Below are 57,671 nucleotides of genomic sequence, written 5' to 3' on the forward strand. Positions count from 1 at the left end.
CTTGCGCGCGCGCAACACCCTCATGACTTGAGATACCATTATCAACGGTGACAATCAAATCAGGCTGATAAGTCTTGATGCCTAATTCGACAATCTCAGGGGTTAGGCCGTAGCCATACTTAAAACGATCTGGCACCAAAAAATCAACTTGCGCGCCCATCTTGGTCAACGCGCGCATCATCAGCGCGGTACTAGTCGCGCCATCACAGTCAAAATCGCCTACTATCAAGATACGTTTATTAGCATCGATAGCAGCATCTAATAGGCGCACCGCTTCCGTGACTCCATGCAAGTCTTCAGCGGGCAACAGACCTGACAGACGAGTCTCAAGCTCTTCAGGCTGCATGATACCGCGGCCGGCATAAAGCCGAGCAAGGGTGAGAGATTGGGCGGCTAACGGCTGTAGCGCGGTGGGCAGCTCGTCAATGCGAGTGCCAGTAAAGCGAGGAGTTAAATTTAGCATAGCGGTATTCTACTGGCTTTAGCGAAGGGTCACAATGTTAATTTTTGCCCAACTCTGCTCATAGTTTAACTGGTCTGCTGCATATCAGTTAGAGTAATTCTCATGATAGCAGTTACAAAAACCGTGCATTTTCGCGCTACTTTTCTGCAATTTGCTACAAAGCTATGATTGTACGGCGCAGATATTTCCTTAAACTATCAATTAACTATTTGTTTCTACCTTTAACTATTCATTCTATTATAAGGATAATTTATGAAAACGACGCCAAAAGCTGAAAAACTCCCTAACACTATTGATCCTAATTTAGATCTCGAGCAAGTAAGAAAGGAGTGTCTAAAATTAGTCAAAAAACGCGCGAAGTTTTCAGCAGGTGTAGCGGTTGTTCCCGTACCCTTTTTTGATGTCGCCGTTGATGCGGGTATGCTCACGCAGTTAATCCCTGAGATTAGTGAGCGTTTTGGTTTGATCGAAGACCGCAAATCTGCCATTGATCTAGAGTCGCGCGAAGTGCATTGGAGTGCTATTAGAGACCGTACTGTCGACTTTGCAGGACTCATGGCCACCCGCGGGATTGTTAAAAAGACGATTCAAGGGTTTGGTGGTCGTATTGCTGCCAAGCAAGTCACTAAGTTCATTCCATTAGGTGGGCAGTTAGTCGCGGCAACGATGGGCTACACTATATTTAAGAAGATTGCTTCTGACCACGTTGAGGACTGCTATAAGCTTGCCAAAGAGATTCAGCAAAAAGAAAGTAGCAAAAACGTCTAAACCATTAGGGTCTGCCACAATGTAACCAGTTAAGCTTGGCTTAGCTGGTTTTTTATTACCGATTTGTGCAGATAGATTGATGAAGTATTCACTACTACCAATCAAGCGCTTGGCATGCTATTTTGCCTACTATAAATTCAGCTTAAAGGACTAAATGATGAAAAAACTTATACTCTCCACTACAATGCTAGCGGCCTTTGCTTTAGCAGGCTGCGCTTCTACTGGTGCTAATAATAATGCAGGCAATCCTATCGGTACCGCCAATGAGATCGGCATGAATGTCTTTAAAGCCGCTATTGATAACCAATGCCGCAGCCAAATCGAAAACCAGAATGCGTGGCGTATTGCTAGCGCTGCGATGAGCGATAAGCAAGAAGAAGCTCTCAAATCTCGAGTCTGCGGCTGCGTTAGTGAGCAAGCTCCGCAGCAAGTGACTCTCGTTGAATTAGGTAATGCGGCAATAGATCCAAGCTACCGTACACAATTGGTCACTAGAGTCGTCGCAAAATCGCTACAGAGCTGTTACGGCAGCATCGTTGGCTAAGCGGTTATAAACACCTTCATTGTTCAAATAAAGTCAGCGTAGTAATTGCTTAAATAAGCTTATTCATATAAATTGTGGATAAGCTATTTTTTTTATAAAGCATTCTTATTTTTGATAGTAGAGAGTTTTGATAGCAATAAATCTAATCTATCATGAGATATGGAATTTCTACTGATATATCAAGGAAGACAGATGAAAAGACGTGATTTTATAAAGTTTGGCAGCCAAGCGACTGTAGCAGGAACTCTGTTGGTTCAGCTAAGCGCTTGCTCCTCAGATTCAGACGACTTTAATAAGGTAAACAACGACTCAAACAAAATAGATGACTTAGGATATCAAGGCGCTGCGCCTTTCGTCCATGGCATTGCCAGCGGCGACCCTTTACAAGATAAAGTGATACTATGGACGCGCATTACCAATGACGGTAGCATCAACGCCGCTAGCATCCCTGTTGGTTATATCGTTGCGACTGATCCAGAGCTACAAAACGTCGTAGCTAGAGGCAAAAGCAGAGCGACTGCTGAGACCGACTTTACGGTAAAAGTAGATCCTAAGTTACCTAAGCCTAATACCACTTACTACTATCAGTTTGAGGCTTTAGGTTATGACTCCCCTATCGGTCGTACTCGCACTATCCCTAACGCTGACTTGCCAGCAAGCGAAGTTGATCGCGTGCGTTTGGCGGTAGTGTCTTGCTCCAATTATGGCTTTGGCTACTTTAATGGTTATGCCGATATTGCTAAGCAAGCGGATATCTCAGCAGTTCTTCACTTAGGTGATTACATTTATGAGTATCCAGAAGGCTTCTATCGTGACAACAATTTAAAAGACGAGCGCCCAATTTTCCCTGAGAATGAAATTATAAGCTTAGAAGATTATCGCCTACGCTACGCCTGTTATCGTACTGATATCGATCTACAAGAGTGTCATCGTCAGCATCCGTTTATCGCGGTTTGGGATGATCACGAAATCGCTGATAACTCATGGAAGGGCGGTGCTAGATTCCATTTTCCAAATAAAGGCAGCTATATAGAGCGCAAAATGTCAGCGGTGCGCGCATATCACGAGTGGATGCCGATTCGCGATGATGATAGCAATGAGCTAGATAGTCAACTGCGTATTTATAGACGTTTTGAATTCGGCAAACTATTTGATTTAAACATGTTAGACACCCGTATCTTTGGCCGTGAAAAGCTTGATGCCTCTGCTAGTAATGAGCCTGAGCGCCAATTGCTCGGACTTGAACAAGAAAACTGGCTCTATCTCAACTTAATGGATGGTAAAAATCGCGGCGCAACTTGGCAGGTGCTAGGTCAGCAAGTAATTTTGGCACCCTTTATGGGAGCATCTGCAACTAATTCTGGCGATATTTGGAACGGCTATGCTAGTGCACGTAATCGTTTATTAGACTTTATTGAAGATAACAATATCGATAACACTGTCGTACTCACCGGTGACTATCATGCTTCCTTCGCTTTTGATGTTGCCAAAAATCCTTTTGATATTAGCGGCTACAATCCAGCCACTGGAGAAGGCTCGCTGGCGGTAGAGTTCGTCTGTCCGGCTTTGACCTCATTGGCTGTACCTGAGATGAATTCAGGCCCAGAAGCCAATCCGCATCAAAAATTTATTAATCAAGTTGATCATGGCTATATGCTTCTTGATATCACTGAGCAAGCATTTGCTTGTGAATGGTACTATACCGATACCTTAAAAGAGCGTAACGATAGCACTCGCTTTGCGAAAGGATTAGTCACGCAAACATCAACGAATCATTTGGTAGATAGTTCGCAAACACGAGCTATTACCGGCTCACCAGCTCTAGCCTCTAAAGACAAAGCCAATACAGTAAAAGTAGCTTAATTAGGACGTATTAAAACTAAGCTATAAGAAACTCTTAAACTATAATAAAAAAGGTGCACTAATTGCTTAGCGCACCTTTTTGTATAGATACTTTTGACGCAATGCTAACCTAACATAATGGCCTTAAATAATTAAAGCTGATCAGCATTCGTAATAACGGTATCAGGACCGATAGCTGCCGTCATAGGCAATACTTTACTACGGCGGAAATACTTAGAATGCGTGTTTATAATTTCATTAACACCATCGATTAGATCTTCAATGACATCATCATAAATACCGTGATGTAACTCAGTTTCAAAATCGGTAAAGGGATGCTTGCGCGCCGCTGCTCTCACGTCAGTAATGCCTTGTTTGCTATAAAAAATATTAACACTACCATCACTATTTAGCACACAGTTTAATTCTCCCTCATCAACGGTCATATCTAAACGCTTAGGGGTGAAAATATAATCATCAACGTCAAGTAACTCTTTTTCGATTCCTTTTTTAAATAACGCTTTAACATCCATTACAGTTATACTCCTAGAACAAAATAACTTGTAAATACTTTTTTTGTTTTAGTCATCCTTTTAAAAGCCCGTTTTTCATGACTTATTAGACAACGCTTTATAAACTTATCCTACAAGATGCGACTATGACTTTTAAGGTAAAAAGTGTAAATCTGCGTTTAGGGTTAGTAAGGCTTAAGCTGCCCCGCTCTACCCTAGCGCTTGAATATCTCACTCTCTTTTAAATCAAATGTGCCTTAAGCTCCAGCACCTTATCCCGTGTCTTCGCGGCGTCCTCAAACTTCAGATCGCGGGAGAACTGCTTCATCAGCTTCTCAAGGCGATTGATCTCTTTGGCCAGCAAATCAGGACTTCTAAGGATACTGATATCGACATCCGGCAGATTACTCTTAACGGGAATCGCTTGATTATCATTGGCATCAAGCTCCTCGCCGGTGTCAATTTTATCCGTGACACTACGGCGCGCGCCTCTTGGAGTAATGTTGTGCTCAATGTTAAAGGCGATCTGCTTTTCGCGACGACGATCGGTCTCTTCTATTGCCTTCTCCATGCTCGGCGTAATACGATCGGCATAAAGAATGGCTTTACCGTTTAAGTGACGGGCAGCGCGGCCAATGGTCTGGATCAAGGATCTCTCAGAGCGCAAAAAGCCTTCTTTATCCGCATCAAATATGGCAACCAATGACACCTCTGGCATATCCAAACCTTCACGCAACAGGTTAATCCCGACTAACACATCGTGCACGCCAGTACGTAATTCATGAATGATTTGCATGCGCTCAACGGTGTCGATATCAGAGTGCAGATAAGCGACTTTAATATCGTACTCTTTGAGATAACTGGTTAAGTCCTCCGCCATACGCTTAGTCAAAGTGGTAATCAGTACACGCTCATCGAGCTCGCGGCGTTTGGTAATCTCAGATAAAACATCATCCACCTGCGTCAGTACCGGACGGATCTCAATCTCAGGATCAATCAGACCGGTTGGGCGCACCACTTGCTCAACGACTTGTTCGCTATGCTCTAGCTCATATTGTGCCGGCGTAGCGCTGACATAGATCGTCTTAGGCTTGATGCGTTCCCACTCTTCAAACTTCATCGGCCGATTATTCATCGCGCTTGGCAGACGAAAGCCGTAGTTCACTAGGTTCTCTTTTCGTGATCTATCGCCTTTATACATCGCCCCGACTTGCGAGACCGTAACGTGCGACTCATCGATAAACAGTAGCGCGTCCTCAGGGATATAATCAAACAGTGTCGGCGGCGCTTCACCCCATGGACGACCGGATAAATGCTGCGAGTAGTTCTCGATACCATTACAGTAGCCGAGCTGCTGAATCATTTCTAGATCGTATTGAGTACGCTCTTTAAGACGCTGAGCTTCAATTAGTTTATTGTTATCACGGAAATACTCAAGACGCGGCTCAAGCTCCTCGCGAATGGTATGAGTGGCGGCTTCTAAACGATTCCGCGGAGTGACATAATGCGACTTAGGATAAATAGTAATGCGCGGTACACTACGTACGGTCTTACCTGTTAAGGGATCGAACCAAGTGATCTTCTCGACTTCATCATCGAACAAATGCACGCGTATCGCTAGCTGCTCAGATTCGGCAGGATAAATATCGAGTAGCTCCCCGCGTAGACGATAAGTACCACGGCCAAAGTCTAGCTCGTTACGGGTATATTGCATCTCAACCAAGCGCTTAATCGTCGCCGTGCGATCTATCTTATCGCCGACCACAACATGCAACAGCATTTTCAAATAGCTTTCAGGATCGCCCAAACCGTAAATACAAGAGACGGAGGCGACAATAATAGCATCACGGCGCTCAAGTAATGCCCGCGTCGCCGACAAGCGCATCTGGTCAATATGATCGTTGATAGCGCTGTCTTTTTCGATAAAGGTGTCACTTGCCGCTACATAAGCTTCGGGCTGATAGTAATCATAATAGCTGACAAAATACTCCACCGCATTATTAGGAAAAAACGCTTTAAACTCACCATACAACTGAGCGGCAAGGGTCTTGTTATGCGCCATAATAATGGTTGGACGCTGGCACTCACTAATAACCTTCGCCATAGTATAAGTCTTACCAGAACCAGTTACGCCAAGCAATAACTGCTCATCCATATCTGCATTAATACCCTTAACGAGCTTTTCAATCGCTTGCGGCTGATCGCCTGCCGGCTCAAAGTCAGTGACCATCTCAAAGGCACGGCTTGATATTTGTGTTCCTGACGCATTGACGCCAACGATTTCAGCTTCGCCTTGCAGCTGAGTGGCCAATTGATTTAACTGACGCGACGAGCGCGGTTCGGGCATACGCATATTAGTTTTCTTCCTGACGTTTGTAAGGATAAGTATAAGAAGTAAGGTTTATAACAAGGTGGGGGCTTAAGCGCTGTTTTTAAAGGTTATTTGCTAGCTTTTATCGCTTATTAAGACATCAATTAAAGCTCATAATTACTGGCTCTCAAAACCAAAAATTCACCATGACTCATGAACGAGTTATCACAAACAAACCATTAAAACGCTTTATTAAATTAAAAGTATTGACTGGCTTAAGTAATCAAAGTTTATCGATAAGGCTAGTTTCAGCTATTATATTTACAAAGCTTTTCATGCTTAACAAAGCCATTACATGACCACCTAATAAAGCCTAACGCTCATGGGTTCCCTACTTCTAATAAGCTGCTATTATTAGTATCGAAAGTTGATAAGAAAACGCTGACTAAGGATCTCGAACTAAGCGTCTAAGATTCTAGTCAGTCATTAGATAACAATTAAATAAAACCAAAAATGGAGTAATTTATGAGAGAACGTTATGCAAGCGGTATAAATGATGACACTGCCAAAAAAATGGTCGATCTATTGAATGCTAACTTAGCCAACTTGATTGATTTGAGTATGGATAGCAAGCAGTGCCACTGGAATCTACAAGGTACTGGATTCATCGGTGTGCATCAGTTATTAGATGAAACTTATGACCGTCTGACGGAATCTTTTGATACTGTCGCTGAGCGTATTGTCATTCTTGGTGGTAAAGCTAATGGCATCTCTAAACGTGTCGTTGAAGATTCTATTTTAGAAACTTATCCAACTGACATTACTGAGGTCGAGCAGCACGTTCGTGAGCTAACCAACCGTTATAAAACTATTGCAGCCTCACTACGCGAAGGTATAGATGCAGCTGGTGATGCAGGCGATGAAGATACGGCTGACTTATTGACGGAAGTAAGCCGTACTATCGATAAAGATGCTTGGTTCATCGGTGCTAATGCGCCTAAGAAGTAATAGTTTATTTGAATATAAATTTAGAATTTATAAAATAAAAAGGTCATCTTATTAGGTGACCTTTTTTTTGACAATCATTTATGGTTGTTCTAAATTACCGTTCTAATTTTAGAGACTTAAGTTCTTTCGTCATGATCGGTAAAGCTTTTTTCATCTCAGTAGTTACCTTCTCAGTAGTAATCGCTCTAACCTCATCAGCATACTCTTGCATCATTATAGGCTGTTTTTTTATTATACTTGCACCCTCTTTACTGTTATAAAAGTTGATTTGAGCGTCTACTTCTGCTTGAGTAAAGTACTTCTTGGCGGCGTTCATATAAGCCTTTATTTGTGCTTCATTGATAGTTTCGATATAGGCATCATCAAATATGCTACTGCTATAATCAGAGATGACTGCTATTAATTGTTGGCGTTGAACATTATTGATATCATCAGATACTACACTAGATATCATTGAATCATTGACCAATTTTTGCATACTATCTTTTGAAGACATCTGCTTAATCGTCTCGTTTAACTGTGTCACCTCTACTAGCTCCCTCAACGATTTATCCGTAGGGGTTGCTGCTTGTACACAGAGCGTTGGCACCGCCATCAAGGTAACCGCACTTAGACTCAACGTTAGAGCTACTGTGGTACTTTTGAGTAATGATTGCATATCCTCTCCTACTTTAAAGTTGCCTGTCATTTAAATTCAGCTGGCTAGAGTCGTATTCATCCGCTATTTTTTATGACTCATTTGCAAGGCTTAGAGGTTTAGCATTAGGCGCAGACAAAGTTAGTATCGCTTGTTGGAACAGCTCATTGGCGCGCAACTGAGTTTCGATAGCTTCAAATTTTTGTGCGATGCTTTGCTCTTTTTGATTACCAACGATGTCTACGGCTGCAACCATAAATATCTTCTGCGGGCCGACCCATTCTAGATGTAGATAAGAGACGCTCTCGATGTCAGGGTGGCTTAGTAGCGCCTCTAGCACATAGCAATGCATCCTTGCTGATACCTTATGACCGACCAAAAAATCACGGTTTCGACTGATCAGAAATATCGCTACCGCGCCTAGTAATATGCCTACAATAATGGAGCCTAGCGCATCCCAAAAGGGCTGTCCGGTATAAACATGCATACCCATTGCCGCCGCCGCGATAATTAGACCAGTAACCGCCGCTAAGTCCTCAAAAAACACCCCGCGCAAAGTCGGATTAGAGGTCTCAACCACATAACCAATAGCACTAACCTCTAAAGCCTCACCCTGTTTTTTACTTTGCAAATAAGCTTGCACAAGCGAGAAGCCCTCAAGCACAAAAGCCACTGCCAAAATAATGAAAGCTATGGTGTAATTGGTCTCAGTCTCTGGGGCATTCCATTCGGTGATACCCGTATAAATAGAGACGATGGAGCCTGCCATAAAAACGCCAAAAGCCGCTATCATCGACCACACATAAGCCTCTTTTCCATAACCTAAAGGATGGCTTTTATCAGCGGGTTTGACTGCTTTTTTTTCAGCGACTAATAAAAAAACCCCATTTCCCGTATCTGCCCATGAGTGCGCAGCCTCCGCGACCATAGATGCCGAACCGGTAATAAATGCGGCGACAGACTTGGCAATAGCGATCAAAAAATTAGCGCCGATGGCAATCAAAACCGTAATCACCGAGCTAGACTTTTTATCTTTACTATCAGGATCTGGTTCAGGCTTCTGCGCGTTTGACTTATGGCGCGACAGCTCTGGACCGCCTAGGTGTAATTGTGGGTTGGCGACGGATGGTTTCAAACTCATAATGAACTCTATAACGTAGCTTAAAAGAAGATAGTTAGCATCTATACTATCTCGCCTAGAATAAATTAACCTTTATTATTTTACAGTAGCGCATCCGTTAATTGGCGGTAACTTTTGATAACGCTATTTAGATTCTGGGTTGGTCTGCGTATTTTCAGCCGTGCGTGTCAACTCTCCAACTTCTTTATTGATATCACAACTAGGACGGTGTGAGCTTTGCATACGCATCTCTTTACGCTCTAATGCTGCATCGGCTCGGCATTGTTGGCTTTCGTTCTTAATCTCAAGCGGCGGTACGGGCGTAGGTTTGCCGTTATCATCAATAGCGACCATCGTGAAGTAGCAGCTGTTAGTATGGCGAATCGTTCGCGCGCGCACATCTTCTGACTCGACTCGGATACCGACCTCCATCGAGGTGGTGCCGACGTAGTTGACACTAGCGGCAAAAGTAACGAGCTCGCCGACATAGATAGGCTCGCGGAACATCACTTGATCGACCGATAACGTGACAACATAGCTGCCGCTATAGCGACTGGCACAAGAATATGCCACTTGATCGAGCATTTTTAGTAAGTCGCCACCGTGGACATTGCCAATGAAGTTTGCCATATCTGGGGTCATCAATATCGACATATAAAGTTCGTGATTGAGCGGTGCTCTTTTTGCAGTGGAGCTAGTGTTGTACTGAGCCATAGTTGTCCTTAGTCATTAAACAGAATCATTATAAAATTGGTTTATCATTTATACAGCAGGTGGATAGCTAGTGCAAATCCACTAAACACAAAAAAAACGGCTTAACCTAAGTTAAACCGCTGTTATTTATGGCTTAAATAGTTAAACGGCTCAAACTCTTAAGCTGGAGTCGCCTTATTCAGCCAGCCAAAACGGTAGGCCAACCAAGCTGTGCCAGCACTCACTGTACCGGTTAAAAAACCACCCCAAGTAAAATCTACCAAAGCGGTATCGAGCGTATAGCCTTTAAATAATGCTAAATTAGTAAAGTCATAAGTCCCATAAGCCATTAAGCCAAGTAATCCACCCAATAGAAAAATATGCCCAATAGAAGCTTGTGCTTTTATCTGCGGATAAAGAACAATAATACACAGCGCTAAGATATAAAACATATAGAACACAGCAGCCGCCATCATATTGGGTTCGTCCGCTAAAAGATGACCTATACGCTCCTCATAAAATAGTCCTTTCATCGTTGACAACCAGACGAAGTCCACGCCTAAAAACATAGCAACGGCAACAAGATAAACAAACGTATAACCCATAACGACATCCTTTTATTTCAATGGTTTTAGTAGCACTGTAGTTTAGTAACGCTTTATTCTCATGATGCAGAGAGTTTGGCTGCTACTCTATAGCTCATTTGTTAAACTGTGGCGGTATCCGTACTCGAAGAAGCCGTTTGCATCTTAATATCTGCAATAAACTTATCGCTTTTTTCATCACGATTAGAATCAGTACTATCAGAGTCAAGAGAATGCGACGTAGGCGAATTCGAGAAATGTAAAATATCAATATTGTCAGGTTTGACTGCAGTTAGCTGTACGACGCCAATGGTACGCTCTAAAAATCCGCCTTCACAGTAACAGAAATAAAAATTCCAAAGACGGATAAAAGCCTCGTCATAACCGAGCGCCTTAATTTCCTCGCACTGCTCCATAAAGGCTAAACGCCAATCTCGCAACGTATGCGCGTAGTCAAAACCGTAATCATGTAATTGCTTGATGACCATATCGGTCTGCTGAGTGAACTGATTGTTCAGCTCTTGATTGGAGAGCAGACAACCGCCTGGGAAGATATGGGTCTGGATAAAATCGACTGAGTCGACATACTCTTGGTAGTTTTGATCATTAAAAGTAATAGCTTGTAGCACCATTAGACCTGTAGGCTTAAGCAGCTCATTACACTTGGCAAAAAAGGTGGGCAGATACTCATAACCAACCGCTTCGATCATCTCAATACTGACAAGCTTATCAAATTGACCGGTCAGCTCACGATAGTCCTGCTTAAGTAAAGTTATCTTATCTTCTAGCCCTGCTGCTTGTACCCGTGCCTTTGCTTCATCGAACTGCGCATCGGATATCGTCGTGGTGGTAACATGACAACCATAATGAGTAGCGGCATAAATCGCAAAACCGCCCCACCCTGTACCGATCTCTATCACTTGATCATCGCTAGTCAACTGCAAACGCTGACAGATAAGCTCAAGCTTGTGCTGCTGTGCTTGCCTGAGCGTGGCTTTAGGATTCTTATAGACCGCGGAGGAATACATCATGGTCTCATCTAAGAAACGCTGATACATATCGTTGCCCAAATCATAATGGGCTAAGATATTGGATTTAGATCCTGACTTATCGTTGTTACGCAGCTGATGGTTGGCCTTCTCAAAAGCTTTACTGATACCAGCAAAACGATTTTCTAATTTATTAAGTACCGCTAGATTACGCGCCGCTAAGCGTATCAAACCTGTTAAATCATCGGTATCCCACTCGCCATCGATGTAGCTATCGGCCAGCGCAATAGAGCCGCCGAATAATAACTGACGATAGACGCTGATATCATGGATGCTCAGCGTCACGTGCAAAGAGTGGCGACCGATAGCAGAGCTACTTTTCACATTGAGCGCTTGACTACCAAAGCTATGAGTCTGCGCATGCTGCGTATAGTCTTCGATGACGGTAATACCGCCGAACTGCACTCGTTTTAGTGCTTGAAATATCGCCTTTCTCGCTAAAGCACTAACCCCATTATTGATAGGTTTCAACAGCGAACTATCGTTTAAAGTTTGACTCAAACGGGCATTGATTTTCTCTAATCTACGGCTTGGCTGACGGTCGGTTGGTCGGGCTGACATTGCTGTGGTATCCTTTTGTCCATTCGAGATAGTCGCTATCAATAATCGCTGATGACTGCTTTTACTCTTTACTGCTATGTTTAAAACTCATCTATTTAAACTTCGAAAACGGCTTGGCTTTGGCTTACTTTTCTGTTACGTCGTAATTGCTTATTCGTTAGTGGCTTGCCCGCTATCTGCTAGCTTTTCATCGTAGTTGATATAAGGGACTTTCTTTATCGCGTAAAGTTTAAAAGCGTGCCAATAAATACGGCTCAGCGAAGTGAAATTCATCAGCGGATTTTGTTTTAAGCTTTGGCGGATGCTCTCTTGGGTCATCGGCTCACCATTCATCTTTATACCGGTTTTGAGCACCTCACCGCGTTTATCACTGATATTAATCGCTATACGAATATCAAAAATATCGTTTTTTTTAGCTTTATGATTAGCTGCTTTACTGGATTTATAACGGTGTGGTTTTACGCTGACCTGCCAGTGATAGCGCTGATCGATAGGGTTAAAGGGCGAGACATGAAAATCTTTATCATGGCAAAACTCAGTCTCCTCGCCGTCCAGTAAAAAACCATAATAATGACGCTTATCCCACGGCGTATTAGAGACTTCCGCAAGCAGATGGGTTGGCGTTTGCTCGGTATCAAAGCCAATATAAAAATTCACTGGGCTGAAATAAACACCAACATTACGGCAAACTACTAGCCCAATAATATCGCCTGTAGGACTACTTCCTGCTTTTTCAGTGAAAACAAAAGTCAGACGTTGCAATAACTCATTTACACTTTTACCAGTACTTTCATCGGTAGTTACATCGTCGAAGGTATTTTTATTTGGCGTTGTTAATTCTAACCCTTGCAAATAATCATCAGCATAAAACTGCTGTAGCGCTTTGTGTTTCGCTGAAAATATCGGTATCCCTTTTATGATTGCTTGACTAAAAGGTAATCTATCTAGAAATTTTGCGTTATTAGGACTGTTACTAGAATTGTTACCTTGAAACCACGAGCTAACGACTTCAGGTAAACCGCTATTTGTTGCTAACGCAGTAATATTGACGCCCCAATAACGGTACGGATAAGTAAATTTATGCACGTTCGGTAATAGGCGACTGTGCCACGTTGTACCATGAAACAGTTGATGGGAAAATCTACTATTAGACGAACGGTCATTTTTAAGCATTAAGCTCTCTTTTATTTATGGTCATTGCTGCTGAGCACTCTAGTCAACAGACCGCGCCTTTTAGTTTTATTATTTGTCGATCTCGCGGGCTTGGCTGCTAGCGACGAAAGATACTCTACTAACTCTTGATTGGTATCCGCGCTTAGTAGTTGGCGGTTTTTTAACTTACGAGCAGCTTGATCGGCTTTGACCGGGATGTCTTTATAAACAAAGGGCGTATGCGCAGCCTCACTGTCTGGCAAATGACAGGCGTCAACCTCATCTTTAATATCAATATGGCTACCCAAAGACTGACAAACGCGCAGACCGCTACGCACCCCATCTTCATGAAAACCATTAAACCAATAAGCGCCGCAAAAGTGCGTATGCAGACCACTGCTAGAGATGGTTGACCACTGTTTTTGCGCCTCTATCATCGGCTTATCAAACACTGGATGGCTATAATCAATCGACTTGATAATTTGTGCAGGGTTAATCTTATGATTAAGAGTCACTAGATAATTATGCTGCTTAGTCAGCCTTTGTAAGATATTCATGTGATACGTCAGCACCGGTTTCGCTTGAGACTGCTTACCTGTATTATCTGTCTTGCCATCGGCATCGAGCAAATAATTCCAACTTGCCCAAGCTAAAGGCTTGTTAGGCAGTACGCTAGTATCAGTGTGCAACACCGCCGTATTTGAGGTAAAGCGAAAATGACCTAACACTGCTGACTCATCATCACTCGCATCCTGCAAAATCTTCAAAGCAGTATCAGCGTGACAAGCAAAAATCACTTCATCAAAGCATAAGCTTTCGCTAACGTTATTATGATCATCAATACTATTAACGACCAAGTGAACTTTACCGTCCGTCTGATTACGAGTGACAGACTGCACGGGCGAATTGACTCGGACTAGCCCGCCTTTTTTTACAAAGTGTGTCACTAGCTTATTGACGTACTGTTTCGAGCCGCCTTTGATAGTGAACCATTGCGGGCGATTGACTACATCGAGCAAACCATGATTATCAAAGAACTGCGCGAAGAATACTAAAGGAAAATCCTGCACTTCCTCTAAGCTCGTTGACCAAATAGCCGATACCATAGGCAGCAGATAGTTATCAGTAAACAGCTTACCGTAACGTTTACTGGCTAAATAATCGCTCAGCGTCTGCTGAGTAAAAACCCCGACCTCTTCACCCTTGCTGCGAGCCGCTTCAAAATCCTGACGTAGCTGCTTCAGCTGCTTGTTGAATTGCAATATATCTTGTACAAAGCGCCAAAACTTCGGATTAACGATATTTTTACGCTGCGATAACAAGGTATTAAGGGTATGACCGTTATATTCAAAATTGCGCGCGACGTTTTTGACCGAAAAGCTCATATCTGTCGATTGAAATGGCACTTGCAGCTCATGCAATAAGCGAAAAAAATTCGGATAAGTGCGCTCATTAAAGACAATAAAGCCAGTATCAATCGCACTTTTTTCGACCTGACTGTTTTTACTAAACCTAGACTTAGACTTTCTGCCCTCTTGTAGCGTCACCTCAATGGTATTTACATGACCACCAATATAGTCGTTGGCTTCAAAAACGGTAACATCGTGCTCTTTTACCAAATAATGCGCGCAAGTCAGCCCTGAGACGCCTGAACCAATAATCGCGATGCGCTTTTTAATTTGCTTTTGAGTGCTAATATTTTCTTTTTTTGCATGAGTATTAGCTTTTGCTGTTACAGACTTACGGCGAAAAAACGGCATGCATAGTATCCTGAAAAATTTTATTGTATTTATATAGAGAGCCAACTTACGACTTTTTATTAAGCTGTTTACTCACTTGCTGCCATGCCATATCCGGCAGTGTGCCTAAAGTTTTTAGCGGCAGGGTTAGTTTCTTAGGAAACTCAATGACTTCATGCTCCGCTGCGATGCCATCACGAATGGCTTGACTGGCTTGCTCAGTAGTCTGCAAAAACGGCATAGGGAAATCGTTTTGTTTAGTCATCGGTGTATCGACAAAGCCTGGTACTACTAAACTCACCGACACTTCATACGGCGCTAAGCTGATTTGTAAAGTTTTCATTAAGTAATGAATCGCCGCCTTTGAGCTTCCATAAGCCTCGGCGCGAGCAAAAGGTACATAAGCCGAGGCTGAGCCTAGCCCGACTAGTCGACCTTTTGAAGCGATTAGTTTTGGTAACACGCCTTCGATAGCGTGTGATAGCGTGCCCATATTCACTGACATGACCTTCATAAAGGTTTCGCTGTCAAAGTTCGGCATATCTAAATACTCGCAGGCTCCTGCGCAGCAAATCGCTAGATCGACTTGTTCAATATTCTCAAAAGCCTCGATAACCGCTTCTCTATCCATCAAGTCAAGATCTATGGGCATCGCACCTAATTTCTTTAGTTCTGCTAAAGCGTCATCATCACGGCCCACCGCGTAGACCTGCTCATTGTTTGCTAAGTAATCTTTTGCTAATTGCATGCCAATGCCAGAGGTGGCACCAGTGATGACAATATGACGTTTTTTTGACGAAGTAGTCATGGTTATGCTCCTTAGCTAATATGTTTGTGGATAGATTATTAACTCGAAGTTGTTTTGGTAACACTCGAGTTTATAATAGCTAAATAATAAACATAAAAAGTGACGCTATTGTTGTAACTTCGCAAACGTTAGATAAGTTTGAGCTATCAACAGTGCTCATTTATGCATATTTAATAGACCCTAAAAACATTAAATTTTCTGTTACTAGTGTGGTAGGACAGCTTACTATTGACATGCTACAATAAAGCCGCTATTCGCGCTTATTAGAGCGTATTGGCACAGCATTAACTCTACTTTTATCATCATACTTTCAAATAAGACCATTTAATATTTAATAATTACCTTTCTATCTAACCTTTATTTTTTAATAAGACTTAATAAGGATTTTTTATGAGCGAGCTGCAACTATCTGACCGCGTTAATGGCATCAAACCTTCACCAACTCTTGCTATTACCAATAAAGCCAAAGAGCTAAAAGCGGCTGGTAAAGACATTATCGGTTTGGGTGCAGGCGAGCCAGATTTTGATACCCCAGAGCACGTCAAGCAAGCGGCTATTGAAGCGATCAATGATGGCTTCACTAAGTACACTGCTGTTGACGGTACGCCTGAGCTAAAAAAGGCCATTATTGAGAAGTTCAAGCGTGATAATGACATCAGCTATGAGCCTAATGAGATCTTGGTATCGGTAGGCGGCAAGCAGTCGTTCTTTAATTTAGCGCAAGCCTTTATTAATCCAGGCGATGAGGTCATCATTCCAGCGCCGTACTGGGTCAGCTATCCTGACATGGTACTTATCGCTGAAGGTAAGCCGGTCATCGTGGAATGCCCTGCGGAGCAAGACTTCAAAATCACCGCCGAGCAATTAGAAGCCGTCATCACGGATAAAACCAAAATGCTCGTGCTAAACAGCCCCTCTAACCCTACTGGCATGATCTATACTTTAGACGAGCTAAAAGCGTTGGCTGAAGTACTGAAGAAGCATCCGCAGGTTTATGTAGCTTCAGATGATATGTATGAGCACATCCGCTGGACGGGTGATAAGTTCTACAATATCTTAAACGCCGCTCCTGAATTAAAAGATCGCGCTATTATTCTAAATGGCGTATCAAAAGCTTATGCGATGACCGGTTGGCGCATCGGTTATGCAGGCGGTCCTGCCAAACTGATTGGCGCGATGAAAAAAGTGCAATCGCAGTCGACCTCTTGCCCAACCTCTATCAGCCAAGTGGCAGCGACTGCCGCTATCAGTGGCGATCAGAGCGTATTAACGCCGATGGTAGAAGCCTTTGAGAAGCGCTGCGACTTAGTTGTCGATGGTCTAAATGCTATCAAAGGTATCACTTGCCTGCGCCCAGACGGTGCTTTCTATGTCTATCCTAATATCAAGCCTTTGATTAAAGCGGCTGGTCTGTCTTCGTGCACCGAGTTCTCAGAATGGCTACTAGATAAAGTCGGCGTAGCGGTAGTACCTGGCGATGCTTTCGGTCTAGGCGGCTTTATGCGTATCTCTTATGCCACTGATGAAGCGACCTTAAAAGATGCGTTATCGCGTATCGAAAAAGCGGTTGCTGATTTGGATGTCGCAGAGTAATTAGCGAATCTAAAAACTAACAGCATTTAGAGATTTTAATAATTAGCAAAAGACGTCCAACTGCAAGCATAGCTCTTATTTTGCGGACGGGTAAAGCAGTGCTTTGCTTGTACCGTCCTCAGGGCGTCTTTTTCGTTGCTGAGCACTAGCCTCTAGAAGATACTCAGCACTAATTTTGCTGATTTACCTAAAATTTGCATTAAAAAATAAAAAAGGCTTGACCTATTTTTTATCTTTGCTAGAATACGCTCCACTTAGCAGCAACTCATTGTCTAAATAAGTCGTTGTTAAGCTCGTTATGAGAATAAACACTCATAGCTTATTCCTCAATAGCTCAGTTGGTAGAGCGTCGGACTGTTAATCCGTGTGTCCCTGGTTCGAGCCCAGGTTGAGGAGCCAAATTTTTTGACTTTTAGTCAAACGTTAGTTATTAGCAAATACTTCAATAACTAATGGATTTTTTTTGAATCACCTTTGATTCAATTATGGCATTTGCCAAGACCCTCATCTTTTTGATGAGGGTTTTTTTATGGCTGATACCCTATATTTTTAGAGCCTTCACACAAGGTTTAAAGAATTTAAAAATATTTCGCTTAAAGGTTGACAGCCCCTAGCGACTTGGCTAAAATATGCCACACATAACGCGAACTGCTTTGGTAATTATTACAAAGCCAGATTAATTGTTATGACCTTTTATTCCTCAATAGCTCAGTTGGTAGAGCGTCGGACTGTTAATCCGTGTGTCCCTGGTTCGAGCCCAGGTTGAGGAGCCATATTCTATAAAGAGGCCTTCATCATGATGTGATGGGGGCTTTTTTATGTGCGCTATTTTTATGGCTTAGCTATTTTTTTGAGCCATTTTATTGTATGGTAAGACAGATAGCTTGTTTATACAGATGGCGTGTTTTAGAAAGCTTTTTTGCTAGTGCTTATGACTACTATAGGCTCACTGCTATTATTAGTGCTGCACACTATAAAGTTAGCTATCGCTTCTCTTAATATTTTTATCCCTACTCACTAAAAGTAATGGTTTATTATGATACCTGTACGCATAAAAAATAAGTTCTCTGACCACCCACAAAAAGTCATGCGTCCGATTAGCATTCGCCTCTCTGAGGAAATGATTGAGCTATTACAGTCTACCTCTTCAGAGCTCGGCTTCAAACGTATTCAAGGGCTAATTCGCCTATACATACGGCAAGGATTAGATCGCGACCATCAGGACTATACTTTAGCGCATGACGAGGTGTTCATTGAGACCTTACGTAAACGCGGCGTTAGTCAGCGTATTATCGATGAGGCTATTGTAGTGACTCATAATAACAACATCACTCACCCCTTATCTGAGCTACAAGATAAGGATAAATAACGATAGCTACTCTTATCGTGAGTCGATATCACTAACGCCTGTTCAGATACTCAAAAGCTAAGTTTGCTTAATCGCGCTTAGCTTTTTTTATATAATATTTTTGCTAATATATCTTTAGAACGACACCCTCTAAACGCCACTCTTTTTTCTGATTTCTCAGATTCTTTATCACAAAGGGCTTTTGATAAGCAAAGATAATTAAGCCCACAGCGGACATAAACAAGGTATATTAAAGCTAATCAGACTTCATTAATTTGAAAATAATAACTATCTGTCTAGACGCTATAAGGAGAGAGATGATGAACAAGAGAAAAATAAGGAAGTTAGCAGTTGTACTATTAACGGTATCACTAGGCATGCCCGTCATCAATGGCTGCTCGATGCCGCAAAATGATCCAACCAAACAAACCATCCCTACCGACTCTGACCAATGGCAAAAAAAGCTAGGTAAAACTTTTGAACAATTATCTGAAAGCGATAGACAGCTACTGAGCCGCTATATGCTGCGCATGAAACTTAGTGATGCTTATGATTCAGGAGCTATGCCGCGCACGACAATTAGGCAGGCTTTGTTACAACAGCGCGAATACGAACGCTTGCATCCTAACAACCCGACTGGCGAGAAAAGTCCTGTAGTGGCAACGAATCAGACCACCGGTATCAACGCCCAGACTTATCCTATAGCACTATTACCCGTTAAAACCAGCGATAGCGATAGCCTAAATCAGGTCAAGTTACAATTTATACTCTCCAACCATGGCGACACTCCTATTGAGAGCTTTAAGGGTTCGTTATTGATGAAAGATGCTAATTTAAAGGAAGGCAAAGCGTTCAATGTTCCTTTGACTCAATTTGCCACTCCTATCGAGCCTGAACAGTCAGGTAAGATAATTATCGAAACGAGTATCGAGAATATCAATGTCATGCGCGCTATTAGAAACGCACAAGATGTGACGATAGAAATTAATGAAGGGACTTTGACTCTTACTGATGGACAAATATTCGAATTCGATAAAGCATTAGAAAAATAATCGCTACCAAATACAATGATATTACCGAAAGGTTAAATACGTTTATAAAACATATATTCTTAAAACGTAGCCATAAAAAAAGCCCTTATCCATTAAGATAAGGGCTTTGTCGTTCATATAGAACAAATTTGGCGGAGACGGAGAGATTCGAACTCTCGAAGGGCTATGAACCCTTGTCGGTTTTCAAGACCGGTGCATTCAACCGCTCTGCCACGTCTCCTTAGGTGCAACATTATAGCGACCTCAAATAAAAATGCAATAGCTGAATCAAAAAAAACTATATTATTTTCGTCATAGGCGTTTCTTGCGCGCGCAGACGTTTGTGTGAGCCAAATGCAGGCACATATCTAGCAGTCTATTAGCATAACCCCACTCATTATCGTACCAAGCAAATACTTTGTATTGGTCACCCACTTGCATCAATTGCTGACCATCGATAATCAGCGACTCAGGCTGATGGATAAAATCGCTAGAGACTAAGGGCTCATCGGTATAGGCCATAACTCCCATTAACGACCCTCCACTAGCTGTTTGGAGGGTTTTTCTTATCGCTTCAACACTGACCGCTGCACTTTCAAAGACAAAAGTGACGTCAATAGCGGCGACATCAATGGTAGGCACCCGAATAGAATGACCATTAATCTTACCAACCATAGCAGGCAATACGCGCTCAGTAGCTGCGATACTACTAGAAGTGGTTGGGATAATGTTGTGCCCAGAAGCGCGCGCACGTCTAAGATCGCGATGTGCTTGATCAAGCACCGTCTGATCTGCGGTAACCGCATGTATCTCCGTCATCATCGCTGAGCGCACGCCAAAGGCTTTATCTAAAGTGGCAATCAAAGGCACTAGCGCCTGAGTGGTACAAGAAACGCTTGAAACAATAGGGAGATCATTGGTCAACTGCTCAGCATTGACGCCCATCACAATGCATGCCTCGACATCATCAAAAGGAGCGGCGCCAATAATGACTTGCTTCGCTCCGGCCTCAATGTGCCGATAAGCCTGCTCATAAGAGCGAAAGTGGCCGGTACACTCTAGCACGACATCGATAGCCAAAGTCTGCCATAACAACTGCTCAGGATTGGCCTCTGCGAGCATACGAATACAGTAGGTACGAGCCTGTTTCGTGATACAAAGTTGAGCGCCAGTGTCGATATTAGTGACAATCTCAGCACTAACGCCAAGATGACTCAGCCGTCCATGAGTGCTATCGAACCTAAGTAAGTGCAACAGCGTATCGGCTGGCGCTAAATCATTGATAGCCACCAAATGAATGGTATTACCAAGCACCTCAAAGCGCTCTATCAGCGCGCGTAGTACGTTGCGCCCTATACGCCCAAAACCGTTGATGGCGACTCTGAGCGGCCGTTTACGCACGCTCGTACCTTCTATTGAGCTAGCATTGGTCTGGGGAGTTTTGTTTTGACTCGTAGGCTTTACATCAGACATAAATAATATCGCTATAAATATAGAAGATAGAGTGATTTTAGGGAGTTAGGCTGACGACTGAACTTAAGAGGATGCTAAAGTAGCATTGCATATAAACTAAGGCGTAATAAATATCAGCGCTAAACGTATCGTATTATAATCTATCGTTTGCTTGAGCTGCTCATAGATAGGCTTGAGCTTGATGCTACCATCATCATTGAAGTCATTGGGATTATTAGCGACTTTTATGGCAACATAAGCATTACCAACGGCGGTCATAATCTCATCATCAGGCCGTAGATGATCACAAGCCAGACTCGGATCTTGCGCTTTTAGCTCGCTGATATGACGCATGATCGTCGACTGTGCTAGCTCTCGGGCTTGCGCAATCTCAACAATAGATAGGCTCTCCTCTAACAATACCTTGGTGGCTAGCAGAGTTGCCTCAGACTTATCAGCAACTTGATTACCAAGCTTTTGCTTTTTGTCCTGCTGCGCCTTATCTTGCTCGCGGCGTCTTTTTTGTAGCTTAGCATAGGCCTCAATTACTGCCTGACTAGTAGTACCGCCTGATTTGAGCACAAACTTATCATGACTTTGTTGTAGGCTTTTTTCATCGAGCATGGCATAGTTAGCGTCTGCTTCAGCAGAGAGCTCTAAAAAGCGCTTATCTGCGCCGCGAGCGAGCGGATCTAGCTGCAAGCTCATGGTATTCATACCCAATAGCTTAAGCCCATCTAGTGACTTGAGGCGCGATAAAGCGACATAGCCTTGACCTAACTCAAAAGTGCGCGACAGATCAATCTCAGCGGCATCTAAAGTCATGCCTTGCGATTTATGAATAGTAATCGCCCATGCCAGACATAATGGCACTTGCTCATAACTGGCTAGCACGTCGCCGGTCTCATCTTCGATGATCCACTCTTCCGGTTCAGCGATGACTTCTCGCCCTGAATTCAGCCTAACCACTGGCATTTTTTGCGCGGATGAAGACTTATCTTTTGTTTTGGCTTTTTTATCCTTATCTGCTTTTTTATTATCACTCTCATTGTCATTATCATCGTCAATAATCGTATCATCTTCGGCTATATCTGCTTTAGCATCGTTTTTGGCTTTATCTTTAGCCTTGCTATCGTCTACTTTTACCGCCGCAAAGCCAATCAGCTCACCCATGGTGCCGTTTGATACCCCAAGCTCATTATTATTCTTGATAAACATCACCTTAGCGCCAACTTTTAAGATTAGCTCATCTTGCGTGCGTACGGTCTTCTTTAAGGTATCTACTAGTTTACTCTCACCGGCAGATGAGGCTTCAAATCGTCTCATCTCACCCTCTAGTGCTGCAAGCTCTTTGTCGTTGATTTTATTAACGTTGAGATTATGGGTATAAAGCCGGGTACGCTTAATGTCGACGTTTTGATCAAAGGTGTTCTCAAGAGCCGCAATCGCTTCAAAGCTGACGTCTTGGCGGCGGATCTGATTAAGGATATCATCTAAATCTAAACCGCCATCCGCGGCCGCGCTCACTTGCCGATGCTGCTCAGATAGATAACAGATATGAAAGCCTGCATCAAGCCACGCCTGCGACATAAAGGCGAACTTATCCCGATTACTCTCGCCTTTGCTGCCTATAGGGGGCAGCTGAAAAAAATCGCCGGCGACAATCACTTGAATACCGCCAAAGGCACTGTCGTTTTTGCGGACGTGTTTGAGTACTTCATTGACTAGATTTAACTGCTTGGCATGCAGCATTGAGATCTCATCAATAATAAGTACCGCGGTTTCTTTGAGTCTATCAGCCAAAAACTGCTTGCGTGCCAAGTTACTTAAGTCACGCTCGGACAGCTCATCTTTGATACCGATGCCCGACCAGCTATGAATGGTAGTGCCATTCATATGGGTAGCCGCAATCCCAGTACTCGCCGTCACCGCCACTGGTACTCGCCGCGCACGTAAGTAATGGATATATTGATTGAGCGTATAGGTTTTACCTGAGCCTGCTGAACCGGTCAAAAAGACGTTTTGGCCGGTTTTTAGAATATTAAGAGCAGAAGATTGACGCATAAACCTAGACCAATTAACAAAGGATGAAAGAGGCTCGATAACCGGCTTTGAGACGATAAGGAGCCAAATGTTTGGCAGCAATTATAACAGCTACGCAAGCTTTGCAAACTATTTTAACCAAGCAACCTTAACAAACCAAAAGTTATGCAAGCATAAAACTATTATTATTAAAAGTTGCTATCGCTCTTCGCAAAAGCTCAGTACGATATGAGAATAGCTTTAGCTAGAATCAGGAAGATTAACTCACTATAAAAAGGAAAGCTTCATGTTATATGATACCCCTAATACCGAAAATAGCCCTGTTCAATTTCGCGACAAATACGATAACTTTATCAATGGCGAGTGGACCGCGCCTACCGATGGCGAATACTTCGATAACCCAAGCCCTATCGATGGCAAAATCATCTGCCAAGTAGCACGCTCAAAAGAAGCGGATATCGAAAAGGCGCTCGATGCCGCACACGCCGCCAAAGATGCTTGGGGTAAAACCAGCGTCACTGAACGCGCTAATCTGCTACTAAAAATCGCCGATCTAATGGAAGCGAACCTGGAAGCGATCGCTATCGCTGAATGTTATGAAAACGGTAAAGCAGTACGCGAAACCTTAGCCGCCGATATCCCTCTAGCAATTGATCATTTCCGCTATTTTGCCAGTGCTATCCGCGCGCAAGAGGGCGGCATCAGTCAAATCGATGAAGACACCGTCGCTTATCACTTTCATGAACCGCTAGGCGTCGTCGGGCAAATTATCCCCTGGAACTTTCCAATTCTGATGGCGGTATGGAAGCTGGCCCCTGCTCTAGCTGCTGGTAACTGTATTGTCTTAAAACCCGCTGAGCAAACCCCCGCCTCTATTTTATTTATGTTAGAGACCATCGGGATTGCCGATATCTTGCCAAAAGGCGTCCTCAACGTGGTCAATGGTTTCGGTGTTGAAGCTGGTAAACCGCTAGCCTCCAATCCGCGTATTAATAAAGTCGCCTTCACCGGTGAAACCACCACTGGTCGCCTTATCATGCAGTACGCCAGTGAAAATATCATTCCAGTTACCTTAGAGCTGGGCGGTAAAAGCCCTAATATTTTCTTCGCTGATGTCATGGATGAGGATGATGACTTCTTGGACAAAGCCGTTGAAGGTCTGGTGATGTTTGCGCTCAATCAAGGTGAGGTCTGTACTTGTCCTTCACGCGCGCTGGTGCATGAAAGTATCTATGATGAGTTTATCAAGCGCTGTATTGAGCGGGTCAAAGCCATCAAAATGGGTAATCCACTCGATACCGACACCATGATTGGCGCGCAAGCCAGCTCAGATCAATTAGAGAAAATCCTATCCTACCTCGATATCGGTAAAAAAGAAGGCGCAAAAGTCTTAGTTGGCGGTGAACGCGCCAAACATGACGGCGATCTTGGTGATGGCTACTATGTACAGCCGACTATCTTTGAAGGCACTAACGACATGCGCGTGTTCCAAGAAGAAATCTTTGGTCCGGTACTCGCGGTTACTACCTTTAAAGACGATGAAGAAGCGATGAGTATCGCCAACGATACGTTATACGGTCTTGGCGCTGGCGTATGGACCCGTAGCGTGCATAAAGCCTATCGTTTCGGGCGCGGTATTCAGGCCGGACGCGTGTGGACCAACTGCTATCACGTTTATCCTGCGCATTCCGCATTTGGCGGTTATAAGCAATCAGGTATCGGACGCGAGAACCATCTAATGATGCTCGATCATTATCAGCAAACCAAAAACATGCTGGTGTCTTATAGTCCTAAAGCGATGGGCTTCTTTTAATCGTGTCACATAGTTTTAGATAGAGTTCATCATCTACTAGTCATTATCAAGATGCAATCTATCGTCAGGTAGATTGCATTTTTACTTCTAAAAGATGTATTTGTCAACAAACTCAAAATAGTAGTAATAAGGAGAACATTATGAAACTTGAAGCGACAGAGTCATGCATCGAATTAATCGAGTTATTAAAGTCCAAACACGGTGAGCTGATGTTCCATCAGTCAGGTGGCTGCTGTGATGGTAGCTCGCCAATGTGCTATCCGCTAGGTGAGTTCAAAACTGGCGCTCAAGATGTGCTCGTCGGTGAGCTAGCGGGCTGCCCGTTCTATATGGGTAAGGCGCAGCATAAGCTGTGGCAACATACTGACTTAACTATCGATGTAGTCGATGGTCGCGGCGCTAGCTTCTCGCTGGAGATACCTGAAGGCAAACGCTTTATTGTACGCTCAGAGGTGTGCGCGGTGGAGTAAGGTGTTGACACTCTCTTCAAGCTTAAGCCATATAGCGACGTTGATAACGGTCTCACCTAGGATACCTTTAAAGCTGGACATCAGAGACATAAGGATTTATCCGAAAAATAAAAAACTAATACCACATTAGAAAACAGGAACTTCCATAACCAGTATTTGAGCATTAGCAACGACATCCATCGCAAACTGACTTGCCTCAGTAATACCAAAACCATCACGTGGCTGTAAAACTTGATTATTAATAAACACCTGACCTGAGATTACAAACACGTAAGCGCCATTGCTAGAGTCATTAAAAGTATAAGTTTGTGTCGCGCCTTGATCAAATTCACCCACGCTAAACCAAGCATTTTGATGTATCCAAACCCCAGCGTCATTACTATGTGGTGAGAGTACTTGATTAAACTGATTGCGATTCAGTAGTTCAATTAAGCTAAGCTGTTGATAGCGCGGTGTGACGTTTTTTTTATTCGGCTCAAGCCAGATTTGTAGCAGCTTAACTGGAATATCTTGATTAGCATTACTCTCAGAGTGTACTACTCCTGACCCTGCTGACATCACCTGTATGTCACCTGCGTTTATCAAGCTTTTATTACCCATATCATCTTCATGAATAAGCGCGCCTGTTAGCGGAACGGTTACTATCTCCATGTTGCGATGCGAGTGCGAGCTGATACCATGACCGCCGTCAATATGATCATCATTAATAACTTTGAGTGCGCCAAAGCCTACTCGCTCGGCATCATAATAATCAGCAAAGCTAAAGGTGTGTTTAGTTTTGAGCCGGCCATGATGCGCCCCGCCGCGTTCATTCGCTGGGTGATAAATGGTTTTCATAATCTCCTCAAAATACGACTTAATCAGTCCGTCATAAACAATATTGCTAAACAAGACAAAGGTTTACGCTCGCAATAAAAAATCCAACCCTAAACGCTTAGTTTCAACGTTTAGAACTGGATTGGTAATAGAATAGAATGTCAAAACTATCTCTACAGATGCTCTTGGTTATTTAAAATAATTTGTGGCCTAAAAGCTTACAATTCCATTCTTCTAAAACCTTTAGTATTGCCACGGTTGGTCTTGCTCTATGCCGGCTTTGTCTATCTTATTTCTTTTTTTCTGAATCTTGGTATCTATTTTTTCTTGCTTCTTTAGCGCTTTTTGGTTGATATCGTCTATCAAGCCTTGGATCTTCTTATCCACTTTGTCTTGCTCTTTTTGACGCACTTTATCAACCTGAGCTAACTCTTTTTGACGCGCCTTATCTACTTTATCTTGCTCTTTTTGGCGCAGTTTATTGAGCTTACTGAGCTGTTTTTTGGCCTTTTTACTTAAGGTAATTTCATCTTGCGCTTGGTTGTTAGCAGACTTATTCGACATGATAACTCTCCTTAATCAGGTTATATAGGATATCTATACACTTGATAGTAAGCCAGTACGCTTGCCTAATCAACGTGTCAATACAAAACCGGTACACGTCCTTAAGCTCCCTGTAGATCGGCAAACTAGAGATAATATTGATTCTTGATCACTATAGAATCTAGAATTAAGCTTGGTTAGAACTGAAAACTAGTCCATATTAATTATTTCGCAATGCTTTTAAGAGCAGAGCGACAGCATGTAGATTGAATGGAACTTGCGACACCCAACATTCTAATTCAATACTATAAAATCCTATTTAAAAAATTTCCCTTGCGTGCCTTGAGAAGGAATAAGCCAAGCACTGCTTTGCCCGACGCAAGACAAGAACTGTGCTTGCAGTTAGCAGTGCTTTTATTTTTTCGGCTCTCAGGTCTCCTTCAACACCACCCCTCCCTATCTTTTTGAATATTTAGTAGTAGCCGAAATGTACAAACCATTTGTAGAATTAAGCGTTTTTAAATAAAAAACTCTAATGCTTTTAAAATAGCTATAAACACAACCACGCTGATAATAATTTTTGTCAGGTTTATACCTTCACGCCCTTCTTCAAGCTCAAGACGATTTAGAACATTTAGGGAGTCATTCGATACCTCATTCCAACTACTATCCTCTTTTCCAACTTGGTACAAACCTACCTTGTAAGGCTTTTCTAACTCTAACAAGTACTTTTCTAGCTGCTCCCACTGTTCATCTGGGTAGCTCTGTATAGCTAATTCAATAACTTTTGGGTCAGCTGTAGCATAAGATAAGGGAATTGGGTTAAAGTTTATCCAATGTGATAAAAATTCATCTGATGAAGCAGTATAAAGGGCAACAGTTGGAATCCTGTCACCGATGTTCACATTTTTTAATGAATTGCGTTTTGTTATCTTTATAACTGGGAAGTAACCATAGCCTTTACTCAAGTCTCCATTTACAGCAACGAGAGTAGGCTTAGTCCCAACAACGATACCGCCGTTCGAATGACCGCTTAAGAAGTGCTCTTTTTTGTTTATCCAATAGTAAACATTTATAATAACTGCTATAACAACAACGAATAAATATACGGTATCGATAATCACAGTAGCTAGTAGCGAGCAAACTAAAAGCAAGATTAATGAACCTACAGCTATCTTATTATGACGAAACCATACCCGTTTTTTGAGTTCTGCATTACCCGGGTTTGAAGCGACAGTGTCGTTATCAACTGTAAAATTATTCTTCACTAGATATTCCTTCCACGCTACAGGGCTTGTTAACAAGGTTTTAAAAAGCTATTTGGATGTTTTCACATCTCCAAACAGTAATCTAGAGAATAGTATTCTAAATATAAAAAAAGAGCCACCAGAATTATCTAGTGGCCCTTCTCAGTATAATACTATTGTGAAATGCTGGGCTAAACCAGCCTACAAAACTTTTTACACCAAACTATTTACCGCTTCAACCACCGCATCCGCGGTAATACCAAACTCTTTATACAAGTCACTCGCAGGCGCAGACTCACCATAAGTGGTCATGCCAATGACTTTACCGTCAAGGCCGACAAACTTATACCAGTAGTCCACATGCGCGGCTTCGACAGCGACACGAGCGCGGATATTAGCCGGCAATACTGACTCGCGGTAATCAGCGTCTTGCTCCATAAAGATCTCAGCACAAGGCATAGAGACCACACGGACTTCAAAGCCATTTTCGCTAAGCGTTTTATGTGCGTCCATAGCAAGGCCAACTTCTGACCCTGTGGCGATGATGATTGCTTGTAATCCTTTATCACTAGCCCCTTGCTCTTTAGCTAGGACATAACCGCCTTTAGCGATATTAGCGACTTGTTCGCTATCACGAGATTGATGCGGCAAACCTTGACGACTAAAGATCAGTGCGGATGGATTGTTCTCAGACTTAATCGCTTCTACCCAAGCGCTAGCAGATTCAGTCGCATCACACGGACGCCAAGTACGTAGGTTTGGCGTAGTACGTAGGCTAGTCAACTGCTCAACAGGTTGATGCGTTGGGCCATCTTCCCCTAGACCGATTGAGTCATGAGTATAGACATGAATAATACGCTGCTTCATGAGCGCACCCATACGTACCGCATTACGCGCATATTCCATAAACATCAGGAAAGTAGCGACGTAAGGAATAAAGCCACCATGGAGCGCGATACCATTAGCAATCGCAGTCATACCGAACTCGCGCACACCGTAGTAAATATAGTTGCCATCAGCGTCGGTCTCAATCCCCTTGGCATCTTTAAAAAGAGTTAAGTTTGAACCTGCTAGATCTGCTGAGCCACCCATAAGCTCTGGTAATAGTGGCTGCAAAGTGTTGATCGCATTCTGACTGGCTTTACGACTAGCGACATCACCGCCCTGCTCTTGGGTTTGTTGGATATAGTCTTTTGCTTGGCTGTCAAAGTCATCGGGTAGCTCGCCGTTGAGGCGCCGTTTTAGCTCGCTTGCTAACTCTGGATAAGCTTTTTTATAGGCGGCAAAGGTGGCGTCCCAGTTCTTTTGCATGACATCGCCTTTGGCTTTGCCATCCCATGCTTCATAAATCTCATCATCTAATTCAAACGGCGCGTGTTTCCAAGCAAGCTCATCACGAGTTAAGGCGATTTCGTCATCACCAAGCGGTGCACCGTGGCTAGAAGCTTTGCCTTGTTTATTTGGACTACCAGCACCAATTGTAGTCTTACAAATGATTAAGCTTGGCTTAGTCGTTTCATTGATCGCTTGCTCGGTAGCTCTAGTAATAGCATCGGTATCATGACCATCGACTTTGATCACTTGCCAGCCATAAGCTTCAAAGCGCATTTGTGTATCATCGGTGAACCAGCCTTCAACATCACCGTCTATAGAGATGCCATTATCATCGTAGAAGAAGACAAGTTTACCAAGTCCTAAGGTACCTGCGAGCGAGCAGACTTCATGGCTGATGCCTTCCATCAAGCAACCATCGCCCAAGAATGCATAGGTATGATGGTCGATGACTTCATGACCGTCACGGTTGAACTGAGCGGCTAAGGTTTTCTCAGCGATAGCAAAGCCTACTGCGTTTGCAATACCTTGACCTAGCGGACCCGTCGTGGTCTCAATCCCTGGCGTATAACCTAGCTCTGGATGGCCAGGCGTTTTAGAATGCAGCTGACGAAAGCCTTTTAGATCGTCAACGCTGACGTCATAACCTGATAAATGCAGCAAAGAGTAGATCAGCATCGAACCATGGCCATTTGATAACACAAAGCGATCACGGTTATGCCAGTTAGGATCCGCAGGGTTGTGCTTCAAAAACTTGCGCCATAATACTTCGGCGATATCAGCCATTCCCATCGGTGCACCAGGATGTCCAGAATTGGCTTTTTGCACCGCATCAAAAGATAGTACGCGGATGGCATTGGCAAGTTTACGTTCATTAATTGGGGTAGGCATAGCAGGTCCTAATATTCGGATGAGAAGTCGAGAAGACAAAAGGAAAAGCGTTTGGGTAATAAGATTAGAGCGTAATAAATACTCTCAATAATTAGAGAAACAAAAAGATATTTGAGTCATCGGCAATATTAACATATTTGCGATAGCCCTATCTAAAAATGCACTGACAGCAGCGTTTGCATTTCGCAATCACTCCTATTAGTTTTATTAAACGATAGACATGTAGATAGATCAGATAGGCACAATAGACACATAGGATAAATTGCTACTCATAAGCTGCAAGTTCATTTAACTATTTGCAGCTCGCAGCTTATAGTAGCAATTGATACTTAAACTGCAATTGTCTCAGTCCCGCCCATAAACGGACGCAATACTTCTGGAATAGTGATACTGCCATCGGCGTTTTGATGGTTTTCCATTACCGCAAGCAAGGTACGGCCAACGGCAAGTCCTGAGCCGTTTAGAGTATGGGCAAGGCTAGTTTGTTTGCCGTCTTTAACCCGCGTACCCATACGGCGCGCTTGGAAGTCGCCACAGTTTGAGCAGCTTGAGATTTCACGGTAGGTGTCTTGGCTGGGTAGCCACACTTCGATGTCATAGGTTTTTTGCGCGGCAAAGCCCATATCGCCCGTACACAGCATAACCGTACGATACGGCAAATTAAGCTGCTGTAAGATATATTCCGCCTGTTCGGTCATCGCCTCTAAAAGCTCGTCTGATTGCTCGCTTGTGGCAATATTGACCATCTCAACTTTTTCAAACTGATGCTGGCGTATCAGACCGCGAGTATCGCGACCATGCGAGCCGGCTTCACTACGAAAGCAAGGCGTATGCGCAGTAAACTTCAGCGGTAGCTCTTTAGCCTCTAAACGCTCACCGCGTACCAAGTTAGTCATCGGTACTTCGGCAGTCGGTATCAAATAGAAGTCCGTGCCTTCGTTATTGGTATGATTGGTCAATTTGAACAAATCATCTTCAAACTTAGGCAGCTGACCTGTGCCTTTTAGGCTCTCAGAATTGACGATATAAGGCACATAAGTCTCAGTATAACCATACTTGACCGTATGCGTATTGAGCATAAACTGAATCAGCGCGCGATGCAGCTGCGCTAATTGTCCTTTTAACACATTAAAACGACTGCCCGTAAGCTTAGCTGCCGCTTCAAAATCAAGCATACCTAGAGTTTCCCCGATATGAGTATGATCTTGGATATCAAAATCAAACTCACGCGGGCTACCCCAGCGGCGTACTTCTACGTTGTCATCCTCTGATTCGCCTACCGGCACATCGCTAGCTGGCAAGTTCGGAATCTGTAGCGCCGCTTGATTAATGCGCTCTTGCAAAGTACGCAGCTGGTCTTCCGCCTCCTTGATCTCAGCGCTGACGCTTTGCATCTCAGCGAGTAACTCACTGGCATCTTCGCCTGACTTTTTTAGCGCGCCAACCTGCTTAGCGCCAGCATTGCGACGCGATTGTAGCTCTTCTGTTCTGACTTGCAAAGACTTACGCTCGGACTCAATCGTTTGCCAAAATTCTATGTCTAGCGCAAACCCGCGCGTGGTCAGCTGCTGCTGTAAATCGGTCAAGTCGCCGCGTAGGAGTTTTGGGTCTATCATAGTAGTGGCCTGTAGCGCTAAGGGGTGAAAAAAGGTAAAAATGAGATAACAATAAATAGTGGCTATAATACCAAGACCGAGCTGATTTGACCATGCCCGCAGATAGCTTTTGTAAGCGCTATTTCGCCCTCTATTATTATCCTATAGCCAATCCACTTTAAAATAAATACAGCGCTACTGGGATAAATTTTACGCAGCATCGAAGAAACGCAGCATGCAAGTAAAACTTATCCCAGTAGTACGTTGTCATAGCTGTACACTTTTTATTTAGGCTTCACTATATGACTTCTCTAGTTATAGTGTTTCTTTTAGAGTGGCTTTTCGGTAAGATAAGCGCATAGTTTTATTCATCTAAGTCAACTTGGCATAGACATTATTGCTCATATTTTTTGATAGTAGCAACTACTGCTATCAACAAAAGTTAATGCCAACCTGTTTACTTAACCCTCTCTAATCTAACGCTTAACATGAGTCTCTGAGAACCTTTTATGGCCCTGTATCCCTATACGCTGCAACCTGTCGCCCTCAATTTGACTGAAGCTGAATTTCAGCAAGCCCAATATGAGCTATTTACCAATGCTAGCCCTTCTTTTGGTCTAAAAAGTTTAAAAATGAAAGAGTGGATCATTATAGGGATAGTCGTCATCTTAGCAATCGCTGGGCTAGTGTTCTTGACAGGCTACTCGACGATCATATTTTGGTTGATGCTGGTGTCTGTTGTTATCTATTTACTTGTCCGCACCCTCGGGTTTAAATGGTACGTCAAAAAAGAATTTGAAAAACAAGTGGCGGCGCAAGAGATGCCTGATGAGATGCGCCAAATGAAACTTGGCGTACAAAAACACGGTTTAGTGATGGCGATGCCAGCCAACCAACCTGATCTCATGCAAAATCCACAAATGCGTGGTATGCAAATGCGCGCAGGCTCTACTCAGCAAGCGGTCATCCCTTGGAGCGCAGTCAAAAGCTGGGATGAGACTGATGACTATATCTTTGTAATGTTTGAGATGAAAGGTCAGCAAGGCAGTCAGATTATTCCTAAGCGTCTAACCACGCAGAAGTTTCCCATTGATACGGTACGTCAACATCTGCAAGAAGTCGTTCCTACTCGCGGTCTAAACCCTGAAAGCTTACAGCCTCCTGCTTAGCCTATTAGCTATACTATTTATAATTATAGATGAGTTATATTATAGTTATAGATGAGTTATAGTTAAGAATAAGTATTATAGTTATGAACAAGTATAGCTTGTTTATGTTTTATAAAATAAATCATGTTGGTTTGTTTAATTCACTTAACTTATTAACATCCCTTTGCTATGATAGGAGTCATTGAAGAGATAGAGGTTAGCAGACGAGTTTTGCTACTGTTTACTTAATAAGATCAAATAATTTTGATTAAAAAAGTAAAGGTGAATCATCACTGATGACTTTTAATCATATTTTATTTACAGTTCTCTAAAACTAACACTCACATTAAAAGGATAATATTATGAGTAATAAAGACAATACTACTAATCAGATTGGCTTAGAAAGAGCTGACATGAGCGCTGTTGTTGAAAAACTAAACAGCTTGCTATCGAGCTATCATATGTTTTATATCAACGTGCGCGGTTATCACTGGAACGTCAAGGGTGAGCACTTTTTCTCATTGCACGAGCAGTTTGAAGATCTGTACACTAACCTACAAGTAGAGATCGATGAGATCGCTGAGCGTATCTTAACTTTAGGTAAGACACCATTGCATGCTTATAGTGATTTTGCGCAGCATACTAGCATTGAAGAGGACAAAAACGTCCATGATGGCAATAGCTGTGTTAAAGGTGTGGTCACTGGCTTGCAAACGCTCATCGAAGAACAGCGTACAGTATCAGCACTAGCAGAAGAAAGCGATGACCAAGGTACCGCTGATTTGCTTGATGAGTATGTGCAACAACAAGAAAAGCTAGTTTGGATGTATAACGCGTTTTTAGGTAAATAGTCTTAGGATAGATAGCGTTAACTGATCAGCTAAGCAAAAAAAGCACCTATATATAGGTGCTTTTTTATGTCTAAATTTGGCTGAATGATCGCTGATTACAATAGTTTACTGACTGAAACAGCTTACTCTTGTACCCATTGGCGTATTTTTGCACGCTCGGCAGGTGTTGCTTGAAGCCATAACTGCATGAAAGTATCTAGCGTATTAGTCGTTCGTGCCGATTGGCTTACCGCAGCTGGTGCTACGCTATAAGTGTTGGTGGCTACCGTGCCTGTATTCACTCTTGCCGGTTGTGGCTTGGCGGCAGGTGCAGGCTGATCGATAGCGGCGATAGCGCGTTGGTTTTGCATCTGTGCATCTTCGCCACCGCCAAATACTCCACCGATCGCTTTACTTAATCCAGCAAATATACCACCGTTGTTCCCAGCCACGCTTTGTTGACTGGCGATAATAGTATTGTTTTGTTGGACGGCAAGCGTTGGCTGCTTTGCATAATCTTTGGCAGCGGCATACTCTTCTGGCTGGTTTGGCATAGTCAAACGATAGGTCTGATTGTCCGCCATTTCAGCCACGACACTGACATTACCCGAACGCAGATAATCATGCTCATCGCGAGGCAACCTGTAGAGGCGATCATACTTAGCCGTTATCGCATGCTTGCCTGGCTGCAGCGTGAAGCTCTTAGTCAAAGGCTGAAAAGCACCTTGAGAAATCTCTTGCCCATTAATTGCCGTGACCTTAATATTGTCGTCCACTAACAGCGTCACGTCGGCATAAGTGAGCATAGATACTGAGCTTGCAGCCATCAGTACAGTACCGACGGATAGTTTTTTGCGTAAAGAGGCTGAGAGTGTCATAAGGTATCCTATCGATAATAAAAAGTATTTTGTAAGATGAAATGTTTTGTGAAATAAAAGTCCGGTTGTAAGTTTAAAAGTCGAGTGGCATCGTCTGATTGTCATCAATCGCCGCTTGACTATCGACTTGAGTTTCTTGACTGATATCGGCCAGCTCAGCGGCTAAGGTTTGCTCATCAATCGTACGCAGGGCATCGCTGATGACCGCTTTTGAGATATTGCTGCGGCCTAAGTTTGAAAACATAGGCTGTATGTAATTGAGCACTTCCATCATCGCGCCAATACGATGAGGGCCTTCTGTGAGCAAATGATTGAGAATTCGCTCATCAAATTGCCAGCCCCGCCGGCGCAAAATAGATTCCAGCAGCGCTTGACGATCGACCAACTCATGACCATCAGGGACCTTAAAACTTGGCGCTTGCGACAACCTAGTAAGTAGATCAGTCAGCTGAAACGGTAGCTTACTAGCAGATTGGTTGGCGGCAAATAATAACTGACGTTGGCCTTCTCGGCTACGGTTGATCAGATGAAACAAAGCCTCTTGCCACTGAGTGCTATGCTCTAGAACGTCTAGATCATCGATAGCGATAACATCAAAATTCTCTAGCGAGGAGAGGACATTGACATCGGTATTGACTAATTCGTTAAGCGAGAGGCAAATGGCTGACTTATCAATATCAATAAACGACTCACAGATGGCAGATAATAGATGCGATTTGCCGGTAGCAGGACTACCAAATAGGTACAGCTGACCTATCAGGCCGACATGGAGCTGCCGCACTGCATCAATGATAGACATCCAACCGGGACCTGAAAAGTCGCTGAGACTCGCATCATGCTTAATGTCCAGATTGAGACTTAGCTGTGCTTGGGCCATAGATCGTCAACTTAGTTTGGGTAACACAGTAAAACGGTATTGAGAAACCATATATTTAAAATTGTGTTATAAACACTGCGCCTATATATACCATATTTCTAAAATGACTGACAAGTGCTTTACCCGTTTTAGCCGTGGCAAAGAATGATTTGTTTTTAAAATAAGATCATTCTCTTTTGAATAGATCCAGCTGGACGCGGCCTTTATAAAAGTTAGTGGTTCGATAATAAGCATATAAATGTCTAAATAGTACGTTGATTACCGCTGATACTGGCAGCGCAATAAGCATACCAACGAAACCCAATATACTTGCCCCTGCTAATACCGCAAAGATAACCCATAGTGGCGATAGACCAATTTTATCACCTAACAATAAGGGCTGCAGCACATAACCTTCAGCTGCTTGGCCTACCAAAAAAGCCCCTACAATCAACGACAGATAAAACCAATCAAAGCCAAACTGAAATAGTCCAGCTATGATGGCAGCAATAAAGCCCAAACCAAAGCCCAAATATGGTACGAAGCTTGCTATACCAGCCACCATACCAATAGTTAGTCCCAACTCTAAACCGATTAGTTGCAGCTGTACAGCATAAATAGCGCCCAATAACACCATAACCAAAAGCTGTCCTTTGATGAACTCCATTAAAGCGCGATCACACTCTTGAGCAATAGCAATCACTTTTTTGCTATATCCTTTCGGAATGGCCATCTTCCAAGTATGAATACGTTGATCCCAATTGAACAAAAAGTAGAACGTCAAGATAGGTACCAATACAATTAAGCCTGCATTATTGACAAACCTCATCCCTGAGGAAAGAATTTGGCTCATCCATGTGCTAGCATCAGAGATATTGTAATGAGTCTGCATATAACTGACCAAGGTTTCAGAAAAACCTTCGATCTGCAAAGCTGGCAGTAGTATATTGGTATTGTTAACCACCCAGTCGCGAACCACATCATTATACCAACTCAAAATCCTTGGTAAATACTCCCAAGCCGCCTGCAACTGGTACCACAACGTCGGTATTAACCACCACAGTAATAGTGCCATTCCCAGAGTAATAGTGGCATAAACTACGATAATAGCAATCCAGCGTCTAACGTACTTGCTTAACCTCTTAACTAAAGGATTAAATAAATAAGCCAGTACAAAGGCAACGAAAAAAGGGATGATGACGGGCAACATCAGTTTCAATAAAAACAAAGCTATAATAATAATGACGACGATAAATAGACGTCGAAAAAAAGGATCTATATGCTGAGATGTCATTATTAGTGATCCTACAAGTAAGAGAAGGTTAATGAGCTTATGTGCGATAAAAGTTAAAATGCCTAATGATAAGAACTTTCATAAGGACTTCTGAAAGCTAAGACTGATATTATCGCAAAGTAACCATAAAAAGCGGTGAACTTTTTGTATCGACTACTCCTTCGACACTTATCGCTATTTTATAAGAAATATAAGGCTTTTATGGAGAATATTAGCAAGTTGCTTTGCGAGAGTGGCCTATTTTTGGGTATAATGCGCACACAAAAATTGTTTTATCTTATTTAGTTCAATATACCCCAATTGTGAGATGACCATGAGTGACAAGCCTTCTTTAAGCTACAAAGATGCTGGCGTTGATATCGATGCTGGTGATGCGTTAGTCCAACGTATCAAGTCCGTGGCTAAAGCCACTACCCGTCCTGAAGTAGTTGGCGGTCTTGGTGGTTTTGGTGCCCTATGTCGTATCCCTACCGGCTATACCTCACCACTACTTGTCTCTGGTACTGACGGCGTCGGCACTAAGCTCAAGCTGGCACTACAGCTTGATCGTCACGATACGATTGGTATTGATCTGGTCGCTATGTGCGTAAACGATCTACTCGTATGCGGAGCTGAGCCCTTATTCTTCCTAGATTATTATGCGACGGGCAAGCTCGATGTGGATACCGCAGCTACGGTCGTCAGCGGCATTGGTGAGGGCTGTAAGCTTGCTAACTGCGCCCTTATCGGTGGTGAGACCGCTGAGATGCCAGGGATGTATCAAGACGAAGACTATGATCTCGCAGGCTTCTGTGTCGGCGTCGTTGAAGAGGCGGAAGTCATCACCGGTGAGCATGTCAGCGAAGGCGATGTGCTGATTGCACTGGCTTCTAGTGGCGCGCACTCCAATGGCTATTCACTAGTCCGTAAAGTCATAGAAGTCAGTGGTATCGATGTTAGCACTAGCGATGAGCAGCTAGACGGCCAGCCTATTCAAGATGCCCTAATGGCACCGACTCGTATCTATGTCAAAGCTATTAAAGCGTTGCAAGACACGCTTGGTAGCTCGGCCTTACATGCAATGTCGCATATTACTGGTGGCGGCTTAACAGACAACTTACCACGAGTGCTACCGGATAATTTGGCCGCTAGTATTGATACGAATAGCTGGCAGTTCTCAGAGCTATTTACCTGGCTACAAACCCAAGGTAATATCGCCCAAAGCGAGATGTATCGTACCTTTAACTGCGGCGTCGGCTTTGTGATTGTCGTACCAAAACAACAGGCTGATAAAGCTATTGAGATCTTAAACGATAATGGTGAACAAGCTTGGCAACTCGGTGAAATGGTGAGCCGCGCTACTGACGCGGTCGTTTATCGATAATGTCAGATTCATCTTTGGGCCAAAATAATAAACCATTACGAGTAGCCGTTTTAGTCTCAGGTAGTGGTAGCAATCTGCAAGTATTAATAGACACTATGCAGTCAGGCGAGCTACCTATAGAGATAGTCGGCGTCATTAGTAATCGCGAGGATGCTTATGCGCTAACTCGCGCCAAAGAGGCCTCTATTCCAGTAGCTTTATTATCCCATGTTGCTAATGGCAAACGCATGGGCATCAAAACTTTTGAGACGCATGCAAATGCGCAGCTGCAAGACTGGCAACCTGACTTGATTGTCTTGGCTGGGTTTATGCGCGTATTGAGTAGCGATTTTATTCAGTATTCTATCGCCCCAATGATAAACTTGCACCCCTCCTTGCTCCCTGTTTACAAAGGGCTTGATACTCATCAAAGGGTAATTCAGGCGGGCGAACGTCATCATGGCTGTAGTGTCCATGTGGTTACTGCTGAGCTTGATGCGGGTACTGTTTTGACTCAAGCTTTATTGGAAGTTAATCCCAAAGATACTGCTGATAGCTTGCAAAAACGTGTACAAAAACTTGAGCATCAATTGCTGCCTTGGACGATTTTGCTTATCGCTAAAGGAGTATTGACCCTCAACATCGATTCTTCAAAAAATGATGATAGCTATTTGCCAGCGCTACCATTAACGCTGTTTATCGATCAATAAAAACAGCATCTAACTTAAAATAATGACATACATAATAAAAGCCCAGTCACTCAATATATGAATGACTGGGCTTTGTATTGTTTAGCACTGGGTTGTTCTAGTTTTAAACCCTTTATATGCTATTAGCTTTTATGTACATGCAAGCCTTTGATATTGACAAACTCTTTGATACCGAAGCCACCATGCTCGCGGCCATGACCTGAGTTTTTCACGCCACCAAACGGTAGCGCCGGATTTGCTAGACCATAACCATTGATATAGACCATACCGGTATCAAACTGCTCACTAGCTAGGCGAATGGCTTTATCTTCGTCTTTAGAGAAGATAGCGCCGCCTAGACCATAACGACTGTCATTGGCGATACGCATAGCATCGTCTTGATCTTTTGCGCGGATCAATGAAGCGACTGGGCCAAACAACTCATCATCATAGGCCGGTTGACCTTCCTTTACGTTCTCTAAAATCGTGGCTGGATAAAAGTTACCTTTACCTTCTGGTAGTTTACCACCAACTGAAATCGTAGCCCCTTTCTTGACACTCTCTTCAACTTGCTCGTGTAATTTCTCTTGCAAGTCTTTACGTGCTAATGGGCCGATATCAGAGCTGTCGTCCATAGGATCACCAGTTTTGGTGTTCGAAAACTTCTCAACAATACGATCGCGGAACTCATCATACAAGCTATCGACAACGATGAAACGTTTCGCTGCAACACAAGTCTCACCATTATTAATAAGACGCGCTTGCGTACAAGTCTCTACAGCAAGATCTAAATCAGCGTCTTCAAGCACAATAAAGGCATCATTTGAGCCAAGCTCTAACACAACCTTTTTGAGGACTTTTGCCGCTTGTTGACCAACAACTTTACCTGCATCATCACTACCAGTGAGTGTAACACCGCGCACTTTATCGTTGCCGATCAAAACCTCTGATTGATCATGATCAATCAAGATCGTACGGAATAGATCATTTGGCAGATCAGACTCATGAAAGATTTTTTCGATTAATAAGCCAGAGCCTGTCACATTAGCGGCATGCTTTAATAAAATACTGTTACCCGCCATCAAGTTAGCAATGGCATAACGAAATACTTGATAAGCTGGAAAGTTCCAGGGTTGCATACCATAAATGACACCGATCGGCTGATAAGTGACGATACCTTTTTTCATATTTTCGATATCGCGTACATCATCTGCAAGAGCGGTAACGCCTTTCTCTGCCGTGAAGTCACAAATTCCTATGCACAAATCTACTTCGCTTAAACTTTGATTATAAAGCTTACCACGCTCTTCAGTCATCAGTTTTGATAACTCTTCTTTATATTTGGCTAAAGTTTCACCAATAGATTTAATCACTTTGGCACGCTCTTCATGACTTGTTTTGCGCCATTCCAGAAATGCTTCATGTGAGGCATCAACAATTTTGTTGACCTCATCGTTAGTCATATAGTTATATTCTTTAATATCTTCGCCCGTTACTGGGTTTACCGTAGTAATATCTGCCATGATTCATTATCCTTATTTTGTTATTAATTTCTAAGAGTATTATTAGCTGGAAACCTTTGATTGTTCAATGGATCAGCCAAACAACATTAATCGATTATAAAATGGTTTAAAGAGCTTTTCTTCTCCGAGTCTTTTTCAATCTGAAGATCACAGAAGTAAAATATTAAATCTTTAAGCACTATTTAATTGATGATTTTATAATAACAAATAATTAGCCGTGTAATTTTACAAGATATAATGAAGTGTGATTTTGATGTTAATAATGTGACTGAAATATAAAGGCCTACTTAATAAAGTCTATTAAGTAGGCCTAAAGTATTAATAGAATTATCAGTACAATAATTCCTATTGGATGGAATGATAAACATAAAAAAGACCCACCTATGAGTTGGCCTTGAGAGCACTGGAATAGCACTCTTATAACATTGTAACAGCATATAGCTATCGTTCGATAAAGTAGTTTATCTTGTTAGAATAACTGCGTAATAACGGGAATGTCTTGCTGTTGCCCCTCTTCCTCGGCTACCACTTGCCGAGCAACATGCATAATCAGTTGTCGTAACCAACGATGCGCTGGGTGATGCTGCAGTAGTGGTGACCACGCCATCGTCAGTTCAAACTCAGGAATGAAGAAAGGCGGCTCTTTCATAACGATGCTATCATTGGTCGCTTGCATACGAGCAACTCGCGTTGGCAAAGTCGCGATCAAGTCCTTATTAGCAGCTAGCATCGCTGGCATCTGATAATGACGAGTAAACACACTTATCTGACGCTTTTGCCCTAAGCGCTGTAGAGCTTGATCAATAGATCCGAGGCCACCAGACTTTTCTGGATTAACCCCAAACCCTACGCCCATGCCCGTCTTAGAGACCCAAACATGCTGGCCTTTGAGGTAGTTTTTGAGATTGAACCGATTCACGTAAGGACTATCAGCAGATAGCAGGCAACTAAAAGTATCACGCCAGACCAGCACTTGGTGAAAGCTTTGCGGTATTTCATTAAAGCGATTAATCGCCAAATCGACTCGGCCCTGCTCCATATCACGATAAGACACGTCTGATGGAGTCAAAAAGTCTAAAATAACGTTAGGCGCCTCAGAACGCAGAGCCTTGACCAGTTTAGGAACCAAAGTAGCTTCTGCATAATCCGACGTCATAATCCGGAAGACACGTGACGTACTATAAGGACGAAACTCCGTACGCGGCTCAAGCACTTGCGTCAAATCAGCGAGTATTTCCCGAATCCGAGGTTGTAGTTCAAGCGCACGCTCCGTCGGTGTCATTCCCTCAGAAGAGCGCACTAATAGCGGATCATTAAATAGCTTACGCAGACGGCGCAAGATGTTACTCATAGCAGGCTGGGTGATACCTAACTGCTCAGCGGCGCGTGTGACATTCTTTTCTCGAAGCAATACATCTAAATGTACTAATAAATTTAAATCAACCCGCTGCAAATTCATATGTGTTTCTCTTCGCTTTATAATAAATGCCACTTAGCGTTAATAGCTACATGAGCGCTATTTTTAAATACTGATGATAAATGATTAAATTGCTCTACTGATCTGAAAACGACCACTATGCTTATCTATAGAGCTAAATGCGTAAAGCTAAGTTTTGTAGAGTCCAATTGCGGTAGAACTAAGTGTCTAGAATCGCTCCAAAAAACCGAACGCACCCGTTAACTTAGGCAAAAGACCATTTAGTAACCCATCTAGCCTATTATCTTTATATATAACTCACTGATTTTATTAAACTATATTTATAATAAATACCAAAGATAACTATCATAAATTAGGTAAATCACACTAAATTGTCTATAGTAAGACTCAACGCTTAACTCGCATGCCCGCTCTAAGCCGTGTTACTGGCGAATATTGTAACATTTCTGATGGATAACAAGTAGCTTCAACGTCATCACCCTATCGTTACTTCTTGATGGTTCATTTGCTCTTTTTTCGTAAATAATTTAAATGAAACACCTTGTATTTAGAAGCAGGTTTGTTTAGGGTAATAGTCCTAATATTTCAAGAAGACAAATGCCGTCTCTACTATTAAACGATTACTAGGCCAACAAGGCAGGCATTTAGTATTAAGTAATCAATCAGTATCAAAGTAGTCGTAACTCAATCGCAACTATAGTTCCATACAATATAATTTTCGATAAACTCTTGTTTTACCTCGTTTTTTTCACCCCACCAAGGAGACAGTAAATGTCAACAACCTATAAGTCAGCTATCGATTTAGTACGTGAATTAAAGCAAAAGCATGGTAACTGGCAAAATATCAGCGAAACTGATGCTGCCCGTATGATGATACAAAACCGCTTCAAAACCGGTTTAGACATTGCAAAGTACACTGCTAAAATCATGCGCCAAGACATGGAAGACTACGACAATGATACTTCTCAGTATACTCAGTCTTTAGGTGCTTGGCACGGTTTTGTTGCTCAACAAACCATGTATGCAAAGAAAAAATACTTCGGTACTACCTCAAAGACTTATATCTACCTATCAGGCTGGATGGTAGCTGCGCTACGTTCTGAGTTTGGTCCTCTACCTGACCAATCTATGCACGAAAAAACGTCAGTACCTAAGCTTATTGAAGAGATCTACACTTTCTTACGCCAAGCTGACGCTAAAGTATTGAACGATTACTTCCGTGAGCTAAACGCTGCCGAAGAAGCGGGTCAAGACACTAAAGCTATCTTAGAGAAAATCGAAAACTTCGACTCTCATGTCGTGCCAATCATTGCTGATATCGATGCCGGTTTCGGTAACGAAGAAGCCACTTACTTGCTCACTAAGCAGATGATCGAAGCTGGTGCTTGTGCCATTCAGGTCGAAAACCAAGTTTCTGACGCTAAGCAGTGTGGTCACCAGGCTGGTAAAGTAACGGTACCGCATGAAGACTATATCGCTAAGCTTAACGCTATTCGCTATGCTTTCTTAGAGCTAGGTGTTGAAGACGGCGTTATCGTTGCCCGTACTGATTCTGAAGGCGCATCGTTAACACAAAAAATCCCAGTATCAAATGAGCCAGGCGACCTTGCTTCTAAATATATCGACTTCCTAGAAATGGAAGAAGTGAGCATTGAAGACGCTAACGAAAACGATAGTTTACTTAAGCATGACGGCAAATTGGTACGTCCAGTTCGTATGCCAAACGGCTTGTACAGCTTCCGTGAAGACACCAACATCGACCGCGTCGTACTTGACTGTGTAACTGCTCTAGAAAACGGTGCAGATCTACTATGGATCGAAACGCCTACTCCAGACGTAGCACACATCAAAATGATGGTAGATCGTATCAAAGAGCAGCAGCCAAAAGCGAAGCTCGTTTATAACAACAGCCCATCGTTCAACTGGACGCTAAACTTCCGTAAGCAAATCATTGCTAAGTGGGAAGAAGAAGGCAAAGACATCTCTAAGTACAACAAAGATGACTTAATGAGCAGCGACTATGATGGTACTGAGCTTGATGAAGCTGCTGACGAAGCTGCTAAGAACTTCCAACGTGATGCCTCACGTGAAGCAGGTGTCTTCCATCACTTAATCACCCTACCAACTTATCACACGACTGCTCTAAGTGTGCATGAGCTAGCTAAAGGCTACTTCGGTGAAGAAGGTATGCTTGCATATGCCGCTGGCGTACAACGTAAAGAAATCCGTGAAGGCATTTCATGCGTTAAGCATCAAGCAATGGCCGGTTCTGATCTTGGCGATGATCACAAAGAGATCTTCTCAGGTGACAACGCTCTAAAAGCTGGTGGTGGCAAGAACACTATGAACCAGTTTGGTTAATCTCAAGCTATAAACTATGAATAACTCATAGCTTTGTAAGCTTAAATAAAAGTCACTCTACAACAGTAGAGTGGCTTTTTTTATGACTATATTTTACCTGTGGTTAATGCAGGTACTGTACCTGCGCCAACTCACTTTTTAAAAGAGCATTGGATATAAAGAGCATTGGATCTATTACAACCATTACTTCAGTCTTAGGCAAAACTTTACTTGTCATTCATTGACAGCTTTCATAGGATAGAAACAAACCCACTATTATAAAAACTCCTAGGAGACATCATGCAAGAGATTGAATTGAAGTTCTTGGTGCCAAAAGCTCGATTAAAAGGTCTTATGCGTCAGGCAAAAGTAAAATCCTCACAGACGACAATGATGTCCGCCCATTATTTTGATACGCCCAAACAAGAGCTTGCCAAAAGCGGTATAGGGCTGCGAATTCGCCGTGAAGGCGATGAATGGGTACAAACTATCAAAGCCGGTGGCGATGTCATTGCTGCGCGTCTAGAGCACAATATCACTCTAGATAGTGAACTGGTGCAGACGATGTTAGCGACGGATAGCTTGCTGCCTGATTTATCAATATATAAAGAGACCGCTATTGCCCCAGCTTTAGCAGACTTTAAACTCAAAAAAATCAATAAAAAATTAACGCGTCAATATATCACCGATATCGAGCGCACCACTCGCTTATTAGTAGAAGATGAAACCCAAAGCGCGAATGAGCAAGGTACAGTGAGTACCATTGAGGTGGCCTATGATCATGGCAAGATTATTCATGGGACAGATGAAGCAAAAGTGCAGGATATGCAAGAGATAGAGTTTGAGCTGGTCTCAGGCGAGTTAGAGTTTTTATTCGCTACTGCAAAAGTATGGTGCAAACGCTATAAGCTGTGTTTATCAACTGTCACTAAAGCTGAGCGTGGTAGCTTACTACTCCATGAGCAAGACTTTAGCCCTGCGGTTCGCGCCAACCTAGACGCGCTAAGAATCGATGAAGACAGTAGCTTGCCGGCGTTCGTGCGTACAGTCGTTCATAACTGCTTATTACAGATACTACCTAATAGTAGCGCCATCGCAGCGGGTAGCCAAGATAACGAGCATGTCCTGCAGCTACGTATAGGCATACAACGATTACGCAGCGCGCTTAAGAGCTTTAAAAAATTCTCCGAGCAGCTCAATCCTGAATGGCTGCCTATCTTAAAACAAACGGCGACACTACTAGGCGATTATCGCCAGTTGGCTTACTTAGTCACTAATGTCGAGCCAACGCTACAATACGCTGGCGCGCCTAGCGTTGATTGGAGCGCTGATATCGACAAACTAAAAATAACGCCGATAGACGCCGTTCGTGCCAATGACTTTCAGCTGACTTTGCTTGAGCTTATCGCTTTTACGATGAGTGACACTACTCACGAGCCAAAAGCCTATAAATGCGCGCAAGATAAAGTGGCAAAAAGACTCTCTAAGCAGCATATTAAGCTGCTTAAGGCTGAGTATGATTTTGAAGATATCATTTTGGAGGCTTCTACTGATGATACTGATCGGAGCGCTGCTATCTATGATAAAGCGCACCAACTGCGTAAGCAGCTCAAAAAAATGCGCTATCTCAGCGAGTTTGCCGCCCCTTTTTATGCAAAGAAAAAAAGTAAACGTTGGCTAAAACGTCTGAAAAAAGCGCAGCGAGCGCTTGGGGAGTATTTAGATCACCGCCAATATCAGCACTATTATCAGCAAAAATCTCACACTGACACGCAAGCTTTATATGGGGCCGGATGGTTTGCCGCGCAGCTAGAATCTGATACTAAACGCTGTAAAAAACATTTGGCTAAGCTGCAAGATACTGCTAGCTTTTGGTAAGGGCTACTTTGAGCTAAACAAATGGCCCCAAAATAGCTTAAAGGAATAATCTTTTACCTTAAAACCATTTAATCCTAAAAAGGCACGCTCTCATGCTAACCCTCTATAAGTGTTACGGGCGTGCCCTCTTCTACTTGGATAAATAGCTCCATGATATCGGCATTGCGCATACGCACACAGCCATGTGAGAGTGGTATGCCCATCAGCTCACTATCAGGAGTGCCGTGGATATAAATGTAGCGCTGATAGGTATCACAGCCGCCTTGCTCATTACTGCCTTTATTGACGCCTTCCTCTAAGCCTTTAAGCCATAAAATACGGCTGAGTATCCAATCTCGCTGTGGATACTGACTCCCTAAATCTATGTCATATACTTCACCAGTAGCAACGCGTCCGACAAATACCGTATTCATAGGCGCATCGCCACCAATTTTTTGGGCAATAACGTGACGACCAAGCGGGGTGCAGCCACTGTCTTGTTGACTACCGATACCATTTTTGGCAGTTGAGATAGGATAAGGAGGGCTAGCTACCCCATTGTTATAAGTAGTCAATGTCTGCGCTGCGATGTTAATTACCAATTCTGTCTTTGGTATATCGATATTTTTCATATATAAATCCAGATAAAATTATTAGCCCTATCAATAACATAAAAGCCCTCTAAAATTTTCTAATATTAGGGGATTGTATCTGCATAGCTTGCACCGTAAGATAGATAAACACTTTTTGATGCTAGCAGATTATGACCACTATTTCACCGACACGCGTGTCGATGTATGATTTTTTGTATCAGGATATTCAGCCTCTGACTTCTTTATTAGCCGATGCTGCCACTCTCTCGCTGCCGCAAACCCGTATAGCCGTAAACAGCAGCGTGCAGGCCATCCTTGCTGCTTTGCTGGCTTACCAGCAGCGCCACCAAGCGCAAGCGGTGAATAAAAAACTGTTCTCACGAGCAGCGGTCAAAGAGCTACGCCAGTACAATGCGATGAATTTTGCGACGTTAAGTGCCACGCTTTATCACCGTCATGATGTCACTGAGACTTTATTCATTGATAGTACTCGTGTCAATGATGCTTGTGACTATATTGCCGGTCAAATTGATGGCAGCCCTGCCCAAGTCAAAACCCTCCTCGGTACTCTGACTATTATTGTGCTACGCGAGCTGGCTATTTTGACAGAGTATAGTCAATTGGATAATGAGGAGTTGGACAAATGGTTTGACTTGCAACCGCAGTTCTTAACCAAGCAGCGTTTTGCAGCAGATTCAGCGGCTAGTAGCGAGGCCAATGCTAACCTCCAAGCCTCTAGCAAAGAGATGGCTCCAACTAAACCTACGAATAATGAGTTAGACACGACTGCAGACCCACAAGCGCTGAGCACTGAAGCTACAGACGCTAAAATAGCTGATATCGAACAAGCAGATTCACAAGTGCTTGATATTAGACCACCAGCGTTTGATGCTTACTGGTATGAGCTGATGAAATTCAAGCCTAATCTTGCTGCTTCTGGGCAAGATATGCAACAGGCGACGTCTAATTATCTAAAGGTAATAGGCCGCTCGCCTGAAAATATCCAACAAGGCCGACATAACGACTTACTCATCTTTACCCAGATTCCTAATATCAGTGTGCCGCATCAGCGTTGGCTGTTACAGCTAGCCAAAATCTCTGACATCTATCTCAATCGTCAGCGTCTGCGTATTGCCTCTGAACCTATCAATCCGCCGAGCGCGCCATTAGTCAGCTTAGCGTTAATCGGTGGCAATAGCGATAACACGCCTGCCACTACGAGTGAGACGCCGATTGAGTACGAGCCTGCAGCACCGCTTTGGAAAAACCCTGTCATTCTTATAATTATCCTAGTCATTGGTGCGCTCAGTGCTTTGGCTGCCCTGAAATATCAATCACAAAAATCAAGCGGAGCGATAACCGCAACTGAGGCGGTCATAGAACACGATCAAGCCGAAGAGCGCAAGCAACAGGACGTCGCTATTGTAAAAGTCGATGACGAAGAGGATGCGAAGTAACTCTAGCGGTAAAAGCCTTTTTGCATAAAAAAACAGAGACCTAAAGCCTCTGTTTTTTATCATAAGTTTTGGTAGCTTTACTTAGATAGATCGCGACCACGACTGGCTTCGATCGCTAGACGTAGACCATTTAGACGGATGAAACCTTCAGCGTCTTTTTGGTCATAAGCACCCGCATCATCTTCAAAAGTGGCGATTTTTTCGTCGAATAATGAATCATCTGACTTACGACCAACGACGCTTACGCAGCCTTTGTACAGCTTCACACGTACCGTACCGTTGACATACTCTTGCGACTTGTCGATAAGCTCTTGTAGCATAAGACGCTCAGGGCTGAACCAATAACCGTTATAGATAATCTTAGCATAGCGTGGCATGATCTCATCTTTTAGATGCGCCGCTTCCCGATCTAGTGTCAAAGACTCAATGCCGCGATGCGCTTTTAGCATGATAGTACCGGCTGGTGTCTCATAACAGCCACGCGACTTCATACCAACGTAACGGTTTTCAACGATATCTAAACGGCCGATACCATGCTTGCCGCCAAGCTCATTGAGCTTAATCATCACCTCATAAGGCTTGAGTGCTTCGCCATCGATAGCAACGAGATCGCCTTTTTTGTACTCTAATTCTAGATATTGCGGCTCATCAGGTGCCTCTTCTGGGCTCACTGACCAGCGCCACATATCTTCCTCAGCTTCTGCATACGGATCTTCTAAGATACCGCCTTCATAGGAGATATGCAGCAAGTTGGCATCCATAGAGTATGGAGATTTTTTCTTATTACCAGCGTAATCGATTGCGATATTGTGCTCTTCGGCGTATTTCATTAAGCTTTCACGGCTCGATAGATCCCACTCACGCCAAGGCGCGATAGTGACAATATCAGGGGATAAAGCGACAGCGCCTAGCTCAAAACGTACTTGATCGTTACCTTTACCAGTTGCACCGTGACTAATAGCATCGGCATTATGCTCTTTGGCAATCTCAACCAAGCGCTTGGCGATGAGTGGACGCGCAATAGAGGTGCCTAGTAAGTACTCGCCTTCGTAGATGGCATTAGCACGGAACATTGGGAAGACATAATCACGAGCAAACTCTTCACGTAAGTCTTCGATATAGATATCTTTAATACCCATCGCTTCCGCTTTGGCGCGAGCGGGCTCAACCTCTTCGCCCTGACCGATATCAGCGGTAAAGGTGATGACTTCTGCATCATAAGTTTCTTGTAGCCATTTGGCAATGATGGAAGTATCAAGACCACCTGAATAGGCTAAGACAATTTTATTGATATTTTTTGGATCAAGTTGCGCCATAAATAACTCCTGCTGTCAGTATAATGAGTGGTAAGTAAATATAATTAGTGATAAATAATATAAAAAAGATTAAAAAAGCACGAAAAAAGATGAAAACTGAGTCAAAAATAGATTCCATCTCCAGTGTACATCATATTTGCTATAGGCAAAAGTCTAACAGCGCGCGCAGCTTAGATCATCATGCTAAGCAGTGCCCAGCTCGTCTGCTTTTGCCAATAATTATGTAGAGATGTGCAGCCACATATTCAGTCATGTCAGTAAACCTGTTATGATAGTCAAACAATAAATGTGGTTTTATTAGAGCATTTTTACGCCTTTTATCTCATCAATCAACCTATTGAGCGCTATGATTCCTATTACTGATTCGATTGCAGAGTTAACTATCCTTCAGCCAGATGACTGGCATCTTCATTTGCGTGATGATCAGGCGCTTGCTACTACAGTGCCGCACGCAGCGTCCAGCTTCAACCGCGTCATCTGCATGCCAAACCTCGTTCCGCCCGTCAAAAACACCGACGATGCTCGCGCCTATCGTGAGCGTATCTTGCAGCGACTGCAAATAAGCGATATTCCAAAGGAGCGTAAAGCTGCCTTTGATCCACGTATGACTCTGTATATGACCGATCAAACGAGCGTACAAGATATCGAAGCTGCCGCTCAATCCGGCATCGTGCAAGCGGTCAAACTCTATCCAGCCGGTGCCACAACCAACTCCGCTGATGGGGTTACTGATATTAACGCTCGCGCTGATATCTTTGAGGCCATGGAGAAGCACAACTTACCGCTACTCATTCATGGTGAAGTTACTCATAGTCATGTGGACATCTTTGATCGAGAAAAACGCTTTTTAGAAGAGGTCATGGGACAAATCATCGGCAAGTTTCCTACGCTAAAGATCGTCATGGAACATATTACGACCAGTGATGCAGCGGATTTTGTGTTGTCACAAGGTAATCATGTCGCCGCAACGATTACCCCGCAGCATTTGATGCTCAATCGCAACCATTTGTTAGTAGGCGGCATCAGACCACATCTATATTGTCTGCCTATCCTAAAGCGCGAAAGCCATCAGAAAGTATTACTAGATGTCGCGACTAGTGGTAATCCAAAATTCTTTTTGGGTACCGACTCCGCCCCGCATGCGACGGACAAAAAAGAAGCAGCGTGCGGCTGTGCCGGTTGCTATAGCTCAGAGGTGGCGCTTGCTTTGTATGCCACGGCTTTTGATAGCGTCGGTAAAATCGATAAGCTAGAAGGCTTTGCCAGTCGTTTTGGGGCGCAGTTCTATGGGTTAGAGCTAAACACTGAGACAGTCACTTTGACTAAGACCCCGATGCAAGTCCCGAGCGCTTACCCTTACTTTGATGGCTCTACCCTCACCCCGCTGATGGCCGGTGAGACGCTACCTTGGTCTATCAAAGACTAATCGATAGACCCGCCAACCTCAAACTTCGCTAATGAGCGCAGTTTACTAAGCCGTTGCAAAACGGCTTTTTCACTGATGATAAACACGATTTAGATGGTTATGACTATGCAAAGCGAGATGACTTCGTCCACCGAAAATTTAACGAGTAAGACAGGTAAGGATAAAAACAGCACCCCTTCAGCAAATCTGGAGGCAGTAGAGGTACAGGCGCCGATGACCCTAAAAGAGCGCTTTCGTAAGTTTATGCCTGTCGTCGTCGATGTAGAAACCGCAGGTTTCAATGCTCAGACCGATGCTTTGCTGGAGATTGCGTGTATTCCGATCCTACTCAACGATGAAGGCGTGTTTTATTTAGGAGAGGCGTTAAACGCACATATTGAGCCGTTTGAAGGCGCAAACCTAGAACCCAAAGCCTTAGCATTTACCGGTATTGACCCCAATAACCCTATGCGTAAAGCCATCGCTGAAGATGAGAAGACAGCGCTACGCCGTATCTTTAAGGCGCTTAAAGAAGTACGCCGTGAGCAAGAGTGTCGTCAATGCGTCTTGGTCGGTCATAACGCCCATTTTGACTTAGGGTTTTTAAACGCTGCGGTGCTACGTACCAATAGCAAAAACCATAGCTCTTTTCACCAGTTCTCAGTCTTTGATACGGTGACTTTATCGGCTTTAGCTTTTGGACAGACAGTACTGGCACGCGCTTGTAAAGCCGCAGGGCTAGAGTTCGATGGCAACGATGCCCACTCAGCGCTCTACGATACACAAAAAACAGCCGAGCTTTTTTGTCATATTCTCAATAGCTACCCGATGCTCGCCAACGCCCTGCATGCCGATGCGCTTGAATCAGAGCCAGATGACAAGCAGGAAACTACTAGTGAACAGGAAGGTTAAAATAGCACTAACAGGCGGCCGGATAGCATTTGTAATCTTTATCTACCTTCGCTTGCTCGTCAGGTGCAATCATGCGTATGATGAGTAATAGAGGTCATTAAAGAGGATTTTGCTATGGACCCGCAAACGAAACTATGGGCGACCATTCTAGGTTATATGCTTTTAGCGATAACAATTAGTGCTTGCACTTCTTTATGGATTCGCCATCATTTAAAAAAGAATAATCTACATCCTCGCCGTGCACTGAAAAAAAGATATTTAACGTTAAAAAAACGTAGAAAAAAGCTTGACAGTAAGCACAGACGCTATTAAAATGTGCACCACTTCAGCATAAACGGTGAAAGCAGCTGAAGCGTATGACCTAGTCCCCATCGTCTAGAGGCCTAGGACACCGCCCTTTCACGGCGGTAACGGGGGTTCGAATCCCCCTGGGGACGCCACATATTAAAACGCTTACTTTTAATAGTAAGCGTTTTTAAAACCTTCAAAGTCTATTGGATTTTGAAGGTTTTTTTATGTCTAAAAATTAGACTCTGTGAGCCAAATTTTGTGGCTATATTTTTGTTCCAGTTTGGGCGTGCTCAGTATTCGATAAAGGACTGATCGATAGAGGAATATCTCTTAGGCTATTCATAACTTTCACTCTTAAAATACAAAAAGCCAGCATAATGCTGGCTTTTTTAATACTTATGATGATCTAATGAAAAATTAACTTTTTTAAACTCTTATATTTTATCTGACAACATAAACCATAATAAAGCCAAAACAATCAATACCCCTAATACAGTTTGAATAAGGAAGAAGGCTTGATGCTGGCCGACAACTCTACTAAAGGTCAGACCCAACGCACTATACTTAATAGGCTGAGTGTCGATTTCGCCTTCTATTTCTTGGTTTTCATAGTAGCCTTGCAGAATATTTACAAATCTCATCCATTCATCAGGAGCCCAATTATAGGGATTGAATGGTAGCAGCGCTTTCATCTTAGGGTCTTTAAGCATCCAGCGCTCAAGAATAATTGAACGTAATGACCACCCAGTAAAGCGGCGCTCAGTAATAGCCGAAAACTCTAAAGTCTGCACTTCCTTATGACGACTGTCTTTTAATATGCGGTTTTTTAGATTTGTTAGTGCCTGTTCTGAGCCTTCAATATATTGAAAAAAATAACCATTACCGTAGCAAAGAATACCTGAGATGTTTTCAGCTTTATTGTGTGCAATTGAGACTTCAGCGATATCATTAAGTGTACTAGCGCCAGAAAGCCCTATAGAAGTAATACGACTAATATAGATAAATTGATAGAGGTTAGTGGTGTCTGAACTTGTCATTTCATTGAGCTTTGACAATCAGATTCTCCTTATTATGATATAGACAAATAATTAAGCAAACCAGTTAAAAAGCAAACAATTATTTATAATTTATAATATAAAGGCCTGACAGGACTCAATGGGAACGTCGTGTCTAACTATATATATTATAGGATTCTTAGCCTAATTGTATAGACTTGGTTACATCATAGGCCTTTATAGTCAACAAAGCAAACAAACTCTGCTCTGAGTGCTAATTAATTGTAATTAGGAGGGTTTTGGTAATTATTATGGACAAAGCTAAAGCAGGACTAGTGATTTTGTTCAAATAAAACGATTTTTATGCAACACTTAGCTTTTCAAATACATTTTTTTGAAAGTATCAGCACATCTTATTCATATTGAGCGAATGACTTTTTTCAGATAGGATTAAGAACTTTTGTTTATTTTAAGGAGGCTTGAGCTGCCAAAATAGCAGCCAATAATATAGCATCATCAGGAAAGGTTAATTTTATATTTTGGCGGCTACCACTTACTAAGCGAATAGGTAGATCTAAGTATTCAAAGGCACTGGCCTCATCAGTGATATATAATTGATATTCATTGACATAGTCTAACAGACGGCTCAGCTCTCCGACTCGAAAGATCTGCGGCGTCTGTGCCTGCCACATGTGCTGGCGGTTAATGGTCGTTTTTATATAATCGTTATCGCTAACCGAAGAATCACTGCCATCATCGAAGTGCTGTGCAGGCGGCGCTGCAGACAGCTTCAAGGTATCTGCTACCGGAGCCGCTAAGATAGCGCCGTATGGCTCAGACATGGCGGCTGTGATAACGCTATCGATATCCTCAGTGGGCACAGCTGGACGGGCAGCATCATGGATCAAGATAAGATCGCTTTTATCAGCGCCACTCTCAAGAATAGCGCTAACGCCAGCACGGACAGATTGCCAACGCTCTGCTCCGCCGATGACATAATCAGTCGGTAGTGCAAACGTTAAGGTTGAGGCTACTTCATCATCGGCCGCAATGACTAAATAACAGCGATTTATATAGCTGCTAGAGGCTAGCCGAGTCACGCTATGCTGCAATAGAGTTTGCTCGTTTATCCTAGTGTACTGCTTAGCAACAGCAGCGCCAAAACGGCTACCGCGACCAGCAGCGACAATCATGGCGTGTATGTTCGGAGTAGTATTCATGACAGGGCTATTATCGATATTTGAAAAGGCGAAAGGCAAAGACGCAGAAATCAGCTTAAAAGCGGTTTTATCTTATAATAATTATGGATTATAGCTGCTATGGGTAGTTGGGGCAGTAGATATCTGTACAAAGGTTTCATTAGGCTTGATCAGGCCTAAATCTAAGCGTGCATGCTCTTCTACGGCTTCAAGACCGGTCTTTAAATCATGGACGTCTGTACGTAGCAGCTCATTCGCCGCTATTTGATTGTCATTAGATTGCTGCTGCTCTTCGATTTGGGTCAAGAGCTGTTTACTTGCAAAGCGGCCATTTTCGCCTAGCCAATACTGATACTGTAGCCCTAATAGTACCGCAACGGCTAAAGCAAGGAGCATGAATTGACTGAAATACTTCATAAAGGAGCTTCACATTAATGATAATAAAAGGTCTTTTCCTAACCCAGTAGAAAAAGACCGTTTAGCGAACAAGTGCGTTAACCGCGCAAGCCTATGAACTCATCGGCGCCGCGATAGCTGGCACGAACTTGCTGCTCAATACGTAGGAGCTGATTATATTTCGCAACGCGATCTGAGCGGCATAGTGAGCCAGTTTTGATTTGACCGGCAGCAGTACCGACCGCTAGGTCAGCGATAGTGCTGTCTTCAGTCTCACCTGAACGATGCGAGATAATGGTCGCATAGCCGTTCTTTTTAGCCATATAAATAGCATCTAAGGTCTCAGATAACGTCCCGATTTGATTGAACTTAATTAAGATAGCATTAGCGATATGTTTATCGATACCTTCTTGCAAGATAGCAGGATTAGTGACAAATAAATCATCGCCGACTAATTGGACTTTATCACCGATTTGTTCGGTTAGGTATTTCCAGCCGTCCCAATCTGATTCATCTAAACCATCTTCGATAGAGATAATCGGATATTGACGTGTTAAATTGACAAGATAATCAGAGAAGCCTTGGCTATCAAAAGTCTTATTACCCTCGCCTGCCAAAATATATTTGCCGTCTTTATAGAATTCACTAGCAGCGCAATCAAGCGCTAAATGAATATCATCGCCCGCCTTATAGCCGACTTGCTCAATGGCTTGCATAATGACAGTGATGGCTTCTTCGTTGCTACGCAAATTAGGAGCAAAGCCGCCCTCGTCACCGACGGCAGTATTTAAGCCTTGTGATTTTAATACTGATTTTAAGCTATGGAAAATCTCTGTGCCCGCACGTAGCGCTTCTGAGAAGCTCGTAAAACCTACCGGCTCAATCATAAACTCTTGAATGTCGACGGTATTATCAGCATGCTCACCACCATTTAGGATATTCATCATCGGCACTGGCATCGTCAAAGAAGTCTGATTACGCAGATTGGCAATATACTGATGTAACGGCAGGCTCTGTGATTTTGCCGCAGCTTTGGCAGTTGCTAAAGACACCGCTAGCATAGCATTAGCGCCTAGGCTTTCTTTATTTTCAGTACCGTCAAGCGCAATCATCGCATCATCAATTTTTTGCTGGTCAGTGACGTTTTTGTCCATCAGTGCGCTACGGATTTGGCTATTGACATTAGCGACGGCTTTTTTGACACCTTTACCTAAGTAACGATCTTTATCGCCATCTCGTAGCTCAAGCGCTTCCCGTGAGCCCGTTGAGGCACCACTTGGCGCGGCTGCACGTCCAATAGTGCCATCAGCTAAGATAACATCCGCCTCAATCGTTGGATTACCCCGTGAGTCTAAAATCTCACGAGCGCGGATGTCTTTAATTGCCGTAACGTTTGTGATTTCTTCAGCGTACATAATGTCTGTGAATTCCTTTGGTCATGCCAAGTGTGTGGGATAAAAAAGGGAAAGTAAAATGAGCTTTAATAGTTGGCATCATAGCATAAATTGGATTAAATTTTCTGGCACTTTATTTAGCTGCAGCTAGTTTTTTAGGACTTGAAACCAGTGTTGTATCATCTAGCTCGACCTTAGTTTTAAACCGCGTTAAACGCAGCGCGTTCATTAAGACAGAAATAGAGCTTAGCGCCATCGCCGCGGCGGCGATCATAGGATTTAAGAAACCAAAAGCCGCCAAGGGAATACCTAGGCAGTTATAAATAAAAGCAAAAAATAGGTTTTGTTTGATGTTACGCAGGGTGGCACTAGCGATCTTTTGCGCCGCGTCAATGTGCATCAAAGACTCACCCATCAAACGTGCAGAAGCACTATGCTGTGCGACATCTGTGCCCTCAAACATGGCAAAGCTGGCATCCGCGGTGGCCATAGCCGGGGCGTCGTTAACTCCATCACCCGCCATCGCCACTTTATGACCTGCGGTTTGTAATTTGGCAATTTGACTGGCTTTATCACGCGGGCTCATGCGGCCATAAGCCTCATCGATACCTAACTGCCAAGCGACATGATCGACCACCGACTGCTTGTCGCCACTCATCAAAATGACCTTGAGACCGGCCTCTTGTAGGGCGCTAATCGCTTGCGGTGTATCTGCTTTTAGATCGTCGGCCAAAGCAAAAGCGCCGAGCGGCTCATCATTGATACTTACGGCGACCGTACTGGCGATTTGCCAGACTTTTGGCATCAGTCTGGGTAGCTTCAAACTAGCAAATTCAGCGGTGCCAACCTTGATCACTCCTAAGCCTTCAATAGTCGCTTGAATACCTGCACCTTTGACTACATTTATCCGTGTTACTGGCATCAGTGCTAACTGGCGTGCGCTCGCTGCATTGATGAGCGCAGTTGCTAGTGGGTGACTGGCGTGCGCCTCAACGCTAGCAGCTATCTGAAGCACATCATCAGCAGCTATTGATTTATCGACCATCATTTGATCAACGATAGCCGGCTTACCAAGGGTTAACGTCCCTGTCTTGTCGAGTACGACGGTATCGATATGACCCGCCGCTTCAAGGCTTTGGGCATCTTTGAACCATACGCCATGCCTTGCTGCAACTCCCATACCCGCCATAATCGCGGCAGGAGTTGCCAGTCCTAGTGCACAAGGGCAAGCAATCACTAATACCGACACCGCATGCATAAGCGCCGTATCGACCATTCCTGTCAGCCACCAAGTGACCGCAAAGGTAATAATAGCAATAGCTATCACCACTGGCACAAAGATAGCGGTCACTCTATCAGCAAGGCGAGCTAGATCTGCCTTGGAGCCTTGGGCGTCACTAAGCGCTTGTACCATGTCGCCAAGCTTGGTATCGCTACCCTTAGCGCGCACACGGTATAATAAACTGCCGTTCTCGACCAACGCCCCTGCTAACAGCTCATCACCCACTTCTTTTTTTAGCGGTACCGACTCGCCCGTGAGATGACTCTCCTCA

At 43.3% G+C, this 57,671-nt stretch carries 49 protein-coding genes and 4 tRNA genes (2 of these 53 cut by a window edge); 22 read left to right on the top strand and 31 right to left on the bottom strand.

Annotation, left to right across the window (positions count from 1 at the left end; genetic code table 11):
- Positions 1-463 carry the start of a single-stranded-DNA-specific exonuclease RecJ gene (gene recJ / locus ACS8E3_RS06925; RefSeq protein ID WP_439242612.1) on the bottom strand. Its footprint begins 1,364 nt before the window's first position, so the window shows 463 of its 1,827 coding nt (coding positions 1-463); its start codon is at positions 461-463; the stop codon falls past the left edge of the window.
- Between the two features lie 252 nt (positions 464-715).
- On the opposite strand from recJ, the gene ACS8E3_RS06930 reads away from it, so the two are divergent.
- From ACS8E3_RS06930 to ACS8E3_RS06940, 3 genes are all read left to right on the top strand, one after another.
- The gene (locus ACS8E3_RS06930) at positions 716-1,231 is read left to right on the top strand and encodes a hypothetical protein (protein WP_439242614.1); all 516 of its coding nucleotides are present in this window, start codon (positions 716-718) and stop codon (positions 1,229-1,231) included.
- 157 nt (positions 1,232-1,388) lie between these two features.
- Positions 1,389-1,775: a hypothetical protein gene (locus tag ACS8E3_RS06935; RefSeq protein ID WP_439242616.1), complete on the top strand. Its 387-nt coding sequence runs from the start codon at positions 1,389-1,391 to the stop codon at positions 1,773-1,775.
- Between the two features lie 192 nt (positions 1,776-1,967).
- Positions 1,968-3,638 carry an alkaline phosphatase D family protein gene (locus ACS8E3_RS06940; protein WP_439242618.1) on the top strand — a complete coding sequence of 557 codons (1,671 nt, stop codon included), beginning with the start codon at positions 1,968-1,970 and terminating at the stop codon, positions 3,636-3,638.
- A gap of 131 nt (positions 3,639-3,769) precedes the next feature.
- Here the strand turns inward: ACS8E3_RS06940 and ACS8E3_RS06945 are convergent, their stop codons facing one another.
- A complete protein-coding gene (locus ACS8E3_RS06945; protein WP_439242620.1) occupies positions 3,770-4,150 on the bottom strand; it encodes a hypothetical protein in 381 nt (126 codons plus the stop codon).
- Between the two features lie 220 nt (positions 4,151-4,370).
- The gene (gene uvrB / locus ACS8E3_RS06950; protein WP_439242622.1) at positions 4,371-6,482 is read right to left on the bottom strand and encodes an excinuclease ABC subunit UvrB; all 2,112 of its coding nucleotides are present in this window, start codon (positions 6,480-6,482) and stop codon (positions 4,371-4,373) included.
- Positions 6,483-6,965: 483 nt separating this feature from the next.
- On the opposite strand from uvrB, the gene dps reads away from it, so the two are divergent.
- On the top strand, positions 6,966-7,448 hold the full coding sequence (gene dps / locus ACS8E3_RS06955) for a DNA starvation/stationary phase protection protein Dps (protein ID WP_439242624.1): 483 nt from the start codon (positions 6,966-6,968) through the stop codon (positions 7,446-7,448).
- Positions 7,449-7,542: 94 nt separating this feature from the next.
- Here the strand turns inward: dps and ACS8E3_RS06960 are convergent, their stop codons facing one another.
- The 8 genes from ACS8E3_RS06960 to ACS8E3_RS06995 all read right to left on the bottom strand — a co-directional run bounded on the left by ACS8E3_RS06960 (position 7,543) and on the right by ACS8E3_RS06995 (position 15,791).
- Entirely contained in the window at positions 7,543-8,106 is a 564-nt protein-coding gene (locus tag ACS8E3_RS06960; RefSeq protein WP_439242626.1) for a DUF2059 domain-containing protein, read from the bottom strand.
- Between the two features lie 70 nt (positions 8,107-8,176).
- Positions 8,177-9,226 (bottom strand): cation diffusion facilitator family transporter, encoded by a 1,050-nt coding sequence (locus ACS8E3_RS06965; RefSeq protein WP_439242628.1) that lies wholly within the window; start codon positions 9,224-9,226, stop codon positions 8,177-8,179.
- A 123-nt stretch (positions 9,227-9,349) separates the two neighbouring features.
- Positions 9,350-9,919, bottom strand: coding sequence for an acyl-CoA thioesterase (locus ACS8E3_RS06970; protein WP_439242630.1), 570 nt, complete (start codon positions 9,917-9,919; stop codon positions 9,350-9,352).
- Positions 9,920-10,077: 158 nt separating this feature from the next.
- Positions 10,078-10,503: a DUF2177 family protein gene (locus ACS8E3_RS06975; protein ID WP_439242632.1), complete on the bottom strand. Its 426-nt coding sequence runs from the start codon at positions 10,501-10,503 to the stop codon at positions 10,078-10,080.
- 101 nt (positions 10,504-10,604) lie between these two features.
- Positions 10,605-12,092 carry a class I SAM-dependent methyltransferase gene (locus ACS8E3_RS06980; RefSeq protein WP_439242634.1) on the bottom strand — a complete coding sequence of 496 codons (1,488 nt, stop codon included), beginning with the start codon at positions 12,090-12,092 and terminating at the stop codon, positions 10,605-10,607.
- Between the two features lie 150 nt (positions 12,093-12,242).
- A complete protein-coding gene (locus ACS8E3_RS06985) occupies positions 12,243-13,265 on the bottom strand; it encodes a DUF1365 domain-containing protein (RefSeq protein WP_439242636.1) in 1,023 nt (340 codons plus the stop codon).
- Positions 13,266-13,276: 11 nt separating this feature from the next.
- The gene (locus ACS8E3_RS06990) at positions 13,277-15,004 is read right to left on the bottom strand and encodes an NAD(P)/FAD-dependent oxidoreductase (protein WP_439242638.1); all 1,728 of its coding nucleotides are present in this window, start codon (positions 15,002-15,004) and stop codon (positions 13,277-13,279) included.
- Positions 15,005-15,050: 46 nt separating this feature from the next.
- Positions 15,051-15,791, bottom strand: a complete 741-nt coding sequence (locus tag ACS8E3_RS06995; protein ID WP_439242640.1) for an SDR family NAD(P)-dependent oxidoreductase — start codon at positions 15,789-15,791, stop codon at positions 15,051-15,053.
- A gap of 390 nt (positions 15,792-16,181) precedes the next feature.
- On the opposite strand from ACS8E3_RS06995, the gene ACS8E3_RS07000 reads away from it, so the two are divergent.
- The 5 genes from ACS8E3_RS07000 (at position 16,182) to ACS8E3_RS07020 (ending at position 19,784) form a co-directional block, all read left to right on the top strand.
- On the top strand, positions 16,182-17,384 hold the full coding sequence (locus ACS8E3_RS07000; RefSeq protein WP_439242642.1) for a pyridoxal phosphate-dependent aminotransferase: 1,203 nt from the start codon (positions 16,182-16,184) through the stop codon (positions 17,382-17,384).
- 323 nt (positions 17,385-17,707) lie between these two features.
- Positions 17,708-17,783 (top strand) — tRNA-Asn (locus tag ACS8E3_RS07005).
- 298 nt (positions 17,784-18,081) lie between these two features.
- A tRNA-Asn gene (locus ACS8E3_RS07010) sits at positions 18,082-18,157 on the top strand.
- Positions 18,158-18,420: 263 nt separating this feature from the next.
- Complete coding sequence (locus ACS8E3_RS07015) at positions 18,421-18,753, top strand: CopG family transcriptional regulator (RefSeq protein ID WP_439242644.1); 333 nt, start codon at positions 18,421-18,423, stop codon at positions 18,751-18,753.
- Between the two features lie 296 nt (positions 18,754-19,049).
- Complete coding sequence (locus tag ACS8E3_RS07020) at positions 19,050-19,784, top strand: hypothetical protein (RefSeq protein ID WP_439242646.1); 735 nt, start codon at positions 19,050-19,052, stop codon at positions 19,782-19,784.
- 129 nt (positions 19,785-19,913) lie between these two features.
- Here the strand turns inward: ACS8E3_RS07020 and ACS8E3_RS07025 are convergent.
- From ACS8E3_RS07025 to ACS8E3_RS07035, 3 genes are all read right to left on the bottom strand, one after another.
- Positions 19,914-20,004, bottom strand: a tRNA-Ser gene (locus ACS8E3_RS07025).
- A gap of 71 nt (positions 20,005-20,075) precedes the next feature.
- A complete protein-coding gene (locus ACS8E3_RS07030) occupies positions 20,076-21,236 on the bottom strand; it encodes a type I glyceraldehyde-3-phosphate dehydrogenase (protein ID WP_439242648.1) in 1,161 nt (386 codons plus the stop codon).
- Positions 21,237-21,332: 96 nt separating this feature from the next.
- On the bottom strand, positions 21,333-23,279 hold the full coding sequence (locus ACS8E3_RS07035; protein WP_439242650.1) for an AAA family ATPase: 1,947 nt from the start codon (positions 23,277-23,279) through the stop codon (positions 21,333-21,335).
- A gap of 265 nt (positions 23,280-23,544) precedes the next feature.
- Here ACS8E3_RS07035 and exaC point away from each other — a divergent pair, with 265 nt between their 5' ends.
- Together exaC and ACS8E3_RS07045 are read left to right on the top strand one after the other, a co-directional pair.
- Positions 23,545-25,071: an acetaldehyde dehydrogenase ExaC gene (exaC, locus tag ACS8E3_RS07040; RefSeq protein ID WP_439242651.1), complete on the top strand. Its 1,527-nt coding sequence runs from the start codon at positions 23,545-23,547 to the stop codon at positions 25,069-25,071.
- A gap of 140 nt (positions 25,072-25,211) precedes the next feature.
- Entirely contained in the window at positions 25,212-25,541 is a 330-nt protein-coding gene (locus tag ACS8E3_RS07045) for a DUF779 domain-containing protein (protein ID WP_439242653.1), read from the top strand.
- Positions 25,542-25,667: 126 nt separating this feature from the next.
- On the opposite strand, the gene ACS8E3_RS07050 is transcribed toward ACS8E3_RS07045, so the two are convergent.
- The 5 genes from ACS8E3_RS07050 to serS all read right to left on the bottom strand — a co-directional run bounded on the left by ACS8E3_RS07050 (position 25,668) and on the right by serS (position 31,986).
- The gene (locus ACS8E3_RS07050; protein WP_439242655.1) at positions 25,668-26,378 is read right to left on the bottom strand and encodes a pirin family protein; all 711 of its coding nucleotides are present in this window, start codon (positions 26,376-26,378) and stop codon (positions 25,668-25,670) included.
- Between the two features lie 222 nt (positions 26,379-26,600).
- Positions 26,601-26,921, bottom strand: a complete 321-nt coding sequence (locus tag ACS8E3_RS07055) for a hypothetical protein (protein WP_439242657.1) — start codon at positions 26,919-26,921, stop codon at positions 26,601-26,603.
- Positions 26,922-27,418: 497 nt separating this feature from the next.
- Entirely contained in the window at positions 27,419-28,168 is a 750-nt protein-coding gene (locus ACS8E3_RS07060) for a DUF3239 domain-containing protein (RefSeq protein WP_439242659.1), read from the bottom strand.
- Positions 28,169-28,360: 192 nt separating this feature from the next.
- Positions 28,361-30,370, bottom strand: a complete 2,010-nt coding sequence (gene tkt, locus ACS8E3_RS07065) for a transketolase (RefSeq protein ID WP_439242661.1) — start codon at positions 30,368-30,370, stop codon at positions 28,361-28,363.
- Between the two features lie 329 nt (positions 30,371-30,699).
- Positions 30,700-31,986, bottom strand: a complete 1,287-nt coding sequence (gene serS, locus ACS8E3_RS07070) for a serine--tRNA ligase (RefSeq protein WP_439242663.1) — start codon at positions 31,984-31,986, stop codon at positions 30,700-30,702.
- 488 nt (positions 31,987-32,474) lie between these two features.
- On the opposite strand from serS, the gene ACS8E3_RS07075 reads away from it, so the two are divergent.
- Together ACS8E3_RS07075 and ACS8E3_RS07080 are read left to right on the top strand one after the other, a co-directional pair.
- Entirely contained in the window at positions 32,475-33,134 is a 660-nt protein-coding gene (locus ACS8E3_RS07075; protein WP_439242665.1) for a YcxB family protein, read from the top strand.
- Positions 33,135-33,475: 341 nt separating this feature from the next.
- Positions 33,476-33,964: a Dps family protein gene (locus tag ACS8E3_RS07080; RefSeq protein ID WP_439242667.1), complete on the top strand. Its 489-nt coding sequence runs from the start codon at positions 33,476-33,478 to the stop codon at positions 33,962-33,964.
- A gap of 122 nt (positions 33,965-34,086) precedes the next feature.
- Here the strand turns inward: ACS8E3_RS07080 and ACS8E3_RS07085 are convergent, their stop codons facing one another.
- From ACS8E3_RS07085 to ACS8E3_RS07095, 3 genes are all read right to left on the bottom strand, one after another.
- Complete coding sequence (locus ACS8E3_RS07085; RefSeq protein WP_439242669.1) at positions 34,087-34,821, bottom strand: DUF2057 family protein; 735 nt, start codon at positions 34,819-34,821, stop codon at positions 34,087-34,089.
- Positions 34,822-34,894: 73 nt separating this feature from the next.
- Positions 34,895-35,698, bottom strand: coding sequence for a DnaA regulatory inactivator Hda (gene hda, locus ACS8E3_RS07090; RefSeq protein WP_439242671.1), 804 nt, complete (start codon positions 35,696-35,698; stop codon positions 34,895-34,897).
- A gap of 166 nt (positions 35,699-35,864) precedes the next feature.
- Positions 35,865-36,971 (bottom strand): AI-2E family transporter, encoded by a 1,107-nt coding sequence (locus ACS8E3_RS07095; protein WP_439242673.1) that lies wholly within the window; start codon positions 36,969-36,971, stop codon positions 35,865-35,867.
- Between the two features lie 313 nt (positions 36,972-37,284).
- On the opposite strand from ACS8E3_RS07095, the gene purM reads away from it, so the two are divergent.
- Both purM and purN read left to right on the top strand, forming a co-directional pair.
- Positions 37,285-38,334 carry a phosphoribosylformylglycinamidine cyclo-ligase gene (gene purM, locus ACS8E3_RS07100; protein WP_439242675.1) on the top strand — a complete coding sequence of 350 codons (1,050 nt, stop codon included), beginning with the start codon at positions 37,285-37,287 and terminating at the stop codon, positions 38,332-38,334.
- Complete coding sequence (purN, locus tag ACS8E3_RS07105) at positions 38,334-39,023, top strand: phosphoribosylglycinamide formyltransferase (protein ID WP_439242677.1); 690 nt, start codon at positions 38,334-38,336, stop codon at positions 39,021-39,023. Before purM ends, purN begins: the two co-directional genes overlap by 1 nt.
- A gap of 122 nt (positions 39,024-39,145) precedes the next feature.
- On the opposite strand, the gene ACS8E3_RS07110 is transcribed toward purN, so the two are convergent.
- Positions 39,146-40,525, bottom strand: coding sequence for an NAD-dependent succinate-semialdehyde dehydrogenase (locus ACS8E3_RS07110; RefSeq protein ID WP_439242679.1), 1,380 nt, complete (start codon positions 40,523-40,525; stop codon positions 39,146-39,148).
- Between the two features lie 469 nt (positions 40,526-40,994).
- Positions 40,995-41,984 (bottom strand): LysR family transcriptional regulator, encoded by a 990-nt coding sequence (locus tag ACS8E3_RS07115; protein WP_439242681.1) that lies wholly within the window; start codon positions 41,982-41,984, stop codon positions 40,995-40,997.
- A gap of 750 nt (positions 41,985-42,734) precedes the next feature.
- Between ACS8E3_RS07115 and ACS8E3_RS07120 the strand changes: the two genes are divergently transcribed.
- Both ACS8E3_RS07120 and ACS8E3_RS07125 read left to right on the top strand, forming a co-directional pair.
- On the top strand, positions 42,735-44,324 hold the full coding sequence (locus tag ACS8E3_RS07120) for an isocitrate lyase (protein WP_439242683.1): 1,590 nt from the start codon (positions 42,735-42,737) through the stop codon (positions 44,322-44,324).
- A 279-nt stretch (positions 44,325-44,603) separates the two neighbouring features.
- The gene (locus ACS8E3_RS07125; RefSeq protein ID WP_439242685.1) at positions 44,604-46,181 is read left to right on the top strand and encodes a CYTH and CHAD domain-containing protein; all 1,578 of its coding nucleotides are present in this window, start codon (positions 44,604-44,606) and stop codon (positions 46,179-46,181) included.
- A gap of 95 nt (positions 46,182-46,276) precedes the next feature.
- Here the strand turns inward: ACS8E3_RS07125 and ACS8E3_RS07130 are convergent, their stop codons facing one another.
- A complete protein-coding gene (locus ACS8E3_RS07130) occupies positions 46,277-46,792 on the bottom strand; it encodes a L,D-transpeptidase family protein (RefSeq protein ID WP_439242687.1) in 516 nt (171 codons plus the stop codon).
- A 131-nt stretch (positions 46,793-46,923) separates the two neighbouring features.
- Here ACS8E3_RS07130 and ACS8E3_RS07135 point away from each other — a divergent pair, with 131 nt between their 5' ends.
- Positions 46,924-48,210, top strand: a complete 1,287-nt coding sequence (locus tag ACS8E3_RS07135; protein ID WP_439242689.1) for a hypothetical protein — start codon at positions 46,924-46,926, stop codon at positions 48,208-48,210.
- Between the two features lie 77 nt (positions 48,211-48,287).
- On the opposite strand, the gene ACS8E3_RS07140 is transcribed toward ACS8E3_RS07135, so the two are convergent.
- Positions 48,288-49,526: an argininosuccinate synthase gene (locus tag ACS8E3_RS07140; protein ID WP_439242691.1), complete on the bottom strand. Its 1,239-nt coding sequence runs from the start codon at positions 49,524-49,526 to the stop codon at positions 48,288-48,290.
- Positions 49,527-49,872: 346 nt separating this feature from the next.
- On the opposite strand from ACS8E3_RS07140, the gene pyrC reads away from it, so the two are divergent.
- The 4 genes from pyrC (at position 49,873) to ACS8E3_RS07160 (ending at position 52,283) form a co-directional block, all read left to right on the top strand.
- Complete coding sequence (gene pyrC / locus ACS8E3_RS07145; protein ID WP_439242693.1) at positions 49,873-50,952, top strand: dihydroorotase; 1,080 nt, start codon at positions 49,873-49,875, stop codon at positions 50,950-50,952.
- A gap of 213 nt (positions 50,953-51,165) precedes the next feature.
- Positions 51,166-51,843: a ribonuclease T gene (gene rnt / locus ACS8E3_RS07150; RefSeq protein WP_439242803.1), complete on the top strand. Its 678-nt coding sequence runs from the start codon at positions 51,166-51,168 to the stop codon at positions 51,841-51,843.
- Between the two features lie 114 nt (positions 51,844-51,957).
- Positions 51,958-52,155 (top strand): hypothetical protein, encoded by a 198-nt coding sequence (locus ACS8E3_RS07155; RefSeq protein WP_439242695.1) that lies wholly within the window; start codon positions 51,958-51,960, stop codon positions 52,153-52,155.
- A 52-nt stretch (positions 52,156-52,207) separates the two neighbouring features.
- Positions 52,208-52,283 (top strand) — tRNA-Glu (locus ACS8E3_RS07160).
- A 285-nt stretch (positions 52,284-52,568) separates the two neighbouring features.
- Here ACS8E3_RS07160 and ACS8E3_RS07165 read toward each other — a convergent pair.
- The 5 genes from ACS8E3_RS07165 to ACS8E3_RS07185 all read right to left on the bottom strand — a co-directional run.
- Positions 52,569-53,171 (bottom strand): BLUF domain-containing protein, encoded by a 603-nt coding sequence (locus ACS8E3_RS07165; RefSeq protein ID WP_439242697.1) that lies wholly within the window; start codon positions 53,169-53,171, stop codon positions 52,569-52,571.
- 422 nt (positions 53,172-53,593) lie between these two features.
- Positions 53,594-54,349 carry a 2-C-methyl-D-erythritol 4-phosphate cytidylyltransferase gene (ispD, locus tag ACS8E3_RS07170; RefSeq protein WP_439242699.1) on the bottom strand — a complete coding sequence of 252 codons (756 nt, stop codon included), beginning with the start codon at positions 54,347-54,349 and terminating at the stop codon, positions 53,594-53,596.
- An 81-nt stretch (positions 54,350-54,430) separates the two neighbouring features.
- Positions 54,431-54,745 (bottom strand): FtsB family cell division protein, encoded by a 315-nt coding sequence (locus tag ACS8E3_RS07175; protein ID WP_439242700.1) that lies wholly within the window; start codon positions 54,743-54,745, stop codon positions 54,431-54,433.
- Positions 54,746-54,822: 77 nt separating this feature from the next.
- Positions 54,823-56,139, bottom strand: coding sequence for a phosphopyruvate hydratase (gene eno / locus ACS8E3_RS07180; RefSeq protein ID WP_439242702.1), 1,317 nt, complete (start codon positions 56,137-56,139; stop codon positions 54,823-54,825).
- 112 nt (positions 56,140-56,251) lie between these two features.
- Positions 56,252-57,671: the 3' portion of a heavy metal translocating P-type ATPase gene (locus ACS8E3_RS07185; RefSeq protein ID WP_439242704.1), read on the bottom strand. The gene runs 935 nt beyond the window's last position; the window shows 1,420 of its 2,355 coding nt (coding positions 936-2,355); its start codon lies off the right edge, out of view; it ends in the stop codon at positions 56,252-56,254.

The sequence above is a fragment of the Psychrobacter sp. 2Y5 genome (genome assembly GCF_051847375.1).
In the GTDB taxonomy this organism is placed as follows: domain Bacteria; phylum Pseudomonadota; class Gammaproteobacteria; order Pseudomonadales; family Moraxellaceae; genus Psychrobacter.

Coding starts and splice junctions, on each gene's coding strand:
- ACS8E3_RS06930 (WP_439242614.1), top strand. CDS start 716: ATGAAAACGACGCCAAAAGCTGAAAAACTCCCTAACACTATTGATCCT.
- ACS8E3_RS06935 (WP_439242616.1), top strand. CDS start 1,389: ATGAAAAAACTTATACTCTCCACTACAATGCTAGCGGCCTTTGCTTTA.
- ACS8E3_RS06940 (WP_439242618.1), top strand. CDS start 1,968: ATGAAAAGACGTGATTTTATAAAGTTTGGCAGCCAAGCGACTGTAGCA.
- ACS8E3_RS06945 (WP_439242620.1), bottom strand. CDS start 4,150: ATGGATGTTAAAGCGTTATTTAAAAAAGGAATCGAAAAAGAGTTACTT.
- uvrB (WP_439242622.1), bottom strand. CDS start 6,482: ATGCGTATGCCCGAACCGCGCTCGTCGCGTCAGTTAAATCAATTGGCC.
- dps (WP_439242624.1), top strand. CDS start 6,966: ATGAGAGAACGTTATGCAAGCGGTATAAATGATGACACTGCCAAAAAA.
- ACS8E3_RS06960 (WP_439242626.1), bottom strand. CDS start 8,106: ATGCAATCATTACTCAAAAGTACCACAGTAGCTCTAACGTTGAGTCTA.
- ACS8E3_RS06965 (WP_439242628.1), bottom strand. CDS start 9,226: ATGAGTTTGAAACCATCCGTCGCCAACCCACAATTACACCTAGGCGGT.
- ACS8E3_RS06970 (WP_439242630.1), bottom strand. CDS start 9,919: ATGGCTCAGTACAACACTAGCTCCACTGCAAAAAGAGCACCGCTCAAT.
- ACS8E3_RS06975 (WP_439242632.1), bottom strand. CDS start 10,503: ATGGGTTATACGTTTGTTTATCTTGTTGCCGTTGCTATGTTTTTAGGC.
- ACS8E3_RS06980 (WP_439242634.1), bottom strand. CDS start 12,092: ATGTCAGCCCGACCAACCGACCGTCAGCCAAGCCGTAGATTAGAGAAA.
- ACS8E3_RS06985 (WP_439242636.1), bottom strand. CDS start 13,265: ATGCTTAAAAATGACCGTTCGTCTAATAGTAGATTTTCCCATCAACTG.
- ACS8E3_RS06990 (WP_439242638.1), bottom strand. CDS start 15,004: ATGCCGTTTTTTCGCCGTAAGTCTGTAACAGCAAAAGCTAATACTCAT.
- ACS8E3_RS06995 (WP_439242640.1), bottom strand. CDS start 15,791: ATGACTACTTCGTCAAAAAAACGTCATATTGTCATCACTGGTGCCACC.
- ACS8E3_RS07000 (WP_439242642.1), top strand. CDS start 16,182: ATGAGCGAGCTGCAACTATCTGACCGCGTTAATGGCATCAAACCTTCA.
- ACS8E3_RS07015 (WP_439242644.1), top strand. CDS start 18,421: ATGATACCTGTACGCATAAAAAATAAGTTCTCTGACCACCCACAAAAA.
- ACS8E3_RS07020 (WP_439242646.1), top strand. CDS start 19,050: ATGATGAACAAGAGAAAAATAAGGAAGTTAGCAGTTGTACTATTAACG.
- ACS8E3_RS07030 (WP_439242648.1), bottom strand. CDS start 21,236: ATGTCTGATGTAAAGCCTACGAGTCAAAACAAAACTCCCCAGACCAAT.
- ACS8E3_RS07035 (WP_439242650.1), bottom strand. CDS start 23,279: ATGCGTCAATCTTCTGCTCTTAATATTCTAAAAACCGGCCAAAACGTC.
- exaC (WP_439242651.1), top strand. CDS start 23,545: ATGTTATATGATACCCCTAATACCGAAAATAGCCCTGTTCAATTTCGC.
- ACS8E3_RS07045 (WP_439242653.1), top strand. CDS start 25,212: ATGAAACTTGAAGCGACAGAGTCATGCATCGAATTAATCGAGTTATTA.
- ACS8E3_RS07050 (WP_439242655.1), bottom strand. CDS start 26,378: ATGAAAACCATTTATCACCCAGCGAATGAACGCGGCGGGGCGCATCAT.
- ACS8E3_RS07055 (WP_439242657.1), bottom strand. CDS start 26,921: ATGTCGAATAAGTCTGCTAACAACCAAGCGCAAGATGAAATTACCTTA.
- tkt (WP_439242661.1), bottom strand. CDS start 30,370: ATGCCTACCCCAATTAATGAACGTAAACTTGCCAATGCCATCCGCGTA.
- serS (WP_439242663.1), bottom strand. CDS start 31,986: ATGATAGACCCAAAACTCCTACGCGGCGACTTGACCGATTTACAGCAG.
- ACS8E3_RS07075 (WP_439242665.1), top strand. CDS start 32,475: ATGGCCCTGTATCCCTATACGCTGCAACCTGTCGCCCTCAATTTGACT.
- ACS8E3_RS07080 (WP_439242667.1), top strand. CDS start 33,476: ATGAGTAATAAAGACAATACTACTAATCAGATTGGCTTAGAAAGAGCT.
- ACS8E3_RS07085 (WP_439242669.1), bottom strand. CDS start 34,821: ATGACACTCTCAGCCTCTTTACGCAAAAAACTATCCGTCGGTACTGTA.
- hda (WP_439242671.1), bottom strand. CDS start 35,698: ATGGCCCAAGCACAGCTAAGTCTCAATCTGGACATTAAGCATGATGCG.
- ACS8E3_RS07095 (WP_439242673.1), bottom strand. CDS start 36,971: ATGACATCTCAGCATATAGATCCTTTTTTTCGACGTCTATTTATCGTC.
- purM (WP_439242675.1), top strand. CDS start 37,285: ATGAGTGACAAGCCTTCTTTAAGCTACAAAGATGCTGGCGTTGATATC.
- purN (WP_439242677.1), top strand. CDS start 38,334: ATGTCAGATTCATCTTTGGGCCAAAATAATAAACCATTACGAGTAGCC.
- ACS8E3_RS07110 (WP_439242679.1), bottom strand. CDS start 40,525: ATGGCAGATATTACTACGGTAAACCCAGTAACGGGCGAAGATATTAAA.
- ACS8E3_RS07115 (WP_439242681.1), bottom strand. CDS start 41,984: ATGAATTTGCAGCGGGTTGATTTAAATTTATTAGTACATTTAGATGTA.
- ACS8E3_RS07120 (WP_439242683.1), top strand. CDS start 42,735: ATGTCAACAACCTATAAGTCAGCTATCGATTTAGTACGTGAATTAAAG.
- ACS8E3_RS07125 (WP_439242685.1), top strand. CDS start 44,604: ATGCAAGAGATTGAATTGAAGTTCTTGGTGCCAAAAGCTCGATTAAAA.
- ACS8E3_RS07130 (WP_439242687.1), bottom strand. CDS start 46,792: ATGAAAAATATCGATATACCAAAGACAGAATTGGTAATTAACATCGCA.
- ACS8E3_RS07135 (WP_439242689.1), top strand. CDS start 46,924: ATGACCACTATTTCACCGACACGCGTGTCGATGTATGATTTTTTGTAT.
- ACS8E3_RS07140 (WP_439242691.1), bottom strand. CDS start 49,526: ATGGCGCAACTTGATCCAAAAAATATCAATAAAATTGTCTTAGCCTAT.
- pyrC (WP_439242693.1), top strand. CDS start 49,873: ATGATTCCTATTACTGATTCGATTGCAGAGTTAACTATCCTTCAGCCA.
- rnt (WP_439242803.1), top strand. CDS start 51,166: ATGACCCTAAAAGAGCGCTTTCGTAAGTTTATGCCTGTCGTCGTCGAT.
- ACS8E3_RS07155 (WP_439242695.1), top strand. CDS start 51,958: ATGGACCCGCAAACGAAACTATGGGCGACCATTCTAGGTTATATGCTT.
- ACS8E3_RS07165 (WP_439242697.1), bottom strand. CDS start 53,171: ATGACAAGTTCAGACACCACTAACCTCTATCAATTTATCTATATTAGT.
- ispD (WP_439242699.1), bottom strand. CDS start 54,349: ATGAATACTACTCCGAACATACACGCCATGATTGTCGCTGCTGGTCGC.
- ACS8E3_RS07175 (WP_439242700.1), bottom strand. CDS start 54,745: ATGAAGTATTTCAGTCAATTCATGCTCCTTGCTTTAGCCGTTGCGGTA.
- eno (WP_439242702.1), bottom strand. CDS start 56,139: ATGTACGCTGAAGAAATCACAAACGTTACGGCAATTAAAGACATCCGC.